At 46.3% G+C, this 57671-nt stretch carries 57 protein-coding genes (2 of these 57 only partly in view); all 57 read right to left on the bottom strand.

Annotation, left to right across the window (positions count from 1 at the left end; all coding sequences use genetic code 11):
• A protein-coding gene (locus OWN49_RS00865; protein ID WP_176283325.1) for an MMPL family transporter crosses the window boundary here: on the bottom strand, window positions 1–1707 show its 5' portion. It extends 1413 nt beyond the left edge of the window; only the first 1707 of its 3120 coding nucleotides appear in the window; the start codon lies at window positions 1705–1707; the stop codon falls past the left edge of the window.
• The gene (locus tag OWN49_RS00870) at window positions 1707–2162 is read right to left on the bottom strand and encodes a MarR family winged helix-turn-helix transcriptional regulator (protein ID WP_167860143.1); all 456 of its coding nucleotides are present in this window, start codon (window positions 2160–2162) and stop codon (window positions 1707–1709) included. The genes OWN49_RS00865 and OWN49_RS00870 overlap by 1 nt, the downstream gene beginning before the upstream one ends.
• A 101-nt stretch (window positions 2163–2263) precedes the next feature.
• Entirely contained in the window at window positions 2264–3493 is a 1230-nt protein-coding gene (locus OWN49_RS00875) for an MFS transporter (protein ID WP_003154158.1), read from the bottom strand.
• Between the two features lie 112 nt (window positions 3494–3605).
• A complete protein-coding gene (locus tag OWN49_RS00880) occupies window positions 3606–4331 on the bottom strand; it encodes a GntR family transcriptional regulator (protein ID WP_176283324.1) in 726 nt (241 codons plus the stop codon).
• A gap of 124 nt (window positions 4332–4455) precedes the next feature.
• Window positions 4456–6816 (bottom strand): FtsK/SpoIIIE family DNA translocase, encoded by a 2361-nt coding sequence (locus OWN49_RS00885; RefSeq protein WP_176283323.1) that lies wholly within the window; start codon window positions 6814–6816, stop codon window positions 4456–4458.
• Window positions 6817–6950: 134 nt separating this feature from the next.
• The gene (locus OWN49_RS00890) at window positions 6951–7160 is read right to left on the bottom strand and encodes a YlzJ-like family protein (RefSeq protein ID WP_176283322.1); all 210 of its coding nucleotides are present in this window, start codon (window positions 7158–7160) and stop codon (window positions 6951–6953) included.
• A complete protein-coding gene (locus OWN49_RS00895) occupies window positions 7157–7894 on the bottom strand; it encodes a ClpP family protease (protein WP_025851243.1) in 738 nt (245 codons plus the stop codon). Before OWN49_RS00895 ends, OWN49_RS00890 begins: the two co-directional genes overlap by 4 nt.
• A 115-nt stretch (window positions 7895–8009) precedes the next feature.
• Complete coding sequence (rnjB, locus tag OWN49_RS00900) at window positions 8010–9677, bottom strand: ribonuclease J2 (RefSeq protein ID WP_176283321.1); 1668 nt, start codon at window positions 9675–9677, stop codon at window positions 8010–8012.
• 178 nt (window positions 9678–9855) lie between these two features.
• Window positions 9856–10725 (bottom strand): 4-hydroxy-tetrahydrodipicolinate synthase, encoded by an 870-nt coding sequence (gene dapA / locus OWN49_RS00905; RefSeq protein WP_003154166.1) that lies wholly within the window; start codon window positions 10723–10725, stop codon window positions 9856–9858.
• Window positions 10726–10755: 30 nt separating this feature from the next.
• Entirely contained in the window at window positions 10756–11970 is a 1215-nt protein-coding gene (gene dapG, locus OWN49_RS00910) for an aspartate kinase (protein ID WP_025649453.1), read from the bottom strand.
• An 88-nt stretch (window positions 11971–12058) separates the two neighbouring features.
• Window positions 12059–13099 carry an aspartate-semialdehyde dehydrogenase gene (gene asd / locus OWN49_RS00915; protein ID WP_102422478.1) on the bottom strand — a complete coding sequence of 347 codons (1041 nt, stop codon included), beginning with the start codon at window positions 13097–13099 and terminating at the stop codon, window positions 12059–12061.
• A gap of 134 nt (window positions 13100–13233) precedes the next feature.
• Window positions 13234–13824: a dipicolinate synthase subunit B gene (gene dpaB, locus OWN49_RS00920; protein ID WP_007409809.1), complete on the bottom strand. Its 591-nt coding sequence runs from the start codon at window positions 13822–13824 to the stop codon at window positions 13234–13236.
• Window positions 13825–13826: 2 nt separating this feature from the next.
• Window positions 13827–14717 carry a dipicolinic acid synthetase subunit A gene (gene dpaA, locus OWN49_RS00925; RefSeq protein WP_025851250.1) on the bottom strand — a complete coding sequence of 297 codons (891 nt, stop codon included), beginning with the start codon at window positions 14715–14717 and terminating at the stop codon, window positions 13827–13829.
• Between the two features lie 156 nt (window positions 14718–14873).
• Window positions 14874–15131 (bottom strand): YlmC/YmxH family sporulation protein, encoded by a 258-nt coding sequence (locus OWN49_RS00930; RefSeq protein WP_003154176.1) that lies wholly within the window; start codon window positions 15129–15131, stop codon window positions 14874–14876.
• A 78-nt stretch (window positions 15132–15209) separates the two neighbouring features.
• Entirely contained in the window at window positions 15210–16445 is a 1236-nt protein-coding gene (locus OWN49_RS00935) for a M16 family metallopeptidase (RefSeq protein WP_003154178.1), read from the bottom strand.
• 39 nt (window positions 16446–16484) lie between these two features.
• Entirely contained in the window at window positions 16485–17444 is a 960-nt protein-coding gene (locus OWN49_RS00940; RefSeq protein ID WP_003154180.1) for a polysaccharide deacetylase family protein, read from the bottom strand.
• 112 nt (window positions 17445–17556) lie between these two features.
• Window positions 17557–19680, bottom strand: coding sequence for a polyribonucleotide nucleotidyltransferase (gene pnp, locus OWN49_RS00945; protein ID WP_172614695.1), 2124 nt, complete (start codon window positions 19678–19680; stop codon window positions 17557–17559).
• 174 nt (window positions 19681–19854) lie between these two features.
• Window positions 19855–20124, bottom strand: coding sequence for a 30S ribosomal protein S15 (gene rpsO / locus OWN49_RS00950; protein WP_003154182.1), 270 nt, complete (start codon window positions 20122–20124; stop codon window positions 19855–19857).
• Window positions 20125–20289: 165 nt separating this feature from the next.
• Complete coding sequence (gene ribF, locus OWN49_RS00955; RefSeq protein WP_007611467.1) at window positions 20290–21231, bottom strand: bifunctional riboflavin kinase/FAD synthetase; 942 nt, start codon at window positions 21229–21231, stop codon at window positions 20290–20292.
• Between the two features lie 19 nt (window positions 21232–21250).
• Window positions 21251–22180, bottom strand: coding sequence for a tRNA pseudouridine(55) synthase TruB (truB, locus tag OWN49_RS00960; protein WP_069013689.1), 930 nt, complete (start codon window positions 22178–22180; stop codon window positions 21251–21253).
• Between the two features lie 83 nt (window positions 22181–22263).
• Window positions 22264–22617 carry a 30S ribosome-binding factor RbfA gene (gene rbfA, locus OWN49_RS00965; RefSeq protein WP_003154185.1) on the bottom strand — a complete coding sequence of 118 codons (354 nt, stop codon included), beginning with the start codon at window positions 22615–22617 and terminating at the stop codon, window positions 22264–22266.
• Between the two features lie 16 nt (window positions 22618–22633).
• Window positions 22634–22912 carry a DUF503 domain-containing protein gene (locus OWN49_RS00970; RefSeq protein WP_003154188.1) on the bottom strand — a complete coding sequence of 93 codons (279 nt, stop codon included), beginning with the start codon at window positions 22910–22912 and terminating at the stop codon, window positions 22634–22636.
• Window positions 22909–25056 (bottom strand): translation initiation factor IF-2, encoded by a 2148-nt coding sequence (gene infB / locus OWN49_RS00975; RefSeq protein ID WP_077722206.1) that lies wholly within the window; start codon window positions 25054–25056, stop codon window positions 22909–22911. The genes OWN49_RS00970 and infB overlap by 4 nt, the downstream gene beginning before the upstream one ends.
• A gap of 19 nt (window positions 25057–25075) precedes the next feature.
• On the bottom strand, window positions 25076–25378 hold the full coding sequence (locus OWN49_RS00980) for a YlxQ family RNA-binding protein (protein ID WP_003154192.1): 303 nt from the start codon (window positions 25376–25378) through the stop codon (window positions 25076–25078).
• A 1-nt stretch (window position 25379) separates the two neighbouring features.
• On the bottom strand, window positions 25380–25655 hold the full coding sequence (rulR, locus tag OWN49_RS00985) for a glucose-induced regulator RulR (RefSeq protein ID WP_003154193.1): 276 nt from the start codon (window positions 25653–25655) through the stop codon (window positions 25380–25382).
• A gap of 13 nt (window positions 25656–25668) precedes the next feature.
• A complete protein-coding gene (gene nusA, locus OWN49_RS00990) occupies window positions 25669–26790 on the bottom strand; it encodes a transcription termination factor NusA (RefSeq protein WP_003154195.1) in 1122 nt (373 codons plus the stop codon).
• A gap of 39 nt (window positions 26791–26829) precedes the next feature.
• Window positions 26830–27300: a ribosome maturation factor RimP gene (gene rimP / locus OWN49_RS00995; RefSeq protein ID WP_003154197.1), complete on the bottom strand. Its 471-nt coding sequence runs from the start codon at window positions 27298–27300 to the stop codon at window positions 26830–26832.
• Window positions 27301–27539: 239 nt separating this feature from the next.
• Window positions 27540–31853: a PolC-type DNA polymerase III gene (locus tag OWN49_RS01000; protein WP_176283320.1), complete on the bottom strand. Its 4314-nt coding sequence runs from the start codon at window positions 31851–31853 to the stop codon at window positions 27540–27542.
• Window positions 31854–31964: 111 nt separating this feature from the next.
• On the bottom strand, window positions 31965–33659 hold the full coding sequence (locus OWN49_RS01005) for a proline--tRNA ligase (RefSeq protein ID WP_176283319.1): 1695 nt from the start codon (window positions 33657–33659) through the stop codon (window positions 31965–31967).
• A gap of 31 nt (window positions 33660–33690) precedes the next feature.
• On the bottom strand, window positions 33691–34959 hold the full coding sequence (rseP, locus tag OWN49_RS01010) for an RIP metalloprotease RseP (RefSeq protein ID WP_088005384.1): 1269 nt from the start codon (window positions 34957–34959) through the stop codon (window positions 33691–33693).
• A 6-nt stretch (window positions 34960–34965) separates the two neighbouring features.
• On the bottom strand, window positions 34966–36117 hold the full coding sequence (gene dxr, locus OWN49_RS01015) for a 1-deoxy-D-xylulose-5-phosphate reductoisomerase (protein ID WP_070081828.1): 1152 nt from the start codon (window positions 36115–36117) through the stop codon (window positions 34966–34968).
• A gap of 55 nt (window positions 36118–36172) precedes the next feature.
• Window positions 36173–36970, bottom strand: coding sequence for a phosphatidate cytidylyltransferase (locus OWN49_RS01020; RefSeq protein ID WP_146283526.1), 798 nt, complete (start codon window positions 36968–36970; stop codon window positions 36173–36175).
• Window positions 36971–36973: 3 nt separating this feature from the next.
• Window positions 36974–37756, bottom strand: a complete 783-nt coding sequence (locus tag OWN49_RS01025; protein ID WP_003154211.1) for an isoprenyl transferase — start codon at window positions 37754–37756, stop codon at window positions 36974–36976.
• A gap of 125 nt (window positions 37757–37881) precedes the next feature.
• Window positions 37882–38439, bottom strand: a complete 558-nt coding sequence (gene frr / locus OWN49_RS01030) for a ribosome recycling factor (protein WP_003154212.1) — start codon at window positions 38437–38439, stop codon at window positions 37882–37884.
• A gap of 2 nt (window positions 38440–38441) precedes the next feature.
• Entirely contained in the window at window positions 38442–39164 is a 723-nt protein-coding gene (pyrH, locus tag OWN49_RS01035; RefSeq protein WP_003154213.1) for a UMP kinase, read from the bottom strand.
• Window positions 39165–39309: 145 nt separating this feature from the next.
• The gene (gene tsf / locus OWN49_RS01040; RefSeq protein WP_003154214.1) at window positions 39310–40191 is read right to left on the bottom strand and encodes a translation elongation factor Ts; all 882 of its coding nucleotides are present in this window, start codon (window positions 40189–40191) and stop codon (window positions 39310–39312) included.
• Between the two features lie 99 nt (window positions 40192–40290).
• Entirely contained in the window at window positions 40291–41031 is a 741-nt protein-coding gene (gene rpsB / locus OWN49_RS01045; protein WP_003154215.1) for a 30S ribosomal protein S2, read from the bottom strand.
• Window positions 41032–41174: 143 nt separating this feature from the next.
• Window positions 41175–41648, bottom strand: a complete 474-nt coding sequence (locus tag OWN49_RS01050) for a DUF6115 domain-containing protein (protein ID WP_077722202.1) — start codon at window positions 41646–41648, stop codon at window positions 41175–41177.
• 27 nt (window positions 41649–41675) lie between these two features.
• A complete protein-coding gene (sigD, locus tag OWN49_RS01055; protein WP_003154217.1) occupies window positions 41676–42440 on the bottom strand; it encodes an RNA polymerase sigma-28 factor SigD in 765 nt (254 codons plus the stop codon).
• 26 nt (window positions 42441–42466) lie between these two features.
• The gene (cheD, locus tag OWN49_RS01060) at window positions 42467–42967 is read right to left on the bottom strand and encodes a chemoreceptor glutamine deamidase CheD (RefSeq protein ID WP_003154219.1); all 501 of its coding nucleotides are present in this window, start codon (window positions 42965–42967) and stop codon (window positions 42467–42469) included.
• Window positions 42964–43593: a CheY-P phosphatase CheC gene (gene cheC, locus OWN49_RS01065; RefSeq protein WP_014417781.1), complete on the bottom strand. Its 630-nt coding sequence runs from the start codon at window positions 43591–43593 to the stop codon at window positions 42964–42966. Before cheC ends, cheD begins: the two co-directional genes overlap by 4 nt.
• A gap of 15 nt (window positions 43594–43608) precedes the next feature.
• Window positions 43609–44082 (bottom strand): chemotaxis protein CheW, encoded by a 474-nt coding sequence (gene cheW / locus OWN49_RS01070; RefSeq protein ID WP_003154225.1) that lies wholly within the window; start codon window positions 44080–44082, stop codon window positions 43609–43611.
• A gap of 22 nt (window positions 44083–44104) precedes the next feature.
• Window positions 44105–46123: a chemotaxis protein CheA gene (gene cheA / locus OWN49_RS01075; protein ID WP_176283318.1), complete on the bottom strand. Its 2019-nt coding sequence runs from the start codon at window positions 46121–46123 to the stop codon at window positions 44105–44107.
• Between the two features lie 5 nt (window positions 46124–46128).
• Window positions 46129–47196 carry a protein-glutamate methylesterase/protein-glutamine glutaminase gene (locus OWN49_RS01080; RefSeq protein WP_017417783.1) on the bottom strand — a complete coding sequence of 356 codons (1068 nt, stop codon included), beginning with the start codon at window positions 47194–47196 and terminating at the stop codon, window positions 46129–46131.
• Window positions 47193–48086 (bottom strand): MinD/ParA family protein, encoded by an 894-nt coding sequence (locus tag OWN49_RS01085; RefSeq protein ID WP_020955825.1) that lies wholly within the window; start codon window positions 48084–48086, stop codon window positions 47193–47195. Before OWN49_RS01085 ends, OWN49_RS01080 begins: the two co-directional genes overlap by 4 nt.
• Window positions 48083–49174 carry a flagellar biosynthesis protein FlhF gene (flhF, locus tag OWN49_RS01090; RefSeq protein ID WP_077722198.1) on the bottom strand — a complete coding sequence of 364 codons (1092 nt, stop codon included), beginning with the start codon at window positions 49172–49174 and terminating at the stop codon, window positions 48083–48085. Before flhF ends, OWN49_RS01085 begins: the two co-directional genes overlap by 4 nt.
• Window positions 49174–51207, bottom strand: coding sequence for a flagellar biosynthesis protein FlhA (gene flhA, locus OWN49_RS01095; protein WP_007409788.1), 2034 nt, complete (start codon window positions 51205–51207; stop codon window positions 49174–49176). Before flhA ends, flhF begins: the two co-directional genes overlap by 1 nt.
• A 33-nt stretch (window positions 51208–51240) precedes the next feature.
• Window positions 51241–52320, bottom strand: coding sequence for a flagellar biosynthesis protein FlhB (gene flhB, locus OWN49_RS01100; protein WP_077722197.1), 1080 nt, complete (start codon window positions 52318–52320; stop codon window positions 51241–51243).
• The gene (gene fliR / locus OWN49_RS01105) at window positions 52320–53099 is read right to left on the bottom strand and encodes a flagellar biosynthetic protein FliR (RefSeq protein WP_003154233.1); all 780 of its coding nucleotides are present in this window, start codon (window positions 53097–53099) and stop codon (window positions 52320–52322) included. The genes flhB and fliR overlap by 1 nt, the downstream gene beginning before the upstream one ends.
• 6 nt (window positions 53100–53105) lie before the next feature.
• Window positions 53106–53375, bottom strand: coding sequence for a flagellar biosynthesis protein FliQ (gene fliQ / locus OWN49_RS01110; RefSeq protein ID WP_003154234.1), 270 nt, complete (start codon window positions 53373–53375; stop codon window positions 53106–53108).
• Between the two features lie 14 nt (window positions 53376–53389).
• Window positions 53390–54055, bottom strand: coding sequence for a flagellar type III secretion system pore protein FliP (fliP, locus tag OWN49_RS01115; RefSeq protein ID WP_003154235.1), 666 nt, complete (start codon window positions 54053–54055; stop codon window positions 53390–53392).
• The gene (fliZ, locus tag OWN49_RS01120; RefSeq protein ID WP_003154237.1) at window positions 54048–54701 is read right to left on the bottom strand and encodes a flagella biosynthesis regulatory protein FliZ; all 654 of its coding nucleotides are present in this window, start codon (window positions 54699–54701) and stop codon (window positions 54048–54050) included. The genes fliP and fliZ overlap by 8 nt, the downstream gene beginning before the upstream one ends.
• A gap of 14 nt (window positions 54702–54715) precedes the next feature.
• On the bottom strand, window positions 54716–55078 hold the full coding sequence (cheY, locus tag OWN49_RS01125; protein ID WP_003154238.1) for a chemotaxis protein CheY: 363 nt from the start codon (window positions 55076–55078) through the stop codon (window positions 54716–54718).
• 26 nt (window positions 55079–55104) lie between these two features.
• A complete protein-coding gene (gene fliY, locus OWN49_RS01130) occupies window positions 55105–56223 on the bottom strand; it encodes a flagellar motor switch phosphatase FliY (protein WP_077722196.1) in 1119 nt (372 codons plus the stop codon).
• Window positions 56213–57211, bottom strand: coding sequence for a flagellar motor switch protein FliM (gene fliM, locus OWN49_RS01135; RefSeq protein WP_003154240.1), 999 nt, complete (start codon window positions 57209–57211; stop codon window positions 56213–56215). Before fliM ends, fliY begins: the two co-directional genes overlap by 11 nt.
• A 33-nt stretch (window positions 57212–57244) precedes the next feature.
• Window positions 57245–57664 (bottom strand): flagellar basal body-associated protein FliL, encoded by a 420-nt coding sequence (fliL, locus tag OWN49_RS01140; protein WP_003154241.1) that lies wholly within the window; start codon window positions 57662–57664, stop codon window positions 57245–57247.
• Window positions 57661–57671 carry the 3' portion of a flagellar FlbD family protein gene (locus OWN49_RS01145; RefSeq protein ID WP_003154243.1) on the bottom strand. It continues 205 nt past the right edge of the window, so the window shows 11 of its 216 coding nt (coding positions 206–216); its start codon lies off the right edge, out of view; the stop codon is at window positions 57661–57663. Before OWN49_RS01145 ends, fliL begins: the two co-directional genes overlap by 4 nt.

Genomic DNA, 57671 nt, shown 5'->3' on the forward strand with positions numbered 1-57671 from the left:
GAGCTGTGAAGTCAGCATTTGTTTTTGCTCTTCAATCTGATTTCTCATCTGGGCGACGCCGGCTTTATTCTCATTCACGCCAGCCTGCAGTTTATTCAGGTTTTCTCCTATATCAGAAAGCCCGGATTTCAGAGACAATGTTCCGTTAATAAGCTGATTGACGCTTTTCCCCGACTCTTCGATCTGCGGCTGTGAATCGGCTAACGACTTTGCGGCATGCCCTAATCCGTCCGTGATTTTTTCAAGTCCTGTATTGCCTTTATCAAGCCCTTCTTGAAGCTGCTTTGCCTGATTTGTGACAAATAATTGATTCAATCCGTTTCCGGCAGGGCGCGTGGCGCTTCTGACCGTTTTTACACCCTCTGTTTTTTCAAGTTCTCTGCTGATTTTTTCGATATCAATCAGGTGTTTTTCGGTATTTAATGGCTCATCATTTTTGATGACGACTGTGGCCGGAAGAAGTTCTCCCGGGCCGAATGCGCCTGAAATCGTATTAAACGCGCGGACGGATTCATATTTGTCCCCGATTTCGTCAAGGCTGTTGTAAGATAGCGATCCTTTGTAAAGAAGGATAGGCGGGACGGTGAATACCGCAACGATTGCAAGACTGATGAGCGGCCTTTTAAATGAAAACCGCCCTGCCGTTTCCCATGCTTTGCTTTGAGGATGGGAAATATCGCCCTTAACAGGCCAAAACAGTCTTTTTCCTAAAACAGCCATAAAAAACGGCACGATCGTCATGAGCGCAAGCAGCAGCACCGCGACACCGACCGCAACGGCGGCTGCCGACTGATACAGCTTAAATGTCGCAAATCCGATGCAGGCAAATCCGATCAGCACCGCACCGCCGCTGTACAAAACCGTCTTTCCGGCCGTTTTGTAGGTGACGACGATCGCTTCTCTTATATCAGCGCCATGCGACAGTTCTTCTTTAAATCTGCTGAGAAGCAGAATGCAGTAGTCTGTGCCGATTCCGAACATAATCGCAACCATAAAAATCTGCGTAAAAGTTGAGAGCGGAAAATTCAGCTGGCCGACTAAAAATGCGACAATCGACTGGCTGACTAAATAAGATATCAATACAGATAAAAGCGGCACAAACGGAGCGACCACTGACCGGAATACAAGGACCAGCACGATCAGGATAAAAGCGACCGTTATATATTCAGTCTTTTTCAAGCCGTCCTGTGAGCTTTTTAACACATCTTCGTCGATCAGCGACTGGCCTGTAATGCCGTATGATACGCCGTACGGTTTCAGCTCTTTATCAATTTTATTTTTTATTTCGAGGATATCGTTTTTGGATGTATCAAGCTGCAGCTGAACGAGCATCGTTTGTCTGTCTTTTGACAGCAGCTGTTTTTTGATGTCGTCATTTTTCTCCCCGAAGTATGAAGTCACCGTTTTAATCTGAAGCGCTTTTTTCTGTTCAGACAAAGTGCTGACGGCTTCTTCCAGACGATCTTTTTTGTCTGTCATTAAGCCTTTTTCGTGAAATACGATGACGGCAGAAGAAGACGGTGCATCTGAATCAGACATTTCATCAAGCAATTCATGGGCATAAGAAGAGGAATATCCGTCCGGTACGGAAATCTGCCCTTTCTCCCGTGTCAATTCAGCCATATCAGGCGCTGTAAGCATAAATATCACCGTTGCGGCGATCCATAACGCGGCGATGATCCAGCGGGCTCGGATAATGTTTTTCATTATGTCTGCTGATCCTCCTCTGTCATCATCAATCGATATAATTTTTCATATGTATTAACGAACATCTCCGCCTCGTCTTCATCAAAATACATAATATATGAACGGACGAGTTCCTCAATCCGCCGCTCCACACGGTGAAATACTTCCGTCCCCTTTTCCGTGACATTTAAAAGTATGCTCCGGCGGTCGCTTTCGCTGCGTTCTCTATTGATGTAGCCTTTTTCATACAGGCGGTTCGTCATCGATGTAATGGCGCTTTTATTGACGTGGCACACCGCGGCCAGTTCAATTGATTTGCAATCCGGATTGAGCATAATATAGCGGAGTATGTAATATTGATCCAATGTCAGCTCTTTGTTCACTTTTTCAGCGATAATGCTGTCAATTTTTTTTAAGACGTGCAGGTATACATCGGAATAACGCTGAATCAGCTGCTTTACTTTTTCTTCATGCACCTTTTCCCCCTCCTTCCAATAGTTAAAATGTTTAACTATTAAAAAGGATAACGACTTGACGATATCATGTCAATCTTCAAAATAAAAAAAGACAGTGCAGATTACACCGTCTTTAATGATTCCTTTTTTTCTTTAGCTTGTGATGAGATATTTAACAGCGCTAAAAATACAGACACAATGCCGCAAAAAGCGGATAAAATAAAAATCAGCCAGCCTGCATTTGACATCAGGGCAGCAAAGATCGGCGGTCCCGCCGCTACTCCGATAAACCGCATGCTGTTATAAAATGAGGTGATGGTTCCCGATTCCTCGTTGTCTACGCCTTCTGTGATGACAGCGTCTAATGCCGGTAATGCTATTCCGATACCGATACCGCTGACACACAAAAAGATAAATAATAAATAAAAACTGTGATTCCACCATAGGCCGATAAACGACAGTGTCACGGCACTCATTCCGAAAACAATGCAAAACTTCATTTTGCCTTGGTCTTTCCCGATTTTTCTGCCTGATATATATGAACTGACGGATAGAAATAAAAGCGGGATTGCCAAAAGCGCTCCTTTAGCCACACCGTCAATTCCGTATTTCTTCTCCAGTGAGTCTGATAAATAAAAAAGAACCCCGAACAGCAAAAACATAATCACGCAGCCGATGATAAATACCGTAAAGAGCCAGCGTCCGTCACGCTTAAATATGCGGCCGACATTTTTCACAAATTCGGAAATAGAAGGCGCTTCTTTTTGTTTCTCCGGCTTTGCCACCAAAAACAATACGAGAAAAAAACTGATGAGCGAAAAAAACGGAATGAACCAAAACGGCATAAACCAAAACCATGCAGCCAAGAGCGATCCGAGAATCGGGCTTAATACTTTTCCGGCCGTGTTTGACGTCTCAATGTCGCCGAGCCCCGCGGTAATCCGCTCATCATCCCCTTTGAATAAATCACCGATAAACGGCATCACTACAGGAGCCGCCCCTGCCGAACCGATTCCCTGCAGCACCCGCCCCGCCAAGATAATGGGATAAGGATGCTTGAACGCGGTGGAAGCTATCGCGGCAAGCGCTCCGCCCGCACCGGCTATGAGAAGACAAGGCAGAAGAACCTTTTTTCTTCCGAATTTATCGGACAAATATCCGGCAATCGGAATACAAATAATAGCCACAATCGAATAGACCGTTATAATTAACGATACTTGAAAAGACGATATGGACAGCTTCTTTTCAATCATCGGAAGCACAGGAATCAGCATGGAATTCCCGAGTGTCATCACGAGCGGTACAGAAGCCAGAGCAATGATATTTTTTGTTCCATTTTTCTTCTTACTCAACTTATTCACCCATTCACTATACTTGGTTGTTTCCTGTTTTATTGTGCCTTGCGGAAAACAAAGTATGTATTGAAGCGGCAAATAAAAAAAACAGACACATGACGCGTCTGTCTTAAAAACGTTTTCTTACAACATGAAAACTGAACTTATCTGCCCGGAAATAATTTAATGAATACAGCACAGGTTCATCATTCTGATTATAGTGGGTTTGCTTCAGCAATAAAAGCGCCGTCTCCGGCTCGCATTCCAAAACCGGTGAAATCGTATCGTGATATCCGATCGGTTCGATATCAGCAACGGCATAGCTGATCACAGACCCGGAGTTTTTTTCCAAAAGATCAAAAATAGATTCCTGTTCATGACAGAAAGAATTCGGCAGAATGTGCATCGGAATCGAATCTAAACAGTAAACGACCGGAGTGCCGCTTGCCGTTCTCACGCGTTCCAAATAAAAAAGCTCCTGCTCAGGCTCAAGCCGGAATCTAGCGATATCTTCATCAGACGGCGTGATGACCTGAGACGACAAAAAAATCGTACCCGGCACCATGTTCGCCTGCTGAATCATTTTCGTCACGCTGTTGAGCTGTTCAATACCTGAAAGAAACAGCGGTTTTGTATGGACGAAAGTGCCCACACCGTGCCTTCTGATAATCACATGCTCCTCTTCAAGGATACGCAAAGCTTCACGCAGAGTTGCCCGGCTGACACCCATAGATTTTGAAAGCTCAAATTCAGAAGGAAGCTTTTCCTTTTCGGTGTAAATTCCGTTTTGTATATCCTCTTTGATTCGCTCAATCACTTTTAGGTACAAGTGACGATTGTCAGCTTTTGTAGACATGTTTCCCCTCCGTAAACCACTTTCATAAATTATTGAACAATTGGGACAACTATATCATGTTTTAATAAAAAAATAAATAGGAATGATTTTGGTGATATCATTTTCAGTGAAAACTCTCTCCTTTTTAAGAAGAGAGCTCATCATATTGTTCCTTAGATAATAGTACTTCCCTCGGTTTGCTTCCTTCATACGGCCCGACGACGCCCCGTTCCTCCATTGCGTCAATCAGACGGGCTGCTCTCGTATATCCGATTCTGAACCGCCTTTGAAGCATGGAGACTGATGCCGTCTGCATGCCGATAATCAAATCGACCGCTTCGTCATAGAGATCATCCGTTACTTCACTGTGTGTTTCCGACACTTCTTCCGGAATCATCTCTTCTTGATACTGCGCTTTTTGCTGCGTAATCACATGATCGACGACATGCTCAACCTCTTCATCCGATAAAAATGCTCCCTGGACCCGGACAGGCTTATTCGCGCCTACAGGCAGAAACAGCATGTCTCCGCGCCCCAGAAGCTTTTCAGCGCCGCCCATGTCTAAAATTGTCCGTGAATCGGTCTGAGATGAAACACTGAAGGCAATTCTTGACGGAATGTTGGCTTTAATAACACCGGTAATAACGTCAACTGAAGGCCGCTGAGTCGCGATAATCAAATGAATTCCCGCCGCCCGCGCCATCTGTGAAAGTCTCGTAATTGAATCTTCCACATCGGAAGAAGCGACCATCATCAGATCGGCAAGCTCGTCAACGATGACGACGATGTATGGCAGCTCAGGCTGCTTGACTTCTTCTTCGGCATTTGACCGCTTTATATGGTCGTTATAGCCTTCTATATTTCTCGTACCCGTATGGGAGAACAGCTCATAGCGGCGCTCCATCTCATTGACGACCTTTTTCAAAGCCTGCGAGGCCTTTTTCGGATCTGTCACGACCGGCGCAAGCAGATGAGGAATGCCGTTATACACATTCAGCTCAACCATTTTCGGGTCAATCATCATCATCTTCACTTCATGCGGTTTGGCCCTCATCAGAATGCTCGTAATAATACCGTTGACACAGACGCTTTTTCCGCTTCCCGTTGCCCCCGCTACGAGCAGGTGGGGCATTTTGTTCAGTTCGGCAAGCACGGCTTCCCCGGAAATATTTCGTCCCAAGCCGATCAGAAGCTTCGCGTCCGGCTTGTCATTGAGCTTGGATTCAAGCACTTCTTTTAACGAAACCATCGCAACTTCAGCATTGGGCACCTCGATGCCGATTGCTGATTTACCCGGAATCGGCGCTTCTATCCGGATATCCTTGGCGGCAAGCGCGAGCGCAAGGTCATCGCTCAGATTCACGATTTTACTGACTTTGACCCCGACGTCCGGATACACCTCATATTTTGTGACCGCCGGGCCGAGATGAACTTGGGTCACTTTCGCCTTTACCCCGAAGCTTTGAAAAGTCCGTTCGAGTTTTCTTGCATTCTCGTAAATGTTTTTCTTATCGGTTTGCTGGCCGGTATGTTTCGGGTCAGCCAGTATGTCCAATGAAGGCATTTGATAATCTTTATTTTCAAGCTCCGTAAACGTCATCGGCGGAGCGGCAGCCGTTTCGTCACTGTCTTGAGCGCCGCCGGAAGGCTCATCTTTTGCCGCTTGCGCCGTCTCCTGCGTTTTTTCCGGAATCAGCGGTTCGACGCGTTCTTCCTGACGGTCTGAAAAGCTTGAAATAATCGGCTCTGAATGGATGATCGGCGAAATGATTTCCTCATCCTCTTCTTCGGGCTCAGGCATTTCTTTTTTCTTTTGAACCCGTTTTTGTTTTTTGCCCGATTTGGTTTTTGTTTTCGGCGAAGACATATTCGTTCTGACCGTCTTCATATCCTCAAGAAATGCCTGCCATTGATTGCGGATAAACCTGCCGACGGGGCTCGTCCACTTTTTGAGCGTTTCCTGCAGTGAACGCCCCGTTACAAGAATCAGCCCCATTAAGATCAGCACGATCGCCATGATTTGTGAACCCGTTGATGCAAATAAAAAGTGGGAAGCTGCAAACAGTACCGCGCCGATCATGCCGCCGCCCAAATCAGGGGAAGCAGCCTGCTGTTTCATGTCAATCATAAACAGCTCCCACGTGTTGCCGATGACACTTGCCGACCGAATCGACCCGTGATGAGACAGATTTTTAAAGAGCTGCACGTGAGACAGCAGCAAAATACTGGCGATAATACAGTACAACCCCGCCTTTCTTCTCGTTAAAAGGCTTGGACTCTTCTTTTTCCAAAACAGCGAAATTCCGAGAAGGAAGAGCGCAATTAAGCATAAAATAAACCACTCTCCGGCAAAAAAACGGAACAAGTACACAAATGTCTGTCCCACAACGCCGAGCTGCAAAACAGCAATAATCGAGATTGCAACACAGAGCAGTCCGCTTAGTTCGTATTTTAGATTGAGCTTACTCTCTTGTTTCTTTTTAGATTTCCGTTTTTTCTTTGCCACACTCATCACCTTACTGCGTTAAAAAATGTAAAATCATACATCATGAAGAAAAGCAGCCTTTTGCCGGCTGCATTTTTCTGTAGGATTCCCCTATTATAGCATATTTTGCCCCCGAGAAACGGACTGAATGCCGGTTAGATTTTCAGCTTGATTTTTTGTCCCGGAGCGATGTCCGGATTCAGAAAATCCATCGGGTTCGTACTTAAAATCTGTACGACTTCAGCTTCATTTCCCTTCATCTCAACCAGCAGCGGCACACCGGCGTAATCTACCTGTTCATGCACGCTTTTCTCTATATCCTGACCGTAAACGACTTCTTGGGGCATGACGGTATAAAGGATCATTGAATCATCCTTCCTTCCTCGCCCTTTCGTTCCTCAATCAGCTGATTCAGCTTTTTTATCGCCTGTCCGACGCCGCCCACGTCATCAATTAGTCCGTAATCAGCCGCATCTTTGCCGACTACGTTCGTTCCGATGTCCCTGGTTAAGTTTCCTTTTGAAAACATCAGCTCTTTGAATTTTTCTTCGGAAATATTTGAATGATGGGTCACAAAGTTGACGACCCGCTCCTGCATTTTATCCAGGTATTCAAACGTTTGCGGAACGCCGATAACCAGACCTGTAAGCCGAACGGGGTGAATGGTCATTGTCGCTGTCTCCGCGATAAAACTATGATCACATGACACGGCGATCGGCACACCTATGGAGTGGCCCCCGCCGAGTACGATTGAGACGGTCGGTTTTGATAAGGATGCGAGCATTTCCGCAATCGCAAGCCCCGCTTCCACATCGCCTCCGACGGTGTTTAAGATGATCAGAAGTCCTTCGATTTTCGGATTTTGCTCAATGGCGACGATTTGCGGAATGACATGTTCATATTTGGTTGTTTTATTTTGCGGCGGGAGCTGGACGTGCCCCTCAATTTGGCCGATGATCGTCAGGCAGTGAATATTGGTATCTTGGGACATTTGCGGCAGAGATGTCTCTCCCAGCTGCTGAATTTTGCTCATAATGCTGTCTTTCGCATCTGATTTTTCGGGCTGCTGTTCCTCGGTGTTTTCCATACGATGATCCATTTTATCTTTCACCCTTTCCGAATGTCTCTTTGTATTATGAACAAAGATGATGATTTCCATCCGGGACATGAACAAAAACAAAGCCGGAGCATGATGCGCTCCGGCTTTGTATACATTATACTTCCATAATGATCGGAATGATCATCGGCTTGCGTTTTGTTTTTTCATAAAGGAATTGATTCAGCGCATCACGCATTGCTTGTTTCAGCGTGGACCATTCTACGGCAGATGTTTCTGTCGCTTCAGTCACGATAGAGCGGACGAGCTCAGTAGCTTGTACAATTAACCCCTCTGATTCTCTGACATACACAAAACCGCGCGTAATGATCTCAGGGCCTGAAACAAGGTTCTTCTTCTGCTTATCGAGTGAAATCACGACGATGAGAATGCCGTCTTGTGACAATAAGCGGCGGTCTCTCAGCACGATGTTGCCGATGTCGCCGACTCCGAGGCCGTCAATCAGAACGTTTCCGTATGTGACTTTATCCCCGATTTTCACATTCTGGCCGCGGAATTCAACGACGTCACCTTTTTCAATCAAGAAAATATCGCTGCGTTTCATGCCGATCTCTTCTGCGATTTTGGAATGCGCTTTTTGCATTCTGAATTCACCGTTAACCGGAATTAAATATTTCGGTTTCAGCAAATTAAGCATGAGTTTCAATTCTTCCTGCGAACCGTGACCGGACACATGCACTCGTTTTTGGGCGAAAATCACTTGAGCGCCGGCGCGGGCAAGCAGGTTGACGGTTTTGGAATATATCAATTCATGCCCCGGAATCGGTGTTGATGCAATGACAACGGTGTCTCCTTCTTCAATGTTAAGCTGCTTGTGCGCCTGCTTGGCCATTCGCGTAAGAGCGGCCAGCGGCTCTCCATGACTTCCGGCTGTAACAATTGCCACGTCCCGCTTCGGATATTTTTTCACATCCTGCACAGGAATAAACATTTCATCTTCGGCTTCAATATAGCCGAGCTTGCGTCCAAGCTGAAGCACGTTTTGCAGATTTTTTCCGGCGATTGCAAGTTTGCGGCCGTTCTGGACGGCAGCCTGTATCACTTGCTGGATCCGGTTGATATTAGACGCGAATACAGCAATGATGACACGGTTTTCTGAATTGTTCATCGCATCGGAAATTTCACCGCTTACATATGCTTCTGACGGAGTATACCCCGGGCGCTCCGCATTGGCGCTGTCAGAAAGCAGGGCGAGCACGCCGCTGTTTCCGATTTTGGCAATTTCGCCAATATCACATGATTGATGATAAGCAGGCGTCTGGTCAAATTTGAAGTCTCCCGTGCATACAATAGAGCCAAGTGATGTTTTGAAGCTGACTCCGACTGAATCCGGAATGCTGTGAATCGTTTTAAAGAACGATACTTTCGTTGATTCAAATGTAATGACTGATTTAGAGTGAACTTCACGTAAATCAGCTTTTCGATTATGCCCGTACTGCTTGAGTTTTTCTCTCAGTAATGCAAGCGTAAGCTTCGTTCCGTATACCGGCACCAACAGCTTGTTCAATAAATAAAAGACGCCCCCGATGTTTTCATCGTGCCCGTGTGTCAGAAAGATGGCCTTCACGCGGTCAGCCCGTTCTACTAAGTAGGAAATATCCGGAATGACGACATCAATACCGAGCATTTCATTTTCAGGGTGCATCAGCCCTGCATCCACTACAAATATGTCTGAGTCAATTTCAATGACATATAGGTTCTTCCCAATTTCTCCGACGCCGCCAAGGGCGATAATTCTGACGTTTTCTGTATTTTTCTTTTTCAAAATCTGTATCCTCCTAGTCTCATACCCGTCCATCATCACTTGTTCCTATTATAACTGATATCAATTTTAGAAAACAAGAAGAAGCGGAAGGTTTAGGGAAAACCAATATGTATACAAAACGGTCAAACTCACGATAAAAATGAGAATGACCGCGTATTTCAACTGTATAAATTTTTTCTTACAGTTCGCTGATGACGCTGCTCAGGCTCAGACGTTCATCTTCATTCAGCGGGATAAGAGGAAGACGCACAGATCCGACATCAAGGCCTTTCAGCTGCAGCGCCGTTTTGACCGGAGCCGGATTAGGCGCTTTAAAGAGCTCCTTCATGATCGGCAGAAGCTTCTGATGAATCAGTGCCGCGGTTGCCGTCTGCCCGTTCGTATAGTTTTTAATCATCTGCTGCATGTCAGAACCCACGATATGGCTGGCCACTGACACGACTCCTCTTCCGCCGACTGCGAGAATAGGAAGCGTTAACCCGTCATCACCTGAATAGACGTAAAAATCTTCCGGTGTTTCGGCAATAATTTTCGTAATGGCATCAAGATCGCCGCTCGCTTCTTTAATCGCAGAGATATTCGGAATCTCCGCAAGTCTGATGGCCGTTTCCGGCGCAAGCGAAGCGACCGTTCTGCCCGGCACGTTGTAAAGCATCACAGGGAGAGACGTTTCTTCAGCTATGGCTTTAAAATGACGGTACATCCCCTCTTGGGAAGGCTTATTATAATACGGCGTGACAAGCATAACGCAATCGACGCCGGCTTCTTCAGCTTTTTTTGTCAGTTTAATGGAGTCTTTCGTATTGTTGCTTCCTGTACCCGCAATAACAGGCACGCGTCCGTTCACTTCTTTGACTGTAAATTCAAAGAGTGCAATTTTTTCTTCCGTTGAAAGTGTCGGGGATTCGCCGGTCGTGCCTGCGACGACTAAAGAATCCGTGCCGTTTTTCAACAAATAGTCGATTAATGTAGACAGTTTTTGAAAGTCTACATTCCCTTTACTGTCAAAGGGGGTAATCATCGCTGTAGATATATTTCCGACATTCATTTTTTTCACCTCATCATGATTCAATCACATTTACTTTGAAAGTTCAAACACTTCATGCAGCGCATTTACGGCCGTTACCATATCTTTTTCATGAACGAGCACCCAGATCGTCGTATGGCTGTCGGCAGATTGCAGAATCGGAATGCCTTTATCAGAAAGTGCGGAGACGATTTTTGACGTGACACCCGGAACACCCATTATTCCGGCGCCGACCGCTGACACTTTCGCACAGCTTTCCGTCACTGTCGGCTCATATCCTAATTCAGCCAAGATGCTGCGCGCGGCTTCCGTTTTACTGCCGGCTACGGTATATACGATTTCACTCGGCGTAATGTTAAAGAAATCTACGCTGATTCCGGCATTTGCCATTGCTTTAAAGACTTCAGTCTGAACGTTGTATTGCCCCATTTTGGCGGGAACCTTAAATTGCGTCACATCTTTCACATGGGCGATCCCCGTGATCAGCCGTTCGAATACATCGCTGCCGACGTTGGACGAATGATGGGACGTCACCAAAGTGCCTTTGTCTTTTGAATAAGTGGAGCGCACGCGGATCGGCACCTTTGCCTGCATGGCGATTTCCACCGCGCGCGGATGAATGACTTTCGCGCCTTGATAGGCAAGGTTGCAGATTTCCGTATATGTGACATTCGGAAGCGGCTTAGCATTTTCCACGATTCTCGGATCGGCTGTCATAACACCTTCCACGTCCGTAAAAATGTCGATAAACTCAGCATCAACCGCCGCGCCGAGCGCTGCCGCTGATGTATCGCTTCCTCCTCTGCCGATCGTCGTCGTGTCGCCTTTTTCAGTCGCTCCCTGAAACCCTGCGACAACGACGGCATCATGGCTGGCGAGTGCAGCGAAAAGCCGCTCTGTTTTCATTTCTATAATTTTGGCGTCAGTATGCTGGGCATTGGTTAAAAAGCCGGCCTGGGCTCCTGTTAAAGCTGCGGCTTTTATGCCGTTTTCCTTCAGCATGCTGGAAAAAACAACGGACGAAATCGTTTCTCCGCAAGACAGAAGCATATCCTGCTCTCTCGGAGAAATGTCGGACTGGCTGCCGTAAAGGAGCCCGATTAAAGAATCTGTCGCGTACGGGTCTCCTTTTCTTCCCATCGCCGATACGACAACGACAACCTTATAACCTTCACTTATGGCATCTTTAATGTGTGCTAGCGCAAGCTTGCGGCCTTTGTCATCTTTTACGGATGTTCCGCCGAATTTTTGAACTATGATCTTCACTATTTTCACTCCAAATTAGTCTGACGTAACAGAAGAGAGCAGGCAGAGCCTTACTCTCTTCTGTTCGCCTATAGAAAATACGTTTGTTTTATACGAGGTTCAGTTTTTGCAGGCTTTCCGCGATTTGAACTGAGTTCCAAGCGGCGCCTTTTAACAGGTTATCAGAAACAACCCACAAATGAAAACCGTTTGCTCTGTCCAAATCTTTCCGGATTCTTCCTACAAATACATCGCGTTTGCCGACGCAATCAGCAGGCATCGGGTAAAGCTGCTCCGCCGGATCATCCTGAAGCGTAACACCCGGAGCTTCTTTTAAAAGCTGTTTAATATCTTCAACGGTTGCGTCATCACGGTCAAGCTCAATGTAAACAGATTCTGAGTGCCCTGTTTCAATCGGCAGTCTGACACATGTCGCAGCCACTTCCAGCTTCGGCATATGCATGATTTTTTTCGTTTCATTAATCATTTTCATTTCCTCAAACGTATAGCCGTTGTCTTGGAATTTATCAATTTGCGGAATGGCGTTAAATGCGATTTGATAATGCTTTTTATCGCCTTTAACCGGCATAATGGACGGTTCTGCGGGTTCATTGTTTAAAATCGCCTTTGTCTGGCTGTACAATTCTTTCGCCGCTTCATTGCCGGCTCCGGAAACAGCTTGGTAAGTAGATACAATGACTTTTTTCAAACCGTACGCTTTGCGGATCGGTTCAAGCGCAGCCACCATCTGAATCGTTGAACAGTTAGGGTTGGCGATAATGCCGTTATGTTTGTGCAGATCACCTTCGTTCACCTCAGGCACCACGAGCGGTGTATTTTCGTCCATACGGAATGCGCTCGTATTGTCAATCACGATGGCTCCCCGTTTTACAGCCTCAGGCGCCAAGCTTTGTGATACGCTTCCGCCGGCGCTGAATAACGCGATATGAACGCCTTCGAAGCTTTCAGGAACAGCTTCCTGCACTGTATATCCTTCGCCTTTAAACGTTACTTTCGTACCAGCAGAACGCTTTGAGGATAGTAGTGTGAGTGTTTCGATTTCAAAGTTTCTGTCTTCCAGTGTTTTCAGCATTTGCTGTCCTACGGCTCCCGTCGCTCCGACAACTGCTACGTGTAATCCTCTTCCCATCTGTAAAACTCCTTCCGCCAATTAAGCATCATTTGTTGAATTGACTTTGCATTTTACGTTTTATTTTACCATAGAATAGTCACGGATTGACCGAATTTTTTTATTCCGGAATGATTTTCTGTCATCATGATTTTTTATTCATGATGGTGTACGAGCACCGGCTGAACCTGCTGGTGCAAAAGAGCTTTTTCTACCGTAATCGGAAGGAGATCCATTCTGGCGACGAGCGATGTCGGTTTTTTCACGTGGTCATCCTGGCCGAACGGGATGAAATATATGTTTTTTGCGGACATCAGCCTCATTAAATTCGTTCCGTTTAAACCGAGTCCGTCATTTGTTGAAATTCCGAGCACGACCGGCCGGCCGTTGCGGATCGTGGCTTTCGCAGCCATAAGGACGGGGCTGTCAGTCATCGCATTTGCGAGTTTGCTCATTGAATTTCCGGTTAAAGGGGCGATGACCATGCAGTCGAGCGGAAGTTTCGGCCCGAGAGGCTCCGCTTTTACGATGGAATCAATCGCCTCAAAGCCTGTTGCTTCTTCAATTTTTCTGACCCAATCTCCCCCCTCCCCAAAGCGGGTATCGGTCGATTGAACGGTTGACGTCACGACCGGCCGGACTTCAGCTCCTTGACTGATAAGCGCCTCTATTTGCGGAAAAACTTCCTCATATGTGCAATGCGAGCCGGTTAATCCGAATCCGATTCTTTTCCCTTTCAGAGACATGGCTATTTCCCCTCTTTCTTTAAGTCTGCCAAAAGCTTGCTCAATACGTTCGCAATAATCTGTCCGGCTGTTTTCGGGGCCACAATTCCCGGAAGACCCGGAGCAAGCAGCGCTTTAATGCCTTGTTTTTCAGCATATTTGAAATCCGTTCCGCCCGGACGGGATGCTAAATCCAAAATCAAGGTCTTCGGCGTCATGCGCGATAAAACGCTTTGATTCAGAATCAAGCTCGGTACGGTGTTAATGCAGATATCAATATCATTTACATGTTCAGTAAGTTCTTCAAGTTGAAAAGGAGAAAGCCCCATTTCCGATATACGGGCTAAATGAGCCGAACTCCGCGCGCCCACTTTTACTTTCGCCCCTAACGCTGCAAACGTCCGGGCGATCGTCATACCGGTGCGCCCCATGCCGAGAACGGCAACATTTGATCCGTGAATGGTATAATCCGTATGCTGAATCGCCATCATGATTGTTCCTTCAACAGTGGGAATCGAGTTGAATATCGCGATGTCGTCCCGCTCAAATAATTTCACAAGCTTACGGCCGGCTTCGCTGGCGATCCCCTCAAGATATGCATTGGAGATGCCTGAATAAATGACGCAATGCTCCGGTGTCCGCTCAAGATAGCTCTGCTTTAATACCACTTCTTCATTTGAAAAAACCGTGGAAACAACGCCTTCTCCGGTCGTTGCCGATACAGGCAGGATGATACTGTCTATTTTTTGAAAGGGAATCTCATCAATTTTGCATTTGACGGTTCCTGTAAAACCGTCATCCAATTGGTCAAACCCTGCAAGATAAATATCGGCATGCTGTTCTGTCAGCTTTCTTATAATCTCAAGCTGTCTTGCGTCACCGCCAATGATCGCAATTGTTAATCCGGTTAACATCTGAAACGTTCACCTTCTTTACAGTTACTGGATCTTTTAAGTGTCATCCTCCTCTTCATCGTATGTGCAAAGAGAAAGGGCGGTGAATGTACAGCGTCTTTTTCATGAAAAAAGCACCGGCTGTATGAGCCGGTGCTTGCAAAAAATGAATAAGATCTACTCTTCGGGAGGCGTGATCTCCCCCGGAACGTCTAAAATGATCATGTCTGACCCGATTTTTTGGATATGGTTCCAGGGGACGCGGATGTCGTGGCCTTGTTTTCGCAATCCGAACCATTTTACCGTCGGTATCAACAGCGCGGTAATTTGTCCGTCCTGTTCATTAATTTCCAAATCGGTCTGGCCGAGCACGCCGAGCCGCTCTGCCCGTTTAATGTCCACAATTTCTTTACCTGACAGTTCACTGAGCCTCATGATAGCCACCCCCTTGTACTATATGACCCGGAGCAAAAAAAAATGCCTGCCCCGTATAGAGGCAGACTGCTTTGCAGCTTAAGACGAGGCCGGTATATTGCCGGTCGGGCTGATGAGCGATAGTGCGTAATCATCCGTAAATAAGCGGCGGCTGAGGCCGTTGACGCTTTCCAGGCTGACCGCATTTAATTCAGCGATAATTTCATCCATGGTCTTATGCTTTCCGAGCAGGAGTTCGTTTTTCCCGTTCCGGCTCATTTTGCTGTTTGTGCTTTCTAAGCTGAGCATTAAGCTCCCCTTCATTTGCTCTTTGCTGTTTTCCAGCTCTTTCGGGGTGATACCGTCACGTTTTAGAACCGATAACGTTTCCTGAATGGTTTCAGACAGAAGTCCGAGCTGATTCGCGCCGGTGCCTCCGTAAATCGTCAGCATACCGCTGTCTTCATAGGAACTGTGATAGCTGTATACAGAATAGGCCAGTCCTTTATCTTCGCGCACATCCTGGAAAAGACGGCTGCTCATGCTTCCGCCAAGCACGTTGTTTAAGACGATCAAATCGTAAATGTCCGGATCTCCGACTTTCAGGCCTTTGAAACCGAGACAGAGATGCGCCTGTTCGGTGTCTTTTTTTCTGGTCAGCTTTTCATAATGAAACTCAGGCTCGCTGATGCCGCTTGCTTTGCCCTTCGCTTCGTATGTACCGAACCATTTCTCCACGTCTTTAATGAATTGTTCCGTTACATTTCCGGCGACAGAAATGACGACGCGGTCCGGCGTGTAAAAGTCATCCATATGCTGTCTGAGAGAATCGCCGTTAAACGACGAAAGCGTTTCCTCCGTCCCGAGAATCGGGTATCCGAGCGAATGATTGCCGTATGTCGCTTTGCTCAGCAGATCGTGGACAATGTCATCCGGCGCGTCTTCATACATTTTGATTTCTTCATATACGACGTTCTTTTCTTTTTTGAGCTCATCTTCGTCAAAAGCAGAATGAAAGAACATATCAGCCAGCACATCAAGTGCGTAGTTTGCATGCTCATCCAGCACTTTGGCGTAATAGCACGTATATTCTTTTGAAGTGAAGGCATTCACTTGGCCGCCTATCCGATCGAAGGATTCTGCGATTTCACGTGCGGACCTGGTATTTGTTCCTTTAAAAAACATATGCTCAAGAAAGTGCGAAATACCGTTTGTCTCCGGCGTTTCATGACGTGATCCCGTCCCGATCCAGACGCCGATTGCCACAGACCGCACCGTTGGATTATTTTCAAGCACAACTCTTACACCGTTTTGGCATGTATAGCGTTTTATCAAGTCTGTTCCTCCTATTCAAAGACAGGCAACTGCCGCCTGCTACTTCATCAGCCTGTTTTCATCCATTAAGTCAGACACTGAGCCGAGCGCGTAGCCTTTTTCTTTGATTTTTGCAATCAGTGTATCCAGGCTTTTCGCAGTCGGATCAGTCGGATGCATTAAAATCATGGCTCCGTTATGTATTTTGCTCAACACCCTTGTTTGTAAAACAGCGGGAGACGGTTTTTGCCAGTCAATGGTGTCAACGGTCCACATGATGGTGCCCATTCCTTTTTCCGCCGCAAGGTCGACCACGGCTTTTCTGAAGCTGCCGCTTGGCGGCGCAAACCATTTCGGCTTCATGCCGAGCGTCTCGCTGATTTGTGCATTGGTTTTGTCAAGCTGTTCGGAAATGCTTCCTGAAGTCAGTTTGCTCATATCAGGGTGATTGTATGAATGATTTCCGATTTCATGTCCGTCTGCCGCTATTTTTTTCCCCAGTTCCTGATTGTTTTTCAGCCATTTCCCTTCAAGAAAGAAAGTTGCTTTGACCTGGTGCTGCTTCAGAATAGGCAGCATTTGCTCCACGTATTCATTTCCCCAGGCGACATTTATCAGGAAAGCGACCATCGGTTTGTCGGGATTTCCTTTATAAATGGGTTCAGGCGCGAGAGAATCAAGATGGACTTTCGGCTTTACCTGCTCATAGACAAGGTCGTCTTCGTGAAATTCTCCGTCCTTTTTCATTTGTTTATAGGATTTTTCCACATTGACTTTTAAACCGTTATACCCCGGTATACTCTTCCATATTTTATCAATCCGCGCGTCTTGCGGCTTCACTTCATACTCTGACGCTTTTTGCAGTAATTCTTCATAGAGCGGATCTTTTGATGCTGACACAGTTACCGCGTCTTTTTTCATTGCGTCTATGTAATCAACTGTATACGGGTTTTTTAACATTTCAAACGAAACAAAAAAAAGAAATAAAAAAACGGCAAACGGCACGAATTTTTTCAACATGTCCTTCCCCCCTCATCACACATTATGTATGAGGAGGACAAGGTAGAACCCGTCTGTTGTCTTTCTCAAAATAAAGAAGCCGGGTCTCCCAGGCTCCTTGTTAGGTTTTCATTTAAGATTGTTGTTGTTCCTGTTCTTTTTCTTTCTCTTCGCGCAGCACTGCTTTACGCGACAGATTCACTCGTCCCTGTTTGTCAATTTCAGTTACCTTCACAAGGATTTCGTCACCGATTTTCACAACATCCTCAACCTTGCCGACCCGTTCGAGCGCTAGTTCAGAGATGTGAACGAGACCGTCTTTTCCGCTGAAGATTTCAACAAAAGCGCCGAATTTCTCAATCCGTTTCACTTTACCGAGGTAAAGTTGGCCGACTTCGACTTCTCTGACAAGATCTTCGATGATTTTTTTCGCTTTTTGGTTGCTGCTTTCATCAGTAGAAGAAATAAAGATGGTGCCGTCTTGTTCAATGTCAATTTTAACACCGGTATCTTCAATGATTTTGTTGATTTGTTTACCGCTCGGTCCGATAACGTCACGGATTTTATCCGGATTAATGGTCATCGTTAAAATTTTCGGCGCATATTGAGAAAGTTCTTTTCTTGATTCACCAAGCGTGCTGAGCATGCTGTCCAAGATTTCCATTCTTCCTTTTTTCGCCTGCTGAAGCGCTTCTTCAAGAATTTCTCTTGAAAGGCCTTCAATTTTAATGTCCATTTGCAGCGCTGTCACGCCTTTTTCCGTGCCGGCTACTTTAAAGTCCATGTCACCGAGGGCGTCTTCCATTCCTTGAATATCGGTTAATACCGTATAGTACTCGCCTGATTTCACAAGTCCCATCGCGATACCTGCAACAGGGGCTTTAATCGGAACACCTGCGTCCATCATGGCAAGCGTACTTGCGCAGATGCTGGCCTGTGAAGTGGAACCGTTTGATTCAAGCACTTCAGATACGAGGCGGACCGTATACGGGAAGTCTTTTTCATTCGGAATGACCGGCTCAAGCGCACGCTCTCCAAGAGCACCGTGACCGATCTCACGGCGTCCCGGTCCGCGCATCGGGCCTGTCTCCCCTACGCTGAACTGCGGGAAGTTATAATGATGCATAAAGCGTTTTGACTCTTCCACGCCTAAACCGTCAAGAATCTGAACGTCTCCAAGGGCTCCTAATGTACATACGCTGAGCGCCTGCGTCTGTCCTCTCGTAAACAGCCCGGATCCGTGTGTTCTCGGCAGAAGGCCGACTTCTGAAGAAAGCGGGCGGATTTGATCAACGCCGCGGCCGTCCGGACGGACTTTTTCTTCTGTGATCAAACGGCGCACTTCGTTTTTCACGAGTTTAGACAGTGTCTGTTTCACTTTTTTAATCGTATCTTCATCATGCTCTTCTTCTTCGAATTTCGCGACAACTGCATTTTTCACTTCATTGATCGCGTCTTCGCGAGCATGTTTTTCGTGAACCTGAATGGCGCTAAGCAGATCCGGCTCCGCAAGGCTTTTTACTTTTGCGCTGAGCTCTTCGTCAATTTCATACAGTTCGATCTCTGTTTTCTCTTTGCCGACTGCTGCGACGATTTCTTCTTGGAATGCGATCAGGCGCTTAATTTCTTCGTGACCGAACATTATCGCCTCAAGCATGATTTCTTCAGGAACTTCATCCGCTCCGGCTTCCACCATGTTGATGGCATCTTTTGTGCCTGCAACGATGAGGTTGATATCACTTTTTTCAAGCTGGTCAACCGTCGGATTGATGACGAATTTCCCCTCAATGCGGCCTACCGTCACACCCGCGATCGGGCCTTCAAACGGGATATCGGAAACGCAAAGAGCGAGTGATGAACCGAACATTGCAGCCATTTCAGATGAGCAGTCCTGATCAACACTCATGACAATGCTGATGACCTGTACTTCGTTACGGAATCCGTCTGCGAAAAGCGGGCGGATCGGACGGTCGATCAGACGGCTGGCTAAAACGGCCTTTTCACTTGGACGGCCTTCTCTTTTAATAAAACCGCCCGGAATTTTACCTACTGCGTATAATCTTTCTTCATAGTTAACGGTAAGCGGGAAAAAATCTAGCGGTTTCGGTTCTTTTGATGCGGTTGCTGTGCTGAGCACTGCAGTATCGCCGTAGCGGACCATGACAGCGCCGTTTGCCTGTTTGGCAAGCTGGCCGGCTTCTACTGTAAGCTGTCTGCCGGCCCAATCTATGGTAAAGACATGTTTCTCTTGTCCCATTCGATTACGAGCTCCTCTCTTAATGTGTGAAATAATCAATTACTCCTATTATGAACGAAATGAATTGAACATATCAATGTCAAAGTAGTATGTAAAAGGATTTCATTGTTTTTTTATTATTATTTTTTTCGCTTTAATACGATAAAAAAGCGGGAATCCTCCCGCTTTTTACGATTATCGACGTAAGCCTAGTTTGTTAATTAACTCACGGTAACGAGTTACGTCTTTATTACGCAGATACGTAAGAAGATTACGACGTTTACCTACCATTTTAAGAAGACCGCGACGTGAGTGGTGATCTTTCTTGTGAGTACGCAAATGCTCGTTCAAGTTGTTAATTGAGTCTGTTAGGATAGCGATCTGAACTTCTGGAGAACCAGTATCAGATTCGTGTGTTTTGAACTCGCTGATGAGTTGATTTTTACGCTCTTGAGTAATTGCCATCCTGTTTCACCTCCATATCATAATTAGCCCCAGTTACCTAGCAACCGTCGGTGACTTCGGATTGCCAAGCAATGGTTTTAAGACTACGAAACATATGATACTAAAAATCGCGCCCATATGCAAATCTTTTAGAATAAAATTTGTGTACTTTTGATGTTTTTTCCGTTATTTGCTGAAAAAACGGATCGCTTCTTGTTTGTCTTTCCCGATCTGAGCCGTCAGTTCATCGATGCCGTTAAACTTCCGTTCGCTTCGGATTCGTTTGTACCACTCGATTTTAACGTCTTCTCCGTATACATCCTGTTGAAAATTAAACAAATGAACTTCAATTGACGGCTGATCGGGACGCTTTTCATAAAAGGTCGGTTTGTAGCCGATGTTGCAGACGCCTTCATACACCTCGCCTTTTATTTCGGCTTTCACTGCATACACGCCTGTCGGCGGCACGATATAGCTGTTGTGCAGGCCGACATTCGCGGTCGGAAAACCGATGGTGCGGCCTCTTTTGTCTCCGTGAATCACAGTGCCCCGGATAAAATACGGCTGGCCGAGAAGAGTGTGCGCAAGTTCAACGTCACCATCCTGGAGCGCTGACCGGATATAAGTGGAGCTGATCTTTCTGTCCTGCTCGGTCTGTTTCTCGACAGTCGTGCATCCGGCCTTGCCGTTTAAATCGTCCGGCAACGTCTCCATCGTACCTTTTCCGTATTTTCCGTACGTAAAATCGAAGCCTCCCACAGCGTGCCGCGCGTTCAACCCTAAAATATACTCCTCGGCAAACTGTTTTGGAGACAGAGACGCAAACGCTTCATCAAACTTTACGACATACAGCACATCAGCGCCTAAACGCCCGATCTGGCTGATTTTATCTTCAAGCGGCGTAATCAGATCCTTTGGCTCTTTGTCCCTGCCCAACACATGGGAAGGGTGTGGATGAAACGTCATAACGGCCAGCGACAGGCCTTTTTCTTCGGCAATTTGTCTGGCTGTTCCGATTACTTTCCGGTGTCCCAAATGAACGCCGTCAAAGTAGCCGAGCGCCATGACAGACGCCGGCTGCTCTTCTTTTTGTAAATGATGCGGATGAGAAATATGTATCGTCTTCACAGAACGGTCACCTTTTTTCTTATTGTTCGCTTTTTTGCATGAGCACTTTAGCCGGTTTCAGCAGTCCTTTTTTTGAAGGATGCGGCATATAAATGGCCACACATTCTCCGTCTTCAGTACAGACCGCTATACGGGCGTCAGCTGTCATTGCAGAAAATTCCGCCGGGATGTCAAACACCGACCCGTTTTCAGCTTTCTTAGCTAATGTATCACTTATGACCCATTTCGGCAAATGATTGAGCGCTCTATCGATCGGCACGGCATGCTCTGCAACCGTTCCGTCCGAAACCTGCTGTTCAAGTTCCTCAAACGTGAAACATTCATCAAGGCTGAAATCGCCGGAAGCAGTGCGGATGAGATGCGACATATGCGCAGGATAGCCGAGTTTTTCACCGATTGTCACCGCCAACGTTCTGACGTAAGTGCCTTTTGAGCACGTGACTGTAAAGCGGAATGATGCTGTGTCTTCGTTATAAGTGACAGGGGAAGTGAGCGCGATATCTTCAATCGTGATATTCCGCTTCGGCCGCTCCACTTCAATACCCGCTCTGGCGTATTCATAGAGCTTTTTCCCGTTGACCTTTACCGCGGAATACATCGGCGGCACTTGCTCCTGCGGTCCCTTCAATTCGTCTAAAACGGCTTTGATATCCGCTTCTTTCAGCGGCTCCCTGACAGGTTTTACGCTGACCGTTTCTCCCGTCTGGTCTTCGGTCGATGTGGAGAAACCGAGAGTGATCTCAGCATCGTACGTTTTTGACTTGTCGGTGACGTACTCAACGATCTTTGTAGCCCGTCCGACACAGATCGGCAGTACGCCTGACACTTCCGGATCAAGGGTTCCCGTATGCCCGACTTTCTTTGTTTTTAACAGTTTTCTTATTTTCATTACACAGTCGTGAGAAGTCATGCCGACCGGTTTATGTAAAAGGAGAACTCCGTTAACCATCTGTCTTTCGCTCCTTTGTTATCAATTGTATCCCGTAAAACGCAGAAAAGAGGACAGACGACACTCGCCCATCCTCTTTCCCGTTATTCAGACGGTTTATCTGAATGCAGTTCGTGAATCAATGTTTCAATACGATTGCCGTACTCAATTGATTCATCAAATTCAAATTCAAGCTCAGGCGTTTTGCGGAGTCTGATTCGGCTGCCGATTTCGGAACGGATAAATCCTTTCGCTTTCTCAAGCCCTTTCAGCGCCTCCTCTTTCTTTTTCTCTCCGCCGAGGACGGAGATATACACCTTCGCTATTTGTAAATCACCTGAAACACGTACGTCTGTTACAGTGAGAAATCCGATTCTCGGGTCTTTCAGCTTTCGGCTGATAATATCCCCGAGCTCTTTTTTCATCTGCTCGCCGACACGGTTTGCTCTCATACTCAATTCAATCACCTCTAAGTTAAAACCACTCTGTTCTAGTGATCGTCCGTTCTATCTCGGGAAAGGAGTCAATAAACGCGAGTACACGCTGGATCTCCTTTTCCGCCTGAACGTGAGAGGAGGAGACGACGGCGATTCCGAAGCTGGTCCGCTGCCAAGTGTCCTGATAGCCGATTTCTGCGGCCGACACGTTGAACTTATTCTGAACCCTCGTTATAATCCGCTTCAGAACGGCTCGTTTCTCCTTTAATGATCCCGCATCATAAATGATGCATTCACATTCCGCAAATCCGATCACTTTCTTTCGATTTCCTGCATGACATACGCTTCAAGGACGTCGCCTTCGCGAATGTCATTGTATTTCTTAATCGTTATACCACATTCATATCCTTGTGAAACTTCTTTCACATCATCTTTGAAGCGTTTCAGAACGTCTACTTCCCCTTCGAAGATGACCACGCCGTCACGGATCAGGCGGAGTCCGCTGTCACGTGTAATGTGGCCGTCTGTTACATATCCGCCGGCAATCGTGCCGATTTTCGACACTTTGAATGTTTGGCGCACTTCAACCTGACCGATGACTTTTTCTTCGTACTCAGGATCAAGCATTCCTTTCATCGCCGCTTCAATTTCTTCGATGACTTTGTAAATGATACGGTGAAGACGGATATCTACATTTTCAGCTTCAGCCGTGCTCTTAGCATTTCCGTCTGGGCGCACATTAAACCCGATAACGATTGCATTTGAAGCAGATGCGAGAATAATGTCTGATTCCGTAATCGCACCGACGCCTGTGTGAATGATTTTCACTTTTACGCCTTCTACTTCAATTTTTTGAAGAGCGGCTGTTAACGCTTCGGCTGAACCTTGAACGTCAGCTTTTACGATTAAATTGATGTCTTTGACATCGCCTTGTTTAATTTGTTCAAACAGATCATCGAGGCTCAGCTTCGCTTTGTCGCTGCGCTGTTCTTCCAGTTGCTTGGAAGCGCGTGCTTCACCGACAGAACGGGCTGTTTTTTCATCTTTAAAGACGAGGAATTGATCGCCAGCCTGCGGTACGTCGTTTAAGCCCGTGATTTCTACAGGTGTGGACGGTCCGGCTGTTTTCACGCGGCGGCCGAGATCATTGACCATGGCCCGCACGCGGCCGAATGTATTTCCGACAACGATCGGATCTCCGACATGCAATGTTCCCGTTTGAACGAGAAGTGTCGCGACAGATCCTCTTCCTTTATCGAGCTCAGCTTCAATAACCGTTCCTTTTGCCTGACGGTTCGGATTGGCTTTCAGCTCTTCCACTTCACTGACAAGCAGAATCATTTCGACAAGCTCGTCAATTCCCTTGCCTGTAAGAGCGGACAGAGGAACGAAAATCGTTTCTCCTCCCCATGCTTCAGGAACGAGTCCGTATTCAGTCAGCTCCTGCATGACACGGTCAGGGTTCGCGCTTTCTTTATCCACTTTATTCACGGCAACGATAATCGGAACCTCAGCCGCTTTCGCATGGTTGATGGCTTCGACTGTTTGCGGCATAACGCCGTCATCAGCCGCTACGACTAAAATGGTAATATCAGTTACTTCCGCACCGCGCGCACGCATTGTTGTGAACGCCGCGTGTCCCGGAGTATCTAAGAACGTGATTTTTTTGCCGTTTTCTTCGATCTGGTACGCCCCGATATGCTGGGTGATTCCGCCGGCTTCACCTTCAACAACCTTTGTTTTTCTGATGCTGTCAAGAAGGGTCGTTTTCCCGTGGTCAACGTGGCCCATGATCGTCACGACAGGCGGACGGGTTTGAAGATCTTCTTCTTTGTCAGCCTCTTCATACTTTTCAAGCTCAGTTTCTTCGAGCACAATCACTTCTTCTGTTTCCACACCGTATTCAGATGCGATCAGTTCGATTGTGTCTTTGTCAAGCTCCTGGTTAATCGTAGCCATTACGCCCAGAAGCATCAGTTTTTTAATGAGTTCAGACGGTTCTTTGCCAAGTTCTTCGGCTAAGGCCCCGACTGTTAAAGAGCCGGAAAACGTAATTTTCTCAGGAAGCTCTTTTTTCGGTTTCAGCGGTTTTTGCTGATACTGATTTTTGTTGTTATGATTGCGTTTGTTTTTGTTTTTGTTGTTGTTGTTCTTCTTGTTTTTGTTAAATTGATTATTCTGCACGTCATTCTTCTTTCCGTCTCGAATTTTGTTTGGTTGATTCCCAGCAGGCTGCTGATTAATCCCTTGCGGCTTGTTTTTGTTCGTTTCCGCAGGCTTCTGAGATGTAACGCCGGCGCCGCCTTTTTTAAATTTCGCATCAAGCTGCTTAATGGTCTTTTCTTCAAGCATTGCCATATGGTTATTTACTACTATATCCATGTTTTTCAGCGCAGTCAAAATTTCCTTGCTTGAAACATTGATGGCTTTTGCATATTCGTAAACTCTCATTTTAGCCATTCGTTCACCCCCAAAAATATTAATCGAGCAAGCTGATCAGCTTATTCGCAAAACCTTGGTCAGTGACGGCGACAACGACACGTGATTCCTTGCCGATAGAGCGGCCGAGATCCGCGCGGCTTTCGACTTTTTTATAAGGCACTTTATAATAATTGCATTTATCGGATACTTTTTTTGCAGTATTCGCAGATGCATCTTCTGTCAGCAGAACAAGTTTTGCACGCGCATTTCTAATTTCTTTTATAACCAAGTCCTCGCCCGACACGACCTTACGAGCTCGATTGGCCAGACCCAGCAAGGGAAACCATTCCATTCCAGACATGTTATTTTTTCACCTTTTCCGCCAGTTCCAGCAATTCTTCGAAAATCTGGTCATCGATTTGTGATTGAAATTGATTTTGCAATGTGTTTTTCTTTTTCGCAGCTAAGATGCATTCTTTCTCAAGGGTGATATAGGCACCCCGCCCGTTCTTCTTTCCGGTCGGATCGACTGAAATCTCTCCTTCTTTAGAACGGACAATTCGGATCAGTTCCTTTTTAGGCTTCATTTCCCCCGTTACCACGCATTTGCGCAGAGGAATTTTTTTTCGCTTATTCACCTAAAGTCACCTCTTATTCATCCGATTCGGCTGTTTCAGGCTCCATAAAGAGCGGCTCTAAATCGTCATCTTCTTCATGCTCTCTCGGATAGATGCCAAGGTCTCTTGCATCCGTTTCACTTTTGATATCGATTTTCCAGCCTGTCAATTTCGCGGCTAAGCGGGCGTTTTGCCCTCTTTTTCCGATTGCCAGAGAAAGCTGGTAATCAGGAACGATGACAGTCGTGGCTTTTTCTTCTTCGCTGACGATGACATCCAGCACTTTAGACGGGCTGAGCGCATTGGCAACAAATTCAACCGGATCATCAGACCAGTTGACGATATCAATTTTTTCGCCTTTCAGTTCATTGACGATCGCCTGCACCCGCTGGCCTTTAGGACCGACGCATGAACCGACCGGATCAACGTCAGGGTCATCAGTGCGGACGGAGATTTTAGAGCGGTCGCCCGCTTCTCTGGCAACGGATTTCAGTTCGACCGTTCCGTCATAAATTTCCGGCACTTCGATTTCAAAAAGACGCTTCAACAGGCCAGGATGCGTTCTTGATACATAGATCTGCGGCCCTTTTGTCGTTTTTTCGACTTTTGTGATAAATACTTTAATCCGATCGTGCGGTTTATAGCTCTCATTCGGCATTTGTTCATTGACGGGCAGCAGCGCTTCAATCTTGCCGAGAGACACGTAAATAAACTTGCTGTCTAAGCGCTGTACAATTCCCGTCATGATGTCTTCTTCACGATCGATAAATTCTGAGTAAATCACGCCGCGCTCAGCTTCACGGACACGCTGCGTCACCACTTGTTTCGCCGTCTGCGCAGCAATGCGGCCGAAGTCTTTCGGCGTTACTTCTATTTCAACGACATCTCCGACAAGGTAGTTCGGATGGATGTGCTGGGCGTCGTCAAGCGAGATTTCAAGTCTTGAATCGTATACCTCGTCTACGACATCCTTTCTTGCGAACACGCGGATCGTGCCCGTCTCACGGTTCAGATCGACCCGTACGTTTTGCGCCTGGTTAAAATTTCGCTTATACGCGGAAATTAAGGCAGCTTCAATTGCTTCGATGATAATGTCTTTACTGATGCCTTTTTCTTTTTCAAGAATAGTGAGAGCATCTAATAGTTCACTGCTCATGTTAGCGGTCTCCCCCCTTAAACACTAATACTTCATTCATTAAAATGTTACAGCTAATCTCGCGTTAGCTATTTTTTCATACGGAATATTGACCCGTTTCTTTCTTGTTTTGACCGTCATCTCTATTGTAACAGTTTGTCCATCAAATTCAGCCAATTTGCCTTCAAACACTTTTAAACCGTCAATCGGTTCGTACGTTTTCATGTACACATTTTTGCCCAGTGATTTTTCGAAGTCGGCTTTTTTCTTTAATGGACGCTCGGCTCCAGGAGAAGATACTTCAAGAAAGTAGTTCTGAGTGATCGGATCGGCCTCATCCAGCTTTTCGCTTAACGCTTCGCTGACTTTGGCGCACTCCTCAATATCAACACCGTTATCGGAATCAATAAACACGCGAAGGAACCAGTTTTGACCCTCTTTGACAAATTCAATGTCTACGAGTTCAAGCTGAAGGTCATCCAGTATGGGCTGAGCCATTCCTTGAACGGTATCAGTCACTTTTTTGCTCATGTTTTTCCTCCTTGTGCTGTCGATATCATATCAGCCGTTCCTCTGCATAAAAACCCTGCTTCAAAAGAGCAGGGGCATTGAGAAAACGATGGACATGTCGAGGCAAAATTGCCTGTTCAATACAAAAGAGCGGGTTTCCCCACTCTTTGCCTCGGTAATCGTTAGCATTTCCAATAAAACTATACCATAACCATATATTTAATGCAAATCTAACTCCGCTCGGAGGCTGTGCACAAAGCTTAAAACAGAGACAGCTGATTTTGGTCCGGAAGCGACTCAAGACAGCCGTGACGGTCTAAATACTCTAAAATGGTTTTTGACACTTTTCCGCGTTTTTGAAGATCCTCTTTTGAAAGGAACTCCCCTTCTTCCCGCGCTTTCACAATATTGAGAGCGGCGTTGGTTCCGAGTCCCGGAATTGAGTTGAACGGCGGGATGAGACTGTTGCCGTCAATGATAAATTCCGAAGCGCTCGAACGGTATAGATCGACCTTCTGGAAGGAATAGCCGCGCTCACACATTTCAAGCGCAAGCTCTAACACGGTAAGGAGGTTTTTCTCCTTCGGCGAAGCATCAAGCCCTTTAGAGCTGATATCATCCATCACCGCTCTGATGGCGGTCGAGCCTTTAATCATTGTATCAATGTCAAAGTCATCTGCGCGGACGGTAAAATACGCAGCATAATATAAAAGCGCGTGATGCACTTTAAAGTATGCAATCCGCACCGCCATTAATACGTATGCGGCGGCGTGGGCTTTCGGGAACATGTATTTGATTTTTTTGCATGAATCAATATACCAGTTCGGCACATTGTTCTTTTTCATTTCTTCTTCCCATTCCGGCGTCAGGCCTTTGCCTTTACGCACGAATTCCATGATTTTAAAGGCCAGTGAAGGCTCAAGGCCCTGATAGATCAAGTAAACCATAATGTCATCACGGCAGCCGATCACTTCGCTCAGTTCACACGTATTGTTGTGTATCAGTTCCTGCGCATTGCCGAGCCATACGTCCGTTCCGTGGGAAAGCCCGGAAATCTGGACAAGCTCGGAGAACGTCGTCGGCTTCGTATCCTCAAGCATCTGCCGCACAAATCGCGTCCCGAATTCAGGAATACCGAGCGTCCCCGTTTTACAGCCGATCTGCTCTTCAGTGACGCCGAGCGATTCTGTACCTTGGAAAATCTTCATAACTTCCGGATCATCTGTCGGAATCGTCTTCGGATCAATTCCGCTTAAATCCTGGAGCATCCGAATGACTGTCGGATCATCGTGCCCCAATATATCAAGCTTCAGCAGGTTGTCATGAATGGAGTGGAAGTCAAAATGAGTCGTTTTCCATTCAGACCCCGTCGCATCTGCCGGGAATTGTATCGGGGAAAAATCGTAAATATCCATGTAATCCGGGACAACGATAATCCCCCCCGGGTGCTGGCCGGTCGTTCTCTTAACGCCGGTGCAGCCCTGCACCAGACGGTCGATCTCCGCGCCGCGCATGTGTAGGTTGTGATCACCCGCATAGCCTTTCACATATCCGTAAGCCGTCTTTTCCGCAACGGTGCCGATCGTTCCCGCGCGATACACGTTATCTTCACCGAACAGCACTTTCGTGTAGTTATGGGCATGGGGCTGATACTCACCTGAGAAGTTCAAGTCGATATCGGGTACTTTGTCACCTTTAAAGCCTAAGAACGTTTCAAACGGGATATCATGCCCGTCCTTTTTCAAAGGTGTGCCGCAAGACGGGCAGCTTTTATCCGGAAGGTCAAAACCGGAACCGACTGATCCGTCATTAAAGAATTCGGAATATCGGCAGCTCGGGCACACATAGTGCGGAGCGAGCGGATTCACTTCAGTGATTTCCGTTAAGGTCGCCACAAGCGATGAACCGACGGACCCCCGGGAGCCGACGAGATAACCGTCATCCAGAGACCGTTTTACAAGCTTATGAGAGATGAGATAAATAACGGCGAATCCATGACCGATGATGCTTTTTAATTCTTTTTCTATTCTCGCTTCCACAATTTCAGGAAGCTCTTCACCGTAAATGCTTCTGGCGCGCTGATAGCTCATTTCACGGATTTCTTCATCAGCTCCGTCAATTTTCGGCGTGTACAGATCGTCTTTGATCGGTTTGATCTCATCGATCATCGAAGCGACTTTCTGCGTATTGTCAACCACGATTTCTTTCGCTTTTTCCGCACCGAGAAAGGAGAAAGCATCCAGCATTTCATCTGTCGTTCTGAAGTGCACTTTAGGCAGTTCGTGCCGGTTTAACGGGTTGGCGCCGCCTTGGGAAGATATTAAGATCTTCCGGTAAATTTTGTCCTCATCGTTTAAATAGTGGACATTTCCGGTGGCAACGACCGGCTTATTCAATTTTTCCCCGAGCTTCGTGATGTTGGCGATGATTTCTTTCAGCGCTTTTTCATCCCGGACGAGCTCAAGCTGCAGAAGGTGTCTGTATACTTCCGGCGGCTGCACTTCAAGATAATCATAGAATGATGCGATATCTTCAACCTCTTCAGGTGATTTTTGCATCATGCCTTCAAAGACCTCTCCCCTGTCACAGGCAGAGCCGATTAACAGACCTTCTCTGTATTTATTAAGCTGCGACCTCGGAATGCGCGGCACTCTGTAGAAATATTGAATATGAGAAATGGACACGAGCTTAAACAGATTTTTAAGGCCGGTCTCATTTACGGCAAGCAATGTAGCGTGATAAGGCCTTGATCTTTGATAAGCATTGGATTGTCCCATATTCTCATTCAGCTGATCATGATAAAAAATGTCTTTTTCAGCGGCATCTTTGAGCATTTTCAACAGCAGGTAGCCCGTTGCTTCAGCGTCAAAGACCGCTCGGTGATGCTGGGTTAATTCGATATCAAACTTCTTACATAACGTATTTAAGCGGTGATTTTTAAACTCAGGATACAGGAAACGCGCGAGTTCCAGCGTATCAATAACCGGATTTTTCGCTTTTTCCGTTTTCAAAAGACGCTTGTACGCCACATTTAAAAATCCCATATCAAAGCTGGCGTTATGAGCCACAAGCACGTCATCGCCGATCCATTCTTTAAAATCCCGGACGACGTCAACGACATCGGGAGCGTCGCGGACCATGTCGTCCGTTATCCCGGTAAGCTCTATCGTCGTTGCTGACAGCGGATGGTGCGGATTGGCGAACGCTTCGAATTTATCGATGATTTCTCCGCCTCTTATTTTGACTGCGGCAAGCTCAATGATGGTGTCATACACTGCGGACAGACCTGTCGTTTCAACGTCAAAGACGACGTATGTGTCTTCTTCCAGGAGACGGTGAGCTGGATTGTATGCGATCGGAACGCCGTCATCCACGATATTGGCTTCCATTCCGTATATCATTTTTATGCCGTGTTTTTTCGCGGCGGAATAGGCATCCGGGAAAGACTGCACAACGGCGTGATCAGTTAACGCAATCGCTTCATGTCCCCATTTTTTCGCCTGTTCGACAAGCTTTCCGATGCCCGTTACAGCATCCATTTGGCTCATCGGAGAATGCAGATGAAGCTCAACCCGTTTTTCGCCTTCAGGAGCGGTGTCTTCACGGGTTTTGGCTTTTATTTCATTCACGTCATTTGCAATCATGACGAGGTCTCTGACGAATGTATCGTTTTGAATGCTTCCCCGCGCCTTCACCCACATGCCTTTTTTCAGCGTTTTCATCAAAGCGGCGTCTTCTTTTTCTCTGGCGAACATTTTTACTAAAATGCTGTTTGTATAGTCCGTGATTTTGAAAATGCAGAGCGTGCGTCCGCTTTTCAGCTCGCGTGTTTCAGCATCAAACACAAACCCCTGCACCGTAATTCTTCTTTCTTCATCCATGATGCTGTCAAGCGTCCGGATTTCTTCGTTCTCTTTAATTTGATAGCCGATGACAAGCGGGCCGGACGGCGCTTGATCCTCATCGCCCTCTTTTTCCTTCTTCTCCATTTCGATAAGCGCCTGCATCGCCCGCTCCTGATCTTCAGCAAGCTTTTGCTCGCGGAATTTCTGGACTTCTTGGTCAGATACGAAAATTTCGGTATCCAGCTGCAGTTCCGGAAATCCGAATTGGCGGTAGCTGTGCTGAATCAGTGTGCTGTATTTATTTTTGAGCGCCGATGCTTCTGTATCTGTTTTTGTTTTCACGATCAGTTTGTTTCCCTTGAGCTTCGGCTTCTGCTGATTCAAAAGAGCCACCATCGGCGGCGAGGTTCCTTCAAGCTCTTCAATACAGCGTGTCCAATAATCCTGTACAAGCTCCTCTGTCACTGTAGGATCGATGACCTGAACAGACGATGTGACACGGGCGATGTGAGCAAACGATTGTGTTAACCTCATCATGAATGAATCATATATTTGATACGGCAAAAGAGCCTTAAAGCGAAATTGGAAATGCCAGGCTTTTTCTGCTTTATGGATTGTCAGTTTATCAATCTCTCCGTCTTCAAAGTATGTCATGAAGGTATCATCTGTCATATTAAGCTGCTGCAGAAGAATCTGAAACTGTCTTCTGTTTACTGATAACTGTTCCATTCAGACAGTATCCCTCCCTTAAAACATCATAAGTGAAGGTACCTCCGCAGGTGATGAGGTACCTTCTTTTTTCTCTATTTTAACATGATTTTGGACGATTCGTTATGGTGATTACTTCGTCTTAATAAATTCAGAAAGCTCATCCACTGAAACTTCGGCAGATTCACCGGTTTTGCGGATTTTCACTTCTACGATGCCTTCGTCGGCACGTTTTCCGACAGTGATGCGGATCGGAAGGCCGATCAGATCAGAATCAGCAAACTTCACGCCTGCGCGTTCAGCGCGGTCATCGTATAATACCTCATAACCTTCCGCCTGGAATTTGCCGTAAAGCTGTTCAGCAAGCTCTTTTTGCGCTTCGTTTTTCATATTCAGCGCCAAAATATGAAGATCATACGGAGCAACGCTCTTCGGCCAGATCAAGCCTTTTTCGTCGTGATGCTGTTCAGCGATGGCTGAAAGCGTTCTGGACACGCCGATTCCGTAACATCCCATCAGCATCGGCTGCGCACGCCCGTTTTCATCAAGGTATGTCGCATTCATCGCTTCAGAGTAACGCGTGCCGAGTTTAAAGACTTGTCCGACCTCAATCCCTTCAGCGAAACGGATCGTGCCTTTTCCGTCAGGTGACGGATCGCCTTCCTGAATGATTCGAAGATCGGCGTATGCTTTTACAGACGCGTCACGTTCGATGTTTACGTTTCGGTAATGACGGTCTTTTTCATTCGCGCCGCAAACGGCGTTTACCATTACTTTCACGGCTTGGTCGGCATAAATCTCAATGTCGCCGGCAGCGCCGATCGGCCCCGCAAATCCCGGCTCCGCGCCAAGTTTCTCCGCTACTTCTTCATGAGACGCAAGCTCAACCACTTCCGCGTTCAGAAGGTTTTTCACTTTCACGTCATTGACCTCATGATCGCCTCTTACTAACACGAGAACAAATCGGTCATCCGCTTTAAACAGCATTGATTTGATGCAGGCGCTCGGCTCAATATGCAAGAACGAAGCGAGCTCTTCAATGCTTTTGACATTCGGCGTATCAATTTTCTCCAATGCCTCGGGTGTTTCATCTGACGGCTCGCTGTTCATGACAACTTCCGCCATTTCCGTATTGGCTGCGTAAGAGGATCCATCGGAATAAGCGATGGTATCTTCCCCTATTTCAGAAAGAGCCATAAATTCATGCGTGTCTTTTCCGCCCATCGCGCCCGAGTCGGCAATAACGGGACGGACGTTTAATTCACAGCGTGCGAAAATGCTGCTGTATGCGCCGTACATGTTTTGGTACGTTTCCTCCAGACTTTCTTCAGAAGCATGGAAAGAATACGCATCTTTCATGATGAATTCGCGTCCGCGCAATAACCCGAAACGCGGGCGTTTTTCATCTCTGAATTTAGACTGGATCTGGTAAAGAGTGAGCGGCAGACGCTTATAAGATTTCACCTCATCGCGCACGAGAGAAGTAATGACTTCTTCATGTGTCGCGCCTAAAGCAAATTCACGGCCGTGGCGGTCTTTCAGACGCATTAATTCAGGCCCGTACGTATACCATCTGCCTGATTCCTGCCATGTTTCAGCCTGCTGAAGGGCCGGCATCAGCATTTCCACCGCGTTGATTTTTTCCATTTCTTCACGCACGATCTTCTGAATGTTTTGAATGACCCTGTAAGCCAGGGGCATGTAGCTGTAAACCCCGCTCGTATTTTGTCTGATAAATCCCGCTCTCAGCAGAAGCTTATGGCTTTTTGCTTCAGCATCAGCCGGCACTTCTCTCAGGGTCGGAATAAGCGTCAAACTTTGTCTCATGTCTTCGCACCTCTGATTTTTTACTAGTCAATTATAAGAATAAACGCTGGATATCGTTCCATGTGACAACCAGCATAAGAAGCATTAAGAAAGCTACGCCGATAAATACGACAAATGCTTCCTTGTCACGGTTTATCGGCTTGCCGCGGATTGCTTCAATGAATAAAAACAGCAGCCGTCCGCCGTCAAGCGCCGGTATCGGCAGCAGGTTGACGATTCCCAGGTTGATGCTTAAAAACGCCGCAAACTGGAATAGGTTGATAATACCGGTTTTTGCAACTTGATCCGTCATATCATAAATGCCGACAGGGCCCGAAAGCATATCAAGCTTAAACTGGCCTGTCACAAGTTTGCTCAGATTGGTCAGGATCGCTTTTGTAACATCAACGGTAGATGTCGCGCCGTAAGCAATCGCTGCAAGCGCGCCTTTTTCAGTCGGCGCATAAGAGCCGAAGCGGCCGATTGTTTTTTTATTTTCATCTTTTACAGCTTCAGGTGTAACCGAGATATGAAACGATTTGCCGTCCCGTTTGACGGCGACATCGATTTTTTTCCCGGGATTTTCTTTTACAGCTGTCACGATGTCGGTCCATGACCTCATTTTTTCACCGTTAATGCTCTGGATATAGTCGCCTTCTTTTAAACCGGCAGCAGCTGCGCGTCCATTGTCTGTCAGCTTCCCGAGCTCAGGCTGATTCGAAGGCACGCCTTGAATAAATCCGAGCATGACGAGAATGACATACGCTAAGATGAAGTTCATTATCGGACCGGCAGCAATCGCCTTAATCCGCTTCCATACGGGTTTAGACCCGAATTGTCGATTGTAAGGCGCAATCTGCACTTCTTCTCCGTCTACGATAAAAAAAGAGGTCTGACTGACAGTAAAGCCCGCCAGTTCATCTTCTTTCCCCTGCTCGTACCCGGTAATCTTCATTTCGTGCTCAAGATCAGCCGTCTCCACCTCGATAATTAAAGCGTCGGGATATTTTTCCTTTTGATTAATGATGACTTTTTCCACTTCGTCCTCTTTATTAAAAAGAAGCCCGACGGTATAACCGGGTTTGACTTCGATCATCTCCGGGTCTTCACCGGCCATGCGGACGAACCCTCCGACCGGAAGGAGTCTGATCGTATACACGGTTTCATTCTTTTTAAATGAAAAGATTTTAGGGCCGAAGCCGATCGCAAATTCACGGCAAAGGATTCCCGCTCTTTGGGCGAGCAATAAATGCCCGAGCTCATGGAAAAAAACGAGCGTTCCGAAAATAATAATAAACGCGATAACTGTATTCACGAACATACCACCTTATGTGAGTATTGAATTAACGTATCCCCGGGTGTCTTTGTCCACTTCTTGGATATCCGCAAGACTCGGATCCTGAATTACGCTGTGGCGGTCCAATGCTTTTTCAATCAGGTCCTCAATCGATAAGAATGAAATCCGTCCGGCAAGAAAAGCGGCAACGGCTTCTTCGTTGGCCGCATTTAAAACCGTCGGCATCGTTCCCCCTATTTTACCTGATTCAAAGGCAAATTGTAAGCAGCGGAACCTTTCAAAGTCAGCTTTCGCAAAATGAAGGCTTCCGATCTCCCATAATTCAAGCCTTTTTGCTTCAGGCAGAGGCAGCCGGTCCGGATATGTCAGCGCGTATTGAATCGGCACCCTCATGTCCGGATTTCCAAGCTGGGCGATGACGCTTCTGTCGTGAAATTCAACCATCGAATGAATGATGCTCTCTTTATGTAATACAACGTCAATCTGTTCATACGGAATGTCAAACAGCCAATGCGCTTCAATGACTTCAAGCCCTTTATTCATCATTGTAGCCGAGTCAATCGTAATCTTTGCACCCATCGACCAGTTCGGGTGATTAAGGGCGTCGGCAATCGTTACAGACTCAAGCTCCTGCCGCGTTTTATCTCTGAAACTGCCGCCGGATGCCGTAATGATCAGGCGCTCGATATTTTTGCTCTGTTCGCCTTGCAGCGCCTGAAAAATAGCGGAATGTTCGCTGTCGACCGGAAGAAGAGGAACACCGTATCGTTTTGCGTGTCCTTTCACTATATGCCCGGCAGTGACGAGAGTTTCCTTATTTGCAAGCGCAATTGTTTTTTTCTGTTCAATCGCTTTCAAAGTCGGGATTAAACCGACGCTTCCAAGCAGCGCATTGACCACGATATCCACTTCGTCCATGACTGCCGCTTCAATCAGGCCTTCTTCTCCGATGCCGATTTGGCATTCATGAGAAAAAGACGCTTCTTTCACTTTTTGATATGTATCCATGTCGCCGACTGCTACATATTTCGGCTGAAACGTTCTGATCAACGGGATCGCTTTCTCGGCGTTTTTACCGAAAGTCATCGAGACGAGACGGAACTGATCTTGATGCATGCGCAATACGTCTAACGTCTGCTCCCCTATTGATCCTGTTGCTCCTAAAAGACAAATATTCTTCAAAATGCCACTCCCATTCTATGCGTCCAGATCGGTCTTATTTTCATATTAGCCTTTCTCATGAAAAAAGCGCAAGCAGAAAGTATAAGAACGGCATGACAAACAAAAAGCTGTCAAATCGGTCTAAAATGCCGCCGTGCCCGGGAAGGATTTTCCCCGAATCCTTCACATCATAGTGCCGCTTAAGCGCTGATTCAACCAAATCCCCGATCTGTCCGAACACAGACAGAACAAGCGTGATGACCAAAAGAACCAGGTATGAAATCGGAAGGTGCGCAAACAGCTGAAAAACAGCCGTAAAAATAAGGGCGATGACAATACCGCCGAGAAACCCTTCCACCGTTTTGTTGGGACTGATTTCGGGCCACAGCTTCCGCTTCCCGAGCGACTTTCCGACGAAATATGCGCCTGAGTCCGTTGACCATATGACAACGCAGGCATAAAAGATATACAAAAGCCCGTTTGTTTCAATGTTTCTGATTTCAATAAAATAATGAAAACACAGTCCGATATATACCGTCGCGAGAACGATAAACCCGACTTCGTCAAACGTAAAGGTGTTTTTCACGAGCACCGTATAGCTGAGCAGAATCAATACGGCGAAAATCGTTACTTCCATTTTCGCATCGAAAAAATGATATTTGTCCGGCATCATATACACCCATAACAATAAGAGGCTGATCAGACCCGGAAAAGAAAAAAATCTGAGCTTTTTCATCCGCAAAAGCTCAAAAAGCGCTATACTTCCCATCACGTAAACAAATACGGTGAACGGCAATCCTCCGAAAATAACCAAAAATAAAAATAGTGCCGCTGCCAGAACACCTGTTAACAATCTTTGTTTCATTTCCACCATCCTCTAAATTCCGCCAAACCTCCGGCCCCGCTGCTGAAATTCTCCCACTGCCTGCAGAAAGTGATCTTCTTTAAAATCGGGCCACAGGACATCTGTAAAAACAAATTCACTGTAAGCCACCTGCCAAAGCATAAAGTTGCTCAGTCTGATTTCTCCGCTCGTTCTGATGAGCAGCTCCGGGTCCTGGATTGATTCTGTCATTAAATGCCCGGAAAAGAGCGCTTCATCAATGTCTTCGATATTCAGCGTGCCGCTTTTCACCTGTTCGGCCAATGCTTTTGCCGCATTGACGATTTCCGTGCGTCCGCCGTAGTTCAAAGCGAAATTGAGAATCAGCCCGTCATTTTGTTCTGTATCTTTTACGGCCTTCTCAATCGCCCTGTACGTATGAGAAGGGAGCGCGGATTCATCTCCGATAATTTTCACCTGTACATTTTCCTCTATCAATTCAGGAAGATACGTATTCAGGAACTCTTCCGGAAGCTTCATCAAAAAGTCGACTTCCATCTTCGGGCGCTTCCAATTCTCAGTTGAAAACGCATAAAGAGTCAGAACTTTAACGCCGAGCTGATTTGCGAGCTTTGTCACCCTTTTTACCACTTTCATTCCTTCATGATGTCCGGCAATCCGCGGGAGTGAGCGCTTCTTCGCCCAGCGTCCGTTTCCGTCCATAATAATGGCAATGTGTGCGGGAATTTCACCCTTCAGTATGTCTTCTTTTGTATACCGTTCTAAGTTGGAAGCCGCATTCTGCTGATTCTTCCAATTTTTGAGTATGTTGAGCATGAGATTCCTCCGTCACCCAAAAAGGTTGCGTTGCTGATGATCAATGTAATCAACAGTATTAACAAAAAAACCCCCTGTAAACATGAGAGGGTCTTTTCACATTATCTATTGTACATAGTTTTTCATTAAACTTCCATGATTTCTTTTTCTTTGTCCTTCGTGACACTGTCAATTTTTGACACATATTCATCTGTCAGCTTTTGAACGTCTTCACTGGAAGCACGAAGCTCGTCTTCTGTAATGTCCCCGTTTTTCTCAAGTTTTTTGAGGTCATCGTTGCTGTCACGGCGGACATTACGGACTGCTACTTTCGCTTCTTCCGCGTATTTTTTCACGACTTTGACAAGTTCTTTACGTCTTTCTTCCGTCAGAGCCGGGATCGCGATGCGGATAATTGTTCCGTCACTTGTCGGAGTTACGCCAAGATCAGCTTTCAGGATCGCTTTTTCAATATCGCCGATTGCCGTTTTGTCATACGGTGTGACAACAAGCATACGCGCTTCAGGCACATTGATGGAAGACAGCTGGTTTAAAGGTGTTTGGGCACCGTAGTATTCTACTGTCACTTTATCCAATAGAGATGGGTTGGCACGTCCCGCGCGGACTGACGCCAATTCACGTGAATAAGCAGCAACCGCTTTTTCCATGCGTTCTTTTGTTTGTGTTAATACTTCGTTTGACAACGTTATTTCCCCCTTACGATCGTTCCGATTGATTCGCCGATTACGGCACGCTTAATATTTCCTTCTTCCATAATAGAAAAGACGATCAGCGGAATATCATTATCCATACATAGTGAAGAAGCCGTAGAATCCATGACTTCCAGCCCGTCTTTTAACACATCGAGATAAGATAATTTTTCGTATTTAACAGCTGACTCATCTTTTCTCGGATCGGCATTATACACACCGTCGACATTATTTTTCGCCATTAAAATCACATCCGCTTCGATTTCAGCGGCACGCAGCGCTGCGGTTGTGTCCGTAGAGAAATAAGGGTTTCCTGTTCCCGCGGCAAAAATCACAACGCGTTTTTTCTCCAGGTGGCGGATGGCTTTTCTTCTGATGTAAGGCTCAGCGACCTGACGCATTTCAATTGATGTCTGCACTCTGGACTGAATTCCGAGCGTTTCCAGGCTGTCCTGCAGGGCAAGTGAGTTCATGACAGTAGCAAGCATGCCCATATAATCGGCCGTCGCACGGTCCATTCCTAAGTCACTGCCTGTTTTTCCGCGCCATAAGTTGCCGCCGCCTACAACTACGGCCACTTCGACGTCAAGCTCAGCGATTTCTTTTACCTGTTTAGCGATGGATTGGATAACAGTCGGATTAATGCCGTTTCCCTGCTCTCCTGCCAATGCTTCTCCGCTAAGCTTTAAAACGATACGATTGTATTTTGGTTTTTCCATAATAACCTCCAAGTGTAAACATTGCCGTTTCCTATTATGCAAGAGAAAAAAAGGTTTGTAAATATAGTTTTAAAAATAGGGAACACAAGTAGTGTCCCCTATACTGCCTGAAAAGCCGCGAAAGATTCGCCAAGGCTTTCCGCCATTATTTTTTCACTTGGTTCATAACTTCTTCAGCAAAGTTTTCTTGGCGTTTTTCAATGCCTTCTCCAACTTCGTAGCGGACGTAAGTTTTAACAGATGCGTTTTTCGCAGCCACAACTTGTTTCACTTTTTCGTCTGGGTTTTTAACGAAAGCTTGGTCTAATAAGCAAATTTCTTCGAAGAATTTGTTCAGACGGCCTTCAACCATTTTAGCTACGATGTTTTCCGGTTTGCCTTCTTGAAGAGCTTGCTGAGTCAGGATCTGACGCTCATGGTTTGCTTCTTCTTCAGACACTTGGTCGCGGGAAATATAACGAGGATTTACCGCTGCAACATGCATCGCGATGTCTTTTGCAAGATCTTCGTCAGTTGTTCCGCTAAGAACGGATAATACGCCGATGCGGCCTCCCATGTGAAGGTAAGCACCGAACGCTTCGCTGTCTTCTTTTGTAAGAACAGCAAAACGGCGAAGAGTGATTTTCTCTCCGATTTTAGCAACGTTGCTTGTGATGTATTCTTCAACAGTAGAACCGTTTTCCATCTTTTGACCCATCGCTTCTTCAAGATCAGCAGGAGCGTTTGCAAGAAGGTGGTCAGCAAGCGTGTTCAGAAGCTCTTTGAAGCCTTCGTTTTTCGCAACGAAATCAGTTTCAGAGTTTACTTCTAAGATAACGCCTTTGTTGCCGTCAGTTTTAATAAGAGTAGAACCTTCAGCAGCGATACGGTCAGCTTTTTTAGCCGCTTTCGCAATTCCTTTTTCTCTCAGAAGGTCGATTGCTTTGTCCATATCTCCGTCAGTTTCAGTCAATGCTTTTTTACAGTCCATCATACCAGCGCCTGTTTTTTGACGCAGTTCTTTTACCTGCTGTGCAGTAATAGCCATTTGAATTCCTCCTTATATGTGTAAACAAGATATGTATAGATACATTTTTCTTGAAAAAAGGTGATAAAAGGCAGTCCCTCTTATCACCTTTTGATTAGGTTACGCAGTTGTCGTTTCTGTTTCAGGTGCAGTCTCTTCAGCAGCTTCCGCTTCTTCTTCGCCTTGCTTCGCTTCAAGAATAGCATCTGCCATTTTAGAAGTAAGAAGTTTGACAGCGCGGATTGCGTCATCGTTTGCAGGGATTACGACATCAATTTCATCAGGATCACAGTTTGTATCTACGATTCCGATGATAGGAATGTTCAATTTGCGAGCTTCCGCAACAGCGATGCGCTCTTTGCGAGGATCGATGATGAATAATGCATCAGGAAGATCCTTCATGTCTTTAATTCCGCCGAGGAATTTTTCAAGACGCTCTAATTCTTTTTTCAATTGAACAACTTCTTTTTTCGGAAGTACTTCAAATGTACCGTTTTCTTGCATTTTCTCGATGTCTTTCAGACGCTTAATGCGTTTTTGGATTGTTTCGAAGTTTGTCAGTGTACCGCCCAACCAGCGTTGGTTGACATAGTACATGCCAGAGCGTACAGCTTCTTCTTTAACAGAATCCTGAGCTTGTTTTTTTGTGCCGACGAAAAGGATTTTTCCGCCTTCAGCAGCAAGGTTTTTCGTGAAGTTGTAAGCTTCCTCTACTTTTTTCACTGTTTTTTGAAGGTCAATGATGTAGATTCCGTTACGCTCCGTGAAAATGTAACGCTTCATTTTTGGGTTCCAGCGGCGTGTTTGGTGGCCGAAGTGAACACCAGCTTCAAGCAATTGTTTCATAGAAATAACTGACATGTGATTTCCTCCTAATAAAATGGTTTTTTTCCTCCGCTTAGGTCATTTTTGTGCAGAACTGCCGTTTGCAGCACCCTCTGCATAAATCGTTAAGCGTGTGTATTTAACACCAAGACATAATATAACACAGCTTTATGCGACAATCAAGAATCCTTTACAGCTTTGCCGCGAAATTTTAAAAACAGCTCGATTTCTGTCTTTCCGCTCTGCACCCGTTTGGCGATTTCCGCGGGGGTGAGCCCTTGTTCATATAATTCTGAAACACGTTCTTCAAACGAATGCGCGCCGCTGTTTTCATCACTTTCAGCCCGTTCCGTTGCACTGATGAGCTTTTCCATATGGTCCGGAATATCAGGCTCTTTTTTCGGTTCCGGCCGGGGTTCGGCGTCTTCTGCGTCAGGTGCTTGATCATTCCGGTTTTTTGCGTCTTCGAGTCTTTCATTTTCTTCTTTCAGCTCAAGCAGAAACGCTGCAAGAGTGTTTTCCGTCTCTTCAAGAATCTTCTTCTGCTGGCGCTCCGTCTCCTTGAGGGCTGAAAACCTCGTGTACAGAATAATGACGGCATAAAGCAGTACGCCGTGAAGCACAAAGCTTAAAAGCCATAATAGTGTTGACATGTTTTTCACTCGCTAACCATGAGTTCATTATTGAATTACTTTTTCAAGCAGGTGCTTTAATTTAAACAGCGCTTTTGAATGAATCTGTGAAATCCGCGACGTCGAAAGGTTCAGGACTTGTCCGATTTCGGTCAAAGTCAGTTCTTCTTTATAGAATAAACTGACGACAAGCTGCTCTTTTTCAGAGAGCTCGTGAATTTTGCCCGCCAGCTGAGCGATCAGCTCGTCTTTCATGATTTTTTCTTCCGGCGGCACATTTTTGTCATCTCTGATCATCACTTGAATATTCTCACCGTCATCCTGGTCGTGAAGCTTTTCATCAATTGATAAGAGATTGGCAAAAAATCCTTCATTCATCGTTGATACTACGTCCTGCTCCGTCATCCCCAGCTCTTCTGCGATCTCTGAAGGCGTCACATTCCGAAGGTAGCGCTGTTCAAGTTTTTCGATCGCCGCTTCGACTTTTTTTGTCTTCTCCCGTGAAGTTCTGGGCAGCCAATCTTCTTTACGCAGCCCGTCGATGATTGCACCGCGAATTCTAAACGAGGCATAGGTATCAAATTTTAAATCCCGGCCGGGGTCAAATTTTTCCAGGGCATCATATAAACCAAGCATACCAAGGCTCATTAGATCGTCTTTATGCACCGATTTCGGCAGTCCGACGGAAATTCTGCCGACATGATATGTGACCAGCGGCATGTAACGGCGCATTAAATCATCACCGGCTTTAGGATCTTTCCACTCTTTCCAGCGCGACCAAAGCACCTGATCTTCATAATTCAAGGATTGCATTGTTATCCCCCTACCTCATACCTTTATTAAATCGTTGTTTCACCTTGTTTAACAGTTCGAATGTGCAGCATGCAGGACTTTGGCTCAAATTCAATCGTCCGGCCGCTTGAGCCGCCCGTATCTTCACTGATGACCGGAATGTTATACAATGAAAGCTGCTCTTTGATGGCCGCTACATTCCTCGGACCGATTTTCATCAGGTCGTTTGTCATTTTAAACTTAAACATCTCCGCTCCCCCGGCGAGTTTTGCCTTCAGGGCAAACTTGCGGCAGCCGGCTTTCAAAAGCATATCAATCGTCATCTTAACGGCGGTGTCCGCGTATTTTGCACGGTTGAGCTCCGCCGTTTTTGATAAACCGGAGTCCGGCAGCATGACGTGAACGAGTCCTGCCGTTTGTTTGTCTTTATCGTATAAAACCAGCCCCACGCATGAACCGAGTCCCGAGGTTCGGATTTTATCTGGGTAACGCGCGACTTGAACATCCGCAATCCCCACTTTAACGACTGCGGCTTCCGCACGGCTCATAAAGCCGCACCCAATGAGACGAAGAGCTTTTCAAAAGAATCATAGTCCGGCAGCATAAACATGTGGGCTTTGAGCTCCTGCCGGCTGCCCTGGTCAAAAATAGAAGTATCCACGACAATGGCATGCTCTCCGACTTGGCTGAGCTCCATCAGTCCTTCACTGATAACCGCGCCGAACATATCAAGTGAGATTTCCGGCACGCTCGGGTAAATCTCAAGCTTTGTCAAATCAGCCAATGCCGTTAAATAGGAGCCTGCTAAAATATTGCCGAACTCATGTAAAGCAGAAGAACTCAAATGATCTTCACCCAACTGGTCAATATCAAAATCCGGATTTCCGATCAGCTCTCTGATAAACTGTTCCGCTTGATCAAAAGGCATGATGAGAAAGATAGAACCGGTCATGTCGCCTTCCATTCTTAAAAAGATACTGGCGACCGGCGTTTCAGCCCCGCCGAAAAAATCAGCGAGCTCATCAAATGTCAATAAAGTCGCAAACGGCACTTCCATGTCTATCTTTCTGTTCAGCAGCTGAGCCATGGCAGAAGCCGAGTGACCCGCCCCGATATTTCCGACTTCCCGCAAAATATCCATCTGCTCTTCTTTGATCGCTTCAAACTTACTCATGTTGTCTTTTCCCCTTTAAGCATTCGGCTCTCCGGACGCAGATGCCGAAGCACCTTTATCCAGCACCGCATGCGCATCGATAATATTGAGGAGCCTGTTATCTTGCTTGACGATCTGTTTAATCCACACATCCGTTTCCTTTGTCTGGCTTTCAGGCGCGGATTCAATTTCATTTTCATGCACGGTGATGACGTCATTGGCCTCATCCACGACCCATCCGACATCGGCGTCACGGTAAGAAATGATGATAATCCGTGTCTCTTCTGTGATGTCCTGTTCAGGCTGGTTCAGACGTTTTCTTAAATCAAGAACCGGGGTAATCACTCCGCGTAGATTGATAACGCCGCGGATATAAGATTCCACCCCCGGGACCCTCGTCGGTTTTTGCCACTTTTCAATTGATTTCACCTGGGAAACTGAGATAGCGTATTCTTTCCCGTTTATCATAAACACAATCATTTTTTCACCTGTTTTGATTTCAGCAGTCATGCGGGCACCTCCTCGTGTCGTTTTAGTAGATCAGCGCATTGCAATCAATAATCAGCGCCACTTCTCCGTTTCCGAGAATCGTAGCGCCGGAAATCGCAAAGACGTTCGTCAAATAGTCGCCGAGTGATTTCAGTACGACTTCCTGCTGTCCGATAAAAGAGTCCACGACAAAAGCAGTGGATTTATCGCCCTTTTTCACGACGATTACATGGAACTGATCGGCATCCTGTTTTGAATCCGTAATGCCGAATTCTTTTTTCAGATAGACGATCGGAACGATTTGGCCTCTGAAATCAATCACTTCTCTGTCATGCGTCTGCAGGATATCTTTCTTATCAATAACAGCCGTCTCTATAATAGAAGAAATCGGTATCGCAAACGTCTCTTCTTCCAGTTTAATGAGAAGAACGGATATAATTGAAAGTGTCAGCGGAAGCTGGATACTGAAAAGAGAACCTTGACCTTCCGCGGATTTGACACTGACAGAGCCGCCGAGTGATTCGAGTTTATTTTTTACGACATCCAGACCGACGCCCCGACCTGAAATGTCAGAAATTTGATCGGCAGTCGAGAAGCCAGGAGCAAAAATAAGCTCGTAAATCTCATTATCTTCAAGCGTTTCAGCATCACGTTCGGTGATTACACTCCGCTCGAGCGCTTTTTCAAGAATTTTCTTTCTGTTCAGGCCGGCCCCGTCATCTTCAACCTCAATAAAGACATGATTGCCGCTGTGATATGCCTTAAGCACGACATGACCCGATTCCGGTTTTCCTTTATTCACCCGCACTTCAGGCGATTCAATGCCGTGATCGATGCTGTTTCTGATTAAATGCACAAGCGGATCGCCGATTTCATCAATCACCGTGCGGTCCAGCTCCGTTTCAGCTCCGATGATGGACAATTCGATTTTCTTGTTTAATTCCTTTTGAAGCTGGCGGATCATTCTCGGGAAACGGTTAAAGACGGTTTCTACCGGCACCATCCGCATATTAAGAATAATAGACTGAAGGTCGCCCGAAATTCTGGTCAGGCGTTCAACGGTTTCAGTCAGCTCATTGTGGTCAAGCTCTTTGGCGATCTGCTCAAGACGTCCGCGGTCAATGACAAGTTCTTCAAAAAGATTCATTGAAGAATCCAGCCTTTCAATGTTGACACGAATCGTTTTCGAGCCGCTGTGATGCTTCGGCTGTTCTTCCGTTTTCGCTTGCGGCTTCGGCTGTTTTTCAGCCTTTTTAACCGGAGTTTCCTTCACCGGTTCAACCGCTTGCGGTTTTTCGGCCGTTTTTAACGGCGCACCGGCAGAAATTTCGACTTTCTCCACTTCTGAAATGCCGCTGATGAGTTCTTTAATTTCTTCAGCAGGCTGCTTTGTCAAGAAACACACCTGAAAATCCGTTCCGAAATCTTCCGTCTCAAGTACTTCCGCGGCGGGTATCGTTTTTGCGACTTCCCCGGCTTCATTCAGCTTTTCAAATATCATGTACACGCGCACGGCTTTGAGCATGCAGCTTTCATTCAGGGAAACCGTTATTTCATAGCGGCTGAATCCTTGCTCTTCCGCCTCTTCAATAACAGTCCGTTCGAACTCATCATAATTCCATTCAGTTGAAGTCTGTTGTTTTGAAGCCGGCGGTTCTGCTGTTTCGGCTGAAGCCGCAGTCTCATGCACCGCATTTACGTCGAGCTTCGCACTTACTTCAGAAATATCACGTTTGCCGTCTCCTCCGTCAATAATGGACTGCACCATCTCTTCAAGATGATCAAGCGCTTCAAACAGCACGTCCAGCCAATCCGATGTAACGGGCATTTCTCCGTTGCGGATGGCGTCCAGCACATTTTCCATCAGGTGGGTTAAATGCGCCAGATCTGTATATCCCATCGTTGCGCTCATGCCTTTCAGCGTATGGGCAGCTCTGAAGATGTCATGCACAAGCTGAAGGTCTGCCGGATCTTTTTCCAACAGCAGCAGCTTTTCGTTACATGTCTGTAAGTGCTCTTTACTTTCATCAATAAAGACATCTAAATATTGATTCATATCCAATTGATTCACACCCTCTCTTTTTTCACACATCCGGTGATGGATGCCGCGATATCTTCCACATGTTTAATCTCATGAATGAGGCCCGCCTTTATCGCTGACTTCGGCATTCCGAACACAACACAGGATTCATCCGATTCCGCAATCGTTTTAACGCCGCCTGTTCTGAGCATTTCTTTTACGCCTTCGGTTCCGTCGCTGCCCATGCCTGTCATAATGACGGCTACCTTTTCGTAATCGGATAAGCGGCTTGCCGACCGAAACAAATAATCGGCTGACGGTTTATGCCGGCTTTCCGTATCATGAACGTCAAGAATGATGCGGAGCCTTCCGCCTTCCTCTGCAACCGTCATATTTTTTCCGCCGGGCGCGATGTACACCCATCCGTCTTTCGCTTCTTCACCGTTTTCCGCTTCTTTGACCTGAATATCTGACAAATGGTTGAGTCTGTCTGCAAGTGAAGCGGTGAAGCCTTCAGGCATGTGCTGAACGACAAATACAGGCGCCTTTAAATCCTTCGGCAGTTTCGGAATCACCTTTTGCAGGGCACGCGGTCCGCCTGTAGAGGTCGCGATGAATACGGCCTGCTTGGCGGATTTTGCTTTCGGTCTTTCAAATCCCGCCAAAGCCGGACGTTCCGGGATAGAAGGCTCTTTCACTGCCGCCTCAGGTTTTTGGGCGCGGGACAGCCCGGCTGCAATCACTCTCTCAATCAGCTGCTCTTTAATTTTATAAAGATCAAGTGAAATCGATCCGGAAGGCTTGGTGATAAAATCAAAAGCGCCCATTTCCAGGCAGTTGATCGTTCGGTCCTTCCCTTGCTGTGTCTGGCTCGATACCATGATGACGGGAAGTTTATATATGCTGATGATCTTCCGCAATGTATCCGTTCCGTTCATGACCGGCATTTCAATATCAAGCGTGACAACATCCGGTTTGAGAAGCTCTATTTTCTTCAGCGCCTCTTCCCCGTTTCTGGCTGTCCCGATGACTTCTATCTGCACTTCCGCAGCCAGAAAATCGGTAATCATCTTTCTCATAAAAGCTGAGTCATCAACGACAAGCACACGAATCACTGTAAAGTCCTCCTCAATAAAAAAGAAGATAATCTCTCAATAAATGCCGGTTTCTCTTCTCTTGGTTTGTTTTCTTCCGTTTGAAACAAGACATCCGTCAGAAGACGGACGGACCTGCTGGCTTTTGCTTGAGGACTTTTTATTAAAAAAGGCACCTGGTCAATGACGGCTTGACTTACTAGCGGATCATCGGGTATGGAGCCGGCGAAACGCACCTCCGCGCCTAAAAACGTGTGAATCGCATGAGAAAGGCGGTTGTACGTGTCCAGCGCCTGTTTTTGGGCGCGGGCGCGATTGACAGCAATGTTTACGGTCAGCCGTTCATCCGCGAGCAAAAGATGTTTGATCGCGCTGTAGGCATCCATAATGGCCGTCGGCTCAGGCGTTGTCACGGCGAGAATGTCTTCCGCCGATAAAATAAACGGCAGCTGTTCTTTTGAAAGTCCCGCTCCCATATCAAACAGAACGTAATCAAAATCGCTTAATACAGCGGAAAGACCATTCATAAAAGCCGACCACTTCTCTCTGTCTGCTTGATAGATCGCCTCAAGCCCCGTTCCTCCGGATATGTAGCGAAGGCCTTTCGGACCGGAGGAAAGTGATTGAGCCAATGCATGCCGATTCTCCATCACATCAATAATGGTGCGGGAAGAAGCAGCGCCGATCAGCACATCAATGTTGCCCATTCCGATGTCAAGATCAATGATGAGTGCTTTTTTTCCTTTTTCCTGCAGGGCAACTGCCATGTTTAATGTTAAATTAGATTTTCCGACGCCGCCTTTACCGCTGATGACGGCTAATGTCTTCGCTTTTTTCTCATAAAGCTCCGGCTTGATCATTTGCCGCTCTCTCATTTTCCTTCTTAATGACTCTGCCTGATCGGGTTTCATGCCAAAAGCATCCTTACAAACTCTTTTGGTGAAGCCGATAGGATGTCTTCAGGCACATCCTGTCCATTTGTCAAATAGGCGGCGCCGATTCTTGATTCCGACAGCACTTGAAACACGGAGCCGAGTGAGGCGGTTTCATCCGTTTTCGTGAAAATGAATTGATTGACCGGCACACCGGAAAACTGTTTCAGCACCTGTTTCATATCTTCATATTTTGCAGATGCCGATAATACGAGAAAAGATTGTAAGCCTGATTCAAACGGAATCATCTCTTGTAATTCCGTAATATACTGCTCTTCTTTAAAGTTTCTGCCGGCTGTATCAATGAAAACATGGTCATATTCAGCGAATTTTTCCAGTGCCTTCAGACATTCTTCCTTTGAATAACATACTTCAAGAGGAGCCTGAAGCAGCTCCGCATATGTCTTCAGCTGCTCGACCGCGGCAATCCGGTAAGTATCCGTCGTCATAAAGGCAATTTTTTTATGCTCTGTCAGCATTGATGAGGCCGCGAGTTTCGCAAGTGTAGTCGTTTTGCCGGCCCCGGTTGAACCGAAAAGCACGACGTATTTTGATTGAATCCCTTCCTGCCACCTGTCTGCCGAAGGGAGTTTTTTCACCAACAAATCCTGCAGTTTTGAGCTGACATTATCTTCAGTTAAATCTCCGGAAACAATTGAAGAACTGAGCAATTCACTGAGTACGGCGTTTTGCGTATGATCAGGAAGCCCGGCTTGCTTCAATAGTCTCTCGGCTTTTTTTAATGGTTCAGGGAGCACTTCTTTCAAATGCGCAAGTTCGCCGGAAATACTTTGATCCGGAAGACGCGGCGGCTGAACAGGCTCAGCTTTCTCCGCCATTTCCGTCTTTTTCATTTCTCCAGCGGCAGCCGGCGGCGTTTTTCTCGCTTCCCTGACGTCACGATCTAAAACCGCTATCACTTCGACGGCCTGCTGCGACCGCAGCCCCAGCCATTTTCGTTTCTTTACTTGTTTGGAATGTAAAATAACGGCATCATTGCCGAGTTCCTTTTTGATTTGCTTCGCGGCATCCTGCATTGAAGCGGCTGTAAATTTTTTTATTTTCATTAAATATCCACCACTCCAATGCTCTGTACTTCAACATTTGCTTCCAGCTCATTATAAGAAAGAACCGGAAGATCAGGGAAATACCGTTCTAACAGCTGTTTTACATACATTCTGACAGCAGGCGAGCAAAGAAGAATCGCCGACTCCTGTCGGATGGAAAGCTGCTCGGCCTCTTTAGCGACAGAACGGATGATGCTGTCTGAAACCTCAGGATCGAGTGACAGGTAATTGCCCTGTTCAGTCTGCTGTACCCCGTCTGCAATCGCTTTTTCCACCCGGCCTGAGCATGTGATGACCTTCAGCGTTTCATGCTCTCTCGCATATTGTGCCGTGATTTGTTTGGCAAGCGACTGTCTCGCGTATTCTGTCAAAAGGTCTGAATCTGTCGTTAATCTTCCGTAATCGGCAAGAGTTTCAAAAATGGTCACCAAGTTTCTGATTGAAACTTTTTCTCTCAGCAATTTGGCAAGCACCTTTTGAATATCGCCGACAGAAAGAGGGTTCGGCGTGACTTCCTCAACAAGCACAGGATAATTTTCCTTCAGATGATCGATCAGCTGCTTTGTTTCCTGTCTGCCGACCAGTTCATGAGCATGCTGCTTAATTTTTTCTGTAATATGCGTAGATACGACTGACGCCGGATCAACAACTGTATACCCCAGCATGTCCGCTTCATCTTTTGCAGCTTCGCTGATCCATTTTGCGGGAAGTCCGAACGACGGTTCAATCGTTTCAATGCCTTCAATGACGTCATCTTCAGGCGTCGGTGACATCGCTAAGTAATGATCCAGCAGGAGCTCTCCTTTAGCGACTTCATTGCCTTTAATTTTCAATCTGTATTCATTCGGCTGGAGCGCGATATTATCCCTGATGCGCACAACCGGAATGACAAGTCCCAATTCAAGCGCAAGCTGACGTCTGATCATGACGATGCGGTCAAGAAGATCACCGCCCTGCCCCGCGTCTGCAAGCGGCACGAGTCCGTATCCGAACTCAAATTCAATCGGATCAATATGTAAAAGCTGCACAACGCTTTCCGGGCTTTTCAGTTCATCCGCCTGAGCCTCTTCTTCAAGAATTTCTTCCTCTTCTTCGCTCGGCTTATCCGCTTTGGACAGCATATAAGCGCCGAATGCAAGCAGACCGGCGATCGGCCCCGTCAGCAGAATGCCGATCGGTGTAAGAAGACCGAGCAAAAGTACAGTTCCCGCGGCTACATACAAGAGCTTCGGATAAGCAAACAGCTGGCCTGTAATATCGTGACCGAGGTTTCCTTCAGATGCCGCTCTCGTCACGACAATCCCCGTAGCCGTTGAAATGAGCAAGGCCGGCATTTGAGAAACGATACCGTCACCGACCGTCAGCATTGTAAAGTGAGACGCAGCTTCTTGTATGCTCATCCCCTGCTGCAGCATACCGATTACGATTCCGAAAATAATATTGATCATCACGATGATGATCCCCGCGATGGCATCCCCTTTGACGAATTTGCTCGCACCGTCCATGGCGCCGTAAAAATCCGCTTCCCGGGCGACTTTTTCACGTCTGTGCTTTGCATCCTGCTCCGTAATCATGCCGGCATTTAAATCCGCGTCAATACTCATTTGCTTTCCGGGCATCGCATCGAGCGTAAATCTCGCCGCCACTTCCGATACCCGCTCGGCGCCTTTTGTAATGACGATAAACTGAATAATAATCAAGATAATGAAGACAACAAGCCCTACCAGCACATTTCCGCCGACAACGAAATTCCCGAATGTCTCAACAACCTTTCCCCCTTCTCCGTGAGAAAGAATCGAACGTGTCGTCGACACATTGAGCGAAAGCCGAAACAGCGTCAATAACAGCAGCAATGACGGGAATATCGAGAATTGCAGCGGTTCTTGCATATTCATTGTGGTGAGAAGCACGATCAACGCAAGAGAGATATTAATGATGATCAAAATACTTAACAACCATGGAGGGAATGGAATCACCAGCATTGCCACAATGAGGACAACACTTATTAAAACCGATAAATCTCTTGTTGACATGCTGTTTTTCTCTCCTTTTGAATCTGAAATTCACTATACTTTTTGTTTCGTTTTATATACATAAGCCAAAATTTCCGCAATGACTTTAAAAAACTCTTCCGGCACAGCCTGATCAATGTCAACCTGATCATATAACGCACGCGCGAGCGGCCTGTTTTCAATCGTCATGACATCGTGTTCTTTGGCGATCTGCCTGATTTTTAATGCGAGATGGTCGACCCCTTTGGCAACAATGTAAGGGGCGTCCATTTTCTTTTCATCATATTTTAAAGCAATCGCATAATGGGTCGGGTTGGTAATGATGACATCCGCTTTCGGCACTTCCTGCATCATCCGCCTCATCGCCATTTCCCGCTGCTTCTGCTTAATTTTAGACTTGATAATCGGATCACCCTCCGATTTTTTGTATTCATCTTTTATATCCTGCTTTGACATTCTGATATTTTTCTCATAGTCAAAACGCTGATATAAGTAATCAAGCCCGGCCAGCAGCATTAGAGCCCCTGATCCCGCAAGCCCCATCCAAAGCGTGAGCTTAGAAACGAAAGTGAGCACTTCCGCAGGCGTTAAAAGCGGAAGGCGGAGAATATCGCCATAATGCAGCCAGAGCACCATAAAGGCGGCAAAACCGACCACAGTAATCTTCAAAATGGATTTGACCAGTTCAACAATCGCCCTCATGCTGTAAATCCGCTTAAATCCTTTCAGCGGGCTGAGCTTATTCAAGTCAGGCTTGAGGACTTCCGCAGAAAACAGAAAACCCACCTGCATGTAATTGCTCACGACACCTGCCACAAGCGCGACCAGCATAATCGGCGCGAGGGTGAGGCTGATATCTTTCACCGTATCCACGAACAGTTCATGCACGGCAGATGCTGACAGATGTAATGATATCGATTTCGTATAAAACGTTTTAATAAAGGACAGCAGCCTGTCCCGCATATAAGGACCGAGCGCGATCAGCGAAAGAAAGATAATCAGTAAAGAAACGGCTGTATTCACATCCGTACTTTTCGCGACCTGTCCTTTCTTTCTTGTATCCTTCCGTTTTTTCGGAGTGGCTTTCTCCGTTTTTTCACCGGCAAAGAATTGCAGATTCAGTCTGAGTCTCATCATGTCACACCGACCAATGCCAATAGATTCCGCATGGTTTCAACGGTAAGGCTGAAGATGTTGCGGACGACGACAAACATCACCGCCATACAAACGATCAGCATAATAAAGCTCACGGCTATTTTCAGAGGAAGCCCGACAACGAAAACATTCAGCTGCGGCACCGTTCTCGCCACAATACCGAGCGCCAAATCAACTAAAAACAGACTGGCCACAACCGGCGCAGACATTTGAAAAGCAATAATGAACATGGCATTGAAGCTTTTTGCGATAAAAAGCCCAAAGTGATCATTTCCAAACGACGGAAATGCCTGATCAAGCGGGATATACTGAAAGCTGTAATAAATCCCGTCCAATAAAAGATAATGGGCGTTTACGCTGAGCATAAATAACAGCGCCAGCGTATAAACGAATTGTCCGATCAGCGGGCTTTGCGTTCCTGATTGCGGATCAATGACATTGGCGATGGAAAAGCCCATCTGAAAATCAATAAAGGAACCCGCTATCTGAATGGCTGTCATCATCATGAAAGCAATCAGCCCGAGGCTCAAGCCCACAACGGCCTCTTTTATGACAAGCAGCATATACTGTTCCCCTATTTCTATTTCCGGCGCATGTTTCAGCGTGCTGAAGCAGATCACCGAAAGAAAAAAAGCAAAGCCGATCCGGTGAACCGCCGGCAGATTCCGATGTCCGAACACCGGCACCGTTACAAAAAAAGCAGAGATTCTGATAAAGACCAATAAAAAAGCGGGAAATAAATCAATGATGGAATTCATTTGATTCTACCCTGCAAATCGGTTCAGATGAGAGAACAGATCAGTTGTGAACGAAAGAATCGTCGACAGCATCCAAGGACCGAAAAAGATCAGTCCAAGCATCACCGCCACGATTTTCGGAATGAACGCTAGCGTCTGTTCCTGGATTTGAGTTGTCGCTTGAAAGATACTGACGAGCAAACCGACGATCAGCGCGATCGCAAGCAGCGGCCCGCTGATCATTAGTGTTACATATACGGCTTTTTCCGCCATGGAAATTACAAATTCTGAACTCACAATTAGCACCTACCCTAAAAGCTGTCAAGCAAAGATTTCACGATTAAATACCATCCATCGACCAAAACGAAAAGCAATATTTTAAAGGGCAGAGAGATCATAACCGGCGGAAGCATCATCATTCCCATTGACATTAAGACGCTCGCCACGACCATATCGATAATTAAAAACGGAATAAAAATCATAAAGCCCATTTGAAAAGCGGTTTTGAGTTCTGATATCGCATAAGCGGGGACCATCGTCGTCAAAGGAATATCCTGAATCGATTCAGGTTTTTTCATTTTGGCATAGTTCATAAACAGCGCCAGATCCTTCTGTCTTGTATGCTTGCTCATATACTCTTTAATCGGCTTCTCGGCTTTTGTATATGCTTCATCGAGACTGATTTTGTTGTCCATCAGCGGCGTTAAGGCTTCCTTATTAATCTCTGAAAAAGTCGGCGCCATAATAAAAAACGTCAAGAACAGCGCAAGGCCGATTAAAACCTGGTTCGGAGGCATGTTCTGCGTCGCCAGTGAGGTTCTCACAAAAGACAGAACGATGACGATTCTCGTAAAGCAGGTCATCAAAATCAGAATCCCCGGCGCTACTGAAAAGACAGTCAAAAGCAGCAGTAATTTAACAGTGGAGCTGACTTCGGTCGGACTGCTTGAATTAAAAAGATTAACGAATTCATTCATGATGATAAGGGCCTTTCTTCTTTCCTTCAGAACGGCTTTGTTTCAGCTCGTTCAGCTGTTCTTTCAGCGCTTTTGAAAACGACGGAAGCATCGTTTGCGGCTTTTTTTCTCCATCCTTACGCGGATTTACGAGCTTGGTCCATTCCACTTTTGAAGACATCGACTCTTCGTATTGGCTCAGAATCGCCTCGCGCTCTTTTTCATCTTCAATTTCTTTTAAAAGCTGTATCGTTTCGCCCACACCGACTACGAGAACGCTGTTTCCCACTTTAATCAGCTGCACGGAACGGTTTTGGCCGACTGACGTTCCGCCGATATTTTCTACATATTGAAACGGCTTCAGCAGACGGTTTCTTCTATTCATCAGTTTGACAAATCCATAGATCAGCAGAATGACAAATAATAACGCCCCGATCATCTTTACAAAATCAAAAGCGGAGACAGAAGATGCAGAAGCATCCCCTATCTCTTGATCAGCCGTTTGTTTCGATGTATCGCTTTTTTTCTCTGTTTTGTTTGTTGATTGTTTGTCAAACCATTCGTTGACGGTGGAATTGTCAGACTCCGCCGCAAAAGCAGGGAACGGATGTACATTGAGTAAAACGAAACAACAAATCAAAGCTAGTAAACCATGACTCTTTTTCAACAGTCGTACACCCTTTAGCTTAATGTTTTATTAATGGCTTCAAGCACGCGGTCCGCTTGGAACGGTTTCACGATAAAGTCTTTTGCGCCGGCTTGAATCGCGTCAATAACCATTGACTGCTGGCCCATAGCCGAACACATGATGATTTTCGCCTGCGGATCGATCTGTTTAATTTCCTTTAGAGCTGTAATCCCGTCCATTTCAGGCATAGTAATATCCATTGTCACTAGGTCGGGGGAATGCTCTTTGAATTTTTCGACTGCCTGCGCTCCGTCTGAAGCTTCAGCTACAACGTCAAAACCGTTCTTCACTAAAATATCCTTGATCATCATTCTCATAAATGCTGCATCGTCTACAATTAAAATTCTGTGTGCCATAATCTGTTTCTCTCCTCTATGTTCGCTTATTTTAAATTGTTAAGGCGGTCTGCCTGACTTAGAATATCAGTGACTCTCACGCCGAAGTTTTCTTCTATGACAACGACCTCGCCCTTTGCCACGATCCGCTGGTTGACCAGGATGTCAACAGGTTCACCAGCCAGCTTGTCAAGCTCAATAATGCTTCCCGCAGAAAGTTCAAGGATTTCTTTGACGCTTCTCTTCGTTCTGCCGAGCTCAACCGTAACGGAAAGCGGAATATCCATCAGCATATCAAGGTTATTCCTTGATCCTTGCGCCGCTTCGTTATGATCAAACGCCTGGAATTCTACCGGAGCGACTTGAACAGGCGCAGCTTTTTTTGCGGTTCCCTGTCTCTTCGGAAGCTCAGGTTTTGCCTGCGGTTCCGGCTGCGGCGTTTCGTATGTTTCCTGTGGTTCTGAGACGGTTTCTGCGGCCTCTGACTCTTGCTGGTCTGCAGTCATCAGTTCTGCGATCAGATCTTTCGCAAACGTAATCGGATAAAGCTGCATGATGCTCGAATCGATTAATTCACCGACTTTCAGACGGAATGACACTTTTACGAGCAGGTCATCCTCAGGTATTCTGTCGGTCCCTTTTTCTTCCGTCACATCCAGAAGTTCAACCCTTGGCGGAGAAATGTCAATCTTTTTACTGAATACGGTCGACATTGACGTAGCAGCCGAGCCCATCATTTGATTCATTGCTTCCTGCACGGCGCTCAGGTGGATTTCACCGAGTGACGGATCGGCGCCCCGGCCGTCTCCGCCGATCATCAAATCCGCGATGATGGCCGCGTCGCTTTGTTCGACGACTAGCAAATTGCTGCCGTCAAAGCCTTCTGTGTAGTTCACTTCAATGGCAACATACGGATGAGGAAATTCATCACTGATTTTGCTTTTTGAAATGACGGTCACACTCGGCGTCGTAATGTCCACTTTTTGATTTAAAAGAGTGGACAGCGCCGTAGCCGAGCTGCCGAACGAAATATTCCCGATTTCTCCGATCGCATCGCGCTCAAGTTCAGACAAGTTCGCCCCTTGAGGCTGTTCTGTATCCTCTGACTGACTGCTTGTGCCGTTAAGAAGAGCATCGATTTCATCTTGAGATAATCTATTGTTCATCTTGTTCACCTCTTATGTCGTGATCTAAAATTTGCACTGCCTGTCTTCGATTCACCCGGCCGGCCTGCCCTAAAAACTTCGGTTTGTTTCCGACCAATACAGTAAGAGGATCAGTCACTGATTTGTCCAGAGTTATACAGTCCCCGACTTCCAAACTTAAAAATTCTTCTATTGTCAGTTCAGAAGCGCCCAAGAGAGCCACAACGGGAATTTGAGCCGTCATGATGCGCTTTTCAAGCAGCTTCGTTTCTTCGGGCTTCGCTTCATTCCGGTCTGATTGCATCCAATAATGTACGGAAAGCTTAGGGATAATCGGCTCAAGTACGACATGGGGAATACAAAGATTAATGACACCGCTGATTTCACCTATCTGTGTATTGAGAGAAATGACAACGACTGTTTCATTTGGGGAAACCATCTGTACAAACTGAGGATTCACTTCAAATTCAGTCATTTCAGGGTCAATATCAGCAATTGATTGCCAAGCTTCTTTGTAGTTGCCCAGTGCATTTTCAAATAAGTTAGAAATAATATTCGTTTCAATTTCCGTAAGGCTGTCAGCTTTGTTATGAGTGATGCCGATGCCTCCCATGACGCGGTCCAGCATTGCGTATGCGATGGTGGGATTAACCTCCATCATGATTCTGCCTTCCATCGGATGAACATCGAATAAATTTAAAATCGTCATGTTCGGTATGGAACGGATAAATTCTTCATACGGCACCTGGTCAACTGAGCTGACGGATATATGAATATACGTTCTGAGCTTGGCGGAAAAGTGTGTTGTGAGAAGCCTCGCAAAGTTATCATGTATCCGGGTTAAACTGCGTATCTGATCTTTCGAGAATCTGAGAGCCCGTTTAAAATCATATACCTTTACTTTTTTCTCTTTAACTTCCTTTTTCAGCTCTTCCGCATCCGCCTCACCCGTGGAAATGGCGGAAAGCAGTGCGTCTATTTCATTTTGGGAGAGAACTTCTCCTGACATTTTCTTCACCTCCGTATTCTGTCAAATTTGTTTTTATTGCAGATTAAAGGAGGTAATGTACACTTTCTGAACTTTTCCTTCTTGGAGATAGCTGTTTACTTTCTCTTTTAATGATTGTTTAAACGCTTCTCTTCCTTTATCTCCCTCAATCTCTCCGGCGCTTGTGTCAGCTAAAATGGAAATGATGTTGTCTTTCACCTGAAAATCGCGTTTTTCAAGTTCTTCCTTCGCTTTAGCCGAGTCGGTTTCAAGCTTGATGCCGATACGGATGATGCTGTCAGACTTTAAGTTTGTCGTGATATCGTCGACAGACACAGTGGCTGCAACGACTTCGTCAATTGTCGGCTTTTTATCTTTGCCGGAGTGTCCGCTGACGACAAAATATGCTGCCGTTCCGAGGCCGGCGATGACAATTAAAATAATCAGCAAAATGATGACTAATTTTTTCTTCATTCTTCTT

The organism is Bacillus sp. NEAU-242-2 (assembly GCF_027853835.1).
Taxonomy (GTDB): domain Bacteria; phylum Bacillota; class Bacilli; order Bacillales; family Bacillaceae; genus Bacillus; species Bacillus velezensis.

Excerpts from the sequence above, each read along its gene's own strand:
- OWN49_RS00880 (WP_176283324.1), bottom strand. The coding sequence starts at position 4,331 with ATGTCTACAAAAGCTGACAATCGTCACTTGTACCTAAAAGTGATTGAG.
- OWN49_RS00890 (WP_176283322.1), bottom strand. The coding sequence starts at position 7,160 with ATGATCCTTTATACCGTCATGCCCCAAGAAGTCGTTTACGGTCAGGAT.
- OWN49_RS00895 (WP_025851243.1), bottom strand. The coding sequence starts at position 7,894 with ATGGATCATCGTATGGAAAACACCGAGGAACAGCAGCCCGAAAAATCA.
- dapA (WP_003154166.1), bottom strand. The coding sequence starts at position 10,725 with ATGAATGTCGGAAATATATCTACAGCGATGATTACCCCCTTTGACAGT.
- asd (WP_102422478.1), bottom strand. The coding sequence starts at position 13,099 with ATGGGAAGAGGATTACACGTAGCAGTTGTCGGAGCGACGGGAGCCGTA.
- dpaB (WP_007409809.1), bottom strand. The coding sequence starts at position 13,824 with ATGTCTCTGAAAGGGAAAAGAATCGGATTCGGATTAACCGGCTCGCAT.
- dpaA (WP_025851250.1), bottom strand. The coding sequence starts at position 14,717 with ATGTTAACCGGATTAACAATTGCGATCATTGGCGGTGACGCAAGACAG.
- OWN49_RS00930 (WP_003154176.1), bottom strand. The coding sequence starts at position 15,131 with ATGAGGCTCAGTGAACTGTCAGGTAAAGAAATTGTGGACATTAAACGG.
- OWN49_RS00940 (WP_003154180.1), bottom strand. The coding sequence starts at position 17,444 with ATGTTGAAAAAATTCGTGCCGTTTGCCGTTTTTTTATTTCTTTTTTTT.
- pnp (WP_172614695.1), bottom strand. The coding sequence starts at position 19,680 with ATGGGACAAGAGAAACATGTCTTTACCATAGATTGGGCCGGCAGACAG.
- rpsO (WP_003154182.1), bottom strand. The coding sequence starts at position 20,124 with ATGGCAATTACTCAAGAGCGTAAAAATCAACTCATCAGCGAGTTCAAA.
- truB (WP_069013689.1), bottom strand. The coding sequence starts at position 22,180 with ATGGTTAACGGAGTTCTCCTTTTACATAAACCGGTCGGCATGACTTCT.
- infB (WP_077722206.1), bottom strand. The coding sequence starts at position 25,056 with ATGGCTAAAATGAGAGTTTACGAATATGCAAAAGCCATCAATGTTTCA.
- OWN49_RS00980 (WP_003154192.1), bottom strand. The coding sequence starts at position 25,378 with ATGTCTGGAATGGAATGGTTTCCCTTGCTGGGTCTGGCCAATCGAGCT.
- nusA (WP_003154195.1), bottom strand. The coding sequence starts at position 26,790 with ATGAGCAGTGAACTATTAGATGCTCTCACTATTCTTGAAAAAGAAAAA.
- rimP (WP_003154197.1), bottom strand. The coding sequence starts at position 27,300 with ATGAGCAAAAAAGTGACTGATACCGTTCAAGGAATGGCTCAGCCCATA.
- OWN49_RS01000 (WP_176283320.1), bottom strand. The coding sequence starts at position 31,853 with ATGGAACAGTTATCAGTAAACAGAAGACAGTTTCAGATTCTTCTGCAG.
- OWN49_RS01005 (WP_176283319.1), bottom strand. The coding sequence starts at position 33,659 with ATGAGACAAAGTTTGACGCTTATTCCGACCCTGAGAGAAGTGCCGGCT.
- rseP (WP_088005384.1), bottom strand. The coding sequence starts at position 34,959 with ATGTTCGTGAATACAGTTATCGCGTTTATTATTATTTTCGGAACGCTC.
- OWN49_RS01020 (WP_146283526.1), bottom strand. The coding sequence starts at position 36,970 with ATGGTGGAAATGAAACAAAGATTGTTAACAGGTGTTCTGGCAGCGGCA.
- OWN49_RS01025 (WP_003154211.1), bottom strand. The coding sequence starts at position 37,756 with ATGCTCAACATACTCAAAAATTGGAAGAATCAGCAGAATGCGGCTTCC.
- pyrH (WP_003154213.1), bottom strand. The coding sequence starts at position 39,164 with ATGGAAAAACCAAAATACAATCGTATCGTTTTAAAGCTTAGCGGAGAA.
- tsf (WP_003154214.1), bottom strand. The coding sequence starts at position 40,191 with ATGGCTATTACTGCACAGCAGGTAAAAGAACTGCGTCAAAAAACAGGC.
- rpsB (WP_003154215.1), bottom strand. The coding sequence starts at position 41,031 with ATGTCAGTTATTTCTATGAAACAATTGCTTGAAGCTGGTGTTCACTTC.
- OWN49_RS01050 (WP_077722202.1), bottom strand. The coding sequence starts at position 41,648 with ATGTCAACACTATTATGGCTTTTAAGCTTTGTGCTTCACGGCGTACTG.
- sigD (WP_003154217.1), bottom strand. The coding sequence starts at position 42,440 with ATGCAATCCTTGAATTATGAAGATCAGGTGCTTTGGTCGCGCTGGAAA.
- cheD (WP_003154219.1), bottom strand. The coding sequence starts at position 42,967 with ATGAGCCGTGCGGAAGCCGCAGTCGTTAAAGTGGGGATTGCGGATGTT.
- cheC (WP_014417781.1), bottom strand. The coding sequence starts at position 43,593 with ATGAGTAAGTTTGAAGCGATCAAAGAAGAGCAGATGGATATTTTGCGG.
- cheW (WP_003154225.1), bottom strand. The coding sequence starts at position 44,082 with ATGACTGCTGAAATCAAAACAGGTGAAAAAATGATTGTGTTTATGATA.
- OWN49_RS01085 (WP_020955825.1), bottom strand. The coding sequence starts at position 48,086 with ATGAAACCCGATCAGGCAGAGTCATTAAGAAGGAAAATGAGAGAGCGG.
- flhF (WP_077722198.1), bottom strand. The coding sequence starts at position 49,174 with ATGAAAATAAAAAAATTTACAGCCGCTTCAATGCAGGATGCCGCGAAG.
- flhA (WP_007409788.1), bottom strand. The coding sequence starts at position 51,207 with ATGTCAACAAGAGATTTATCGGTTTTAATAAGTGTTGTCCTCATTGTG.
- flhB (WP_077722197.1), bottom strand. The coding sequence starts at position 52,320 with ATGAGACTCAGACTGAATCTGCAATTCTTTGCCGGTGAAAAAACGGAG.
- fliR (WP_003154233.1), bottom strand. The coding sequence starts at position 53,099 with ATGAATTCCATCATTGATTTATTTCCCGCTTTTTTATTGGTCTTTATC.
- fliP (WP_003154235.1), bottom strand. The coding sequence starts at position 54,055 with ATGAATGAATTCGTTAATCTTTTTAATTCAAGCAGTCCGACCGAAGTC.
- cheY (WP_003154238.1), bottom strand. The coding sequence starts at position 55,078 with ATGGCACACAGAATTTTAATTGTAGACGATGCAGCATTTATGAGAATG.
- fliY (WP_077722196.1), bottom strand. The coding sequence starts at position 56,223 with ATGAACAATAGATTATCTCAAGATGAAATCGATGCTCTTCTTAACGGC.
- fliM (WP_003154240.1), bottom strand. The coding sequence starts at position 57,211 with ATGTCAGGAGAAGTTCTCTCCCAAAATGAAATAGACGCACTGCTTTCC.
- fliL (WP_003154241.1), bottom strand. The coding sequence starts at position 57,664 with ATGAAGAAAAAATTAGTCATCATTTTGCTGATTATTTTAATTGTCATC.